At 68.3% G+C, this 55,885-nt stretch carries 50 protein-coding genes (1 of these 50 only partly in view); 18 read left to right on the top strand and 32 right to left on the bottom strand.

Features of this window, described 5'->3' with window-relative positions; genetic code table 11:
* Positions 1-407, bottom strand: a 407-nt coding sequence (locus tag IFT89_RS03485) for an iron chelate uptake ABC transporter family permease subunit (RefSeq protein WP_202938241.1), incomplete at its 3' end; no start/stop codon positions are given.
* 160 nt (positions 408-567) lie between these two features.
* Positions 568-1,347, bottom strand: coding sequence for an ABC transporter substrate-binding protein (locus IFT89_RS03480; protein ID WP_202938240.1), 780 nt, complete (start codon positions 1,345-1,347; stop codon positions 568-570).
* Positions 1,348-1,792: 445 nt separating this feature from the next.
* Here IFT89_RS03480 and IFT89_RS03475 point away from each other — a divergent pair, with 445 nt between their 5' ends.
* The gene (locus IFT89_RS03475; protein ID WP_202938247.1) at positions 1,793-2,029 is read left to right on the top strand and encodes a hypothetical protein; all 237 of its coding nucleotides are present in this window, start codon (positions 1,793-1,795) and stop codon (positions 2,027-2,029) included.
* On the top strand, positions 2,026-2,250 hold the full coding sequence (locus IFT89_RS03470; protein WP_307783412.1) for a helix-turn-helix transcriptional regulator: 225 nt from the start codon (positions 2,026-2,028) through the stop codon (positions 2,248-2,250). Before IFT89_RS03475 ends, IFT89_RS03470 begins: the two co-directional genes overlap by 4 nt.
* Positions 2,251-3,044: 794 nt before the next feature.
* Here IFT89_RS03470 and IFT89_RS03465 read toward each other — a convergent pair.
* A complete protein-coding gene (locus IFT89_RS03465) occupies positions 3,045-3,680 on the bottom strand; it encodes a hypothetical protein (RefSeq protein ID WP_202938238.1) in 636 nt (211 codons plus the stop codon).
* 122 nt (positions 3,681-3,802) lie between these two features.
* Positions 3,803-3,976: a hypothetical protein gene (locus tag IFT89_RS03460; RefSeq protein ID WP_202938237.1), complete on the bottom strand. Its 174-nt coding sequence runs from the start codon at positions 3,974-3,976 to the stop codon at positions 3,803-3,805.
* Between the two features lie 888 nt (positions 3,977-4,864).
* On the opposite strand from IFT89_RS03460, the gene IFT89_RS03455 reads away from it, so the two are divergent.
* Positions 4,865-6,496: a sigma-70 family RNA polymerase sigma factor gene (locus IFT89_RS03455; protein WP_202938236.1), complete on the top strand. Its 1,632-nt coding sequence runs from the start codon at positions 4,865-4,867 to the stop codon at positions 6,494-6,496.
* A 253-nt stretch (positions 6,497-6,749) separates the two neighbouring features.
* On the opposite strand, the gene IFT89_RS03450 is transcribed toward IFT89_RS03455, so the two are convergent.
* The 3 genes from IFT89_RS03450 to IFT89_RS03440 all read right to left on the bottom strand — a co-directional run bounded on the left by IFT89_RS03450 (position 6,750) and on the right by IFT89_RS03440 (position 13,942).
* Positions 6,750-7,382, bottom strand: a complete 633-nt coding sequence (locus IFT89_RS03450; RefSeq protein WP_202938235.1) for a class F sortase — start codon at positions 7,380-7,382, stop codon at positions 6,750-6,752.
* Between the two features lie 3 nt (positions 7,383-7,385).
* Complete coding sequence (locus IFT89_RS03445; RefSeq protein ID WP_213014150.1) at positions 7,386-12,440, bottom strand: beta strand repeat-containing protein; 5,055 nt, start codon at positions 12,438-12,440, stop codon at positions 7,386-7,388.
* 830 nt (positions 12,441-13,270) lie between these two features.
* Positions 13,271-13,942, bottom strand: coding sequence for a sigma-70 family RNA polymerase sigma factor (locus IFT89_RS03440; RefSeq protein WP_213014149.1), 672 nt, complete (start codon positions 13,940-13,942; stop codon positions 13,271-13,273).
* 1,193 nt (positions 13,943-15,135) lie between these two features.
* Between IFT89_RS03440 and IFT89_RS03435 the strand changes: the two genes are divergently transcribed.
* Positions 15,136-15,642 (top strand): DUF6301 family protein, encoded by a 507-nt coding sequence (locus IFT89_RS03435; RefSeq protein WP_202938232.1) that lies wholly within the window; start codon positions 15,136-15,138, stop codon positions 15,640-15,642.
* 22 nt (positions 15,643-15,664) lie between these two features.
* Here the strand turns inward: IFT89_RS03435 and IFT89_RS03430 are convergent, their stop codons facing one another.
* Positions 15,665-17,089 carry an MFS transporter gene (locus tag IFT89_RS03430; protein ID WP_202938231.1) on the bottom strand — a complete coding sequence of 475 codons (1,425 nt, stop codon included), beginning with the start codon at positions 17,087-17,089 and terminating at the stop codon, positions 15,665-15,667.
* Positions 17,090-17,262: 173 nt separating this feature from the next.
* Between IFT89_RS03430 and IFT89_RS03425 the strand changes: the two genes are divergently transcribed.
* Positions 17,263-18,132, top strand: a complete 870-nt coding sequence (locus IFT89_RS03425) for a helix-turn-helix transcriptional regulator (protein WP_202938230.1) — start codon at positions 17,263-17,265, stop codon at positions 18,130-18,132.
* Positions 18,133-18,149: 17 nt separating this feature from the next.
* Positions 18,150-19,118: an aldo/keto reductase gene (locus tag IFT89_RS03420; RefSeq protein WP_202938229.1), complete on the top strand. Its 969-nt coding sequence runs from the start codon at positions 18,150-18,152 to the stop codon at positions 19,116-19,118.
* A 73-nt stretch (positions 19,119-19,191) separates the two neighbouring features.
* Here IFT89_RS03420 and IFT89_RS03415 read toward each other — a convergent pair whose 3' ends face one another.
* Complete coding sequence (locus tag IFT89_RS03415) at positions 19,192-20,199, bottom strand: hypothetical protein (RefSeq protein WP_202938228.1); 1,008 nt, start codon at positions 20,197-20,199, stop codon at positions 19,192-19,194.
* 167 nt (positions 20,200-20,366) lie between these two features.
* Between IFT89_RS03415 and IFT89_RS03410 the strand changes: the two genes are divergently transcribed.
* Complete coding sequence (locus IFT89_RS03410; RefSeq protein WP_194645408.1) at positions 20,367-21,041, top strand: suppressor of fused domain protein; 675 nt, start codon at positions 20,367-20,369, stop codon at positions 21,039-21,041.
* 18 nt (positions 21,042-21,059) lie between these two features.
* On the opposite strand, the gene IFT89_RS03405 is transcribed toward IFT89_RS03410, so the two are convergent.
* Positions 21,060-21,614 carry a GNAT family N-acetyltransferase gene (locus IFT89_RS03405; RefSeq protein WP_307783410.1) on the bottom strand — a complete coding sequence of 185 codons (555 nt, stop codon included), beginning with the start codon at positions 21,612-21,614 and terminating at the stop codon, positions 21,060-21,062.
* Positions 21,615-21,729: 115 nt separating this feature from the next.
* On the opposite strand from IFT89_RS03405, the gene IFT89_RS03400 reads away from it, so the two are divergent.
* Complete coding sequence (locus IFT89_RS03400) at positions 21,730-22,242, top strand: hypothetical protein (RefSeq protein ID WP_202938226.1); 513 nt, start codon at positions 21,730-21,732, stop codon at positions 22,240-22,242.
* Positions 22,243-22,257: 15 nt separating this feature from the next.
* Here IFT89_RS03400 and IFT89_RS03395 read toward each other — a convergent pair whose 3' ends face one another.
* A complete protein-coding gene (locus IFT89_RS03395; RefSeq protein WP_202938225.1) occupies positions 22,258-23,373 on the bottom strand; it encodes a hypothetical protein in 1,116 nt (371 codons plus the stop codon).
* A gap of 94 nt (positions 23,374-23,467) precedes the next feature.
* On the opposite strand from IFT89_RS03395, the gene IFT89_RS03390 reads away from it, so the two are divergent.
* Positions 23,468-24,097, top strand: a complete 630-nt coding sequence (locus IFT89_RS03390) for an isochorismatase family protein (protein ID WP_202938224.1) — start codon at positions 23,468-23,470, stop codon at positions 24,095-24,097.
* 14 nt (positions 24,098-24,111) lie between these two features.
* Here the strand turns inward: IFT89_RS03390 and IFT89_RS03385 are convergent, their stop codons facing one another.
* The 7 genes from IFT89_RS03385 to IFT89_RS03355 all read right to left on the bottom strand — a co-directional run bounded on the left by IFT89_RS03385 (position 24,112) and on the right by IFT89_RS03355 (position 30,855).
* Entirely contained in the window at positions 24,112-25,620 is a 1,509-nt protein-coding gene (locus IFT89_RS03385; RefSeq protein ID WP_202938223.1) for an ABC transporter substrate-binding protein, read from the bottom strand.
* A gap of 66 nt (positions 25,621-25,686) precedes the next feature.
* Positions 25,687-26,559: a MurR/RpiR family transcriptional regulator gene (locus IFT89_RS03380; protein WP_202938222.1), complete on the bottom strand. Its 873-nt coding sequence runs from the start codon at positions 26,557-26,559 to the stop codon at positions 25,687-25,689.
* A complete protein-coding gene (gene phnE, locus IFT89_RS03375) occupies positions 26,540-27,415 on the bottom strand; it encodes a phosphonate ABC transporter, permease protein PhnE (RefSeq protein WP_202938221.1) in 876 nt (291 codons plus the stop codon). The genes IFT89_RS03380 and phnE (IFT89_RS03375) overlap by 20 nt, the downstream gene beginning before the upstream one ends.
* The gene (phnE, locus tag IFT89_RS03370) at positions 27,412-28,245 is read right to left on the bottom strand and encodes a phosphonate ABC transporter, permease protein PhnE (protein WP_202938220.1); all 834 of its coding nucleotides are present in this window, start codon (positions 28,243-28,245) and stop codon (positions 27,412-27,414) included. Before phnE (IFT89_RS03370) ends, phnE (IFT89_RS03375) begins: the two co-directional genes overlap by 4 nt.
* Positions 28,242-29,066 carry a phosphonate ABC transporter ATP-binding protein gene (gene phnC / locus IFT89_RS03365; RefSeq protein WP_086474192.1) on the bottom strand — a complete coding sequence of 275 codons (825 nt, stop codon included), beginning with the start codon at positions 29,064-29,066 and terminating at the stop codon, positions 28,242-28,244. Before phnC ends, phnE (IFT89_RS03370) begins: the two co-directional genes overlap by 4 nt.
* A 39-nt stretch (positions 29,067-29,105) precedes the next feature.
* On the bottom strand, positions 29,106-30,116 hold the full coding sequence (phnD, locus tag IFT89_RS03360; protein ID WP_202938219.1) for a phosphate/phosphite/phosphonate ABC transporter substrate-binding protein: 1,011 nt from the start codon (positions 30,114-30,116) through the stop codon (positions 29,106-29,108).
* Positions 30,117-30,147: 31 nt separating this feature from the next.
* The gene (locus IFT89_RS03355) at positions 30,148-30,855 is read right to left on the bottom strand and encodes an HAD family hydrolase (RefSeq protein WP_202938218.1); all 708 of its coding nucleotides are present in this window, start codon (positions 30,853-30,855) and stop codon (positions 30,148-30,150) included.
* Between the two features lie 150 nt (positions 30,856-31,005).
* On the opposite strand from IFT89_RS03355, the gene IFT89_RS03350 reads away from it, so the two are divergent.
* Positions 31,006-31,623 (top strand): amino acid deaminase, encoded by a 618-nt coding sequence (locus IFT89_RS03350; RefSeq protein WP_202938217.1) that lies wholly within the window; start codon positions 31,006-31,008, stop codon positions 31,621-31,623.
* 6 nt (positions 31,624-31,629) lie between these two features.
* On the opposite strand, the gene IFT89_RS03345 is transcribed toward IFT89_RS03350, so the two are convergent.
* Positions 31,630-32,190 (bottom strand): hypothetical protein, encoded by a 561-nt coding sequence (locus tag IFT89_RS03345; protein WP_202938216.1) that lies wholly within the window; start codon positions 32,188-32,190, stop codon positions 31,630-31,632.
* An 83-nt stretch (positions 32,191-32,273) separates the two neighbouring features.
* A complete protein-coding gene (locus tag IFT89_RS03340; RefSeq protein ID WP_202938215.1) occupies positions 32,274-35,393 on the bottom strand; it encodes a DUF7507 domain-containing protein in 3,120 nt (1,039 codons plus the stop codon).
* A 175-nt stretch (positions 35,394-35,568) separates the two neighbouring features.
* Here IFT89_RS03340 and IFT89_RS20695 point away from each other — a divergent pair, with 175 nt between their 5' ends.
* Both IFT89_RS20695 and IFT89_RS03330 read left to right on the top strand, forming a co-directional pair.
* A complete protein-coding gene (locus tag IFT89_RS20695) occupies positions 35,569-37,200 on the top strand; it encodes a helix-turn-helix transcriptional regulator (protein ID WP_191941569.1) in 1,632 nt (543 codons plus the stop codon).
* Positions 37,201-37,338: 138 nt separating this feature from the next.
* Positions 37,339-38,175, top strand: a complete 837-nt coding sequence (locus tag IFT89_RS03330) for an alpha/beta fold hydrolase (RefSeq protein ID WP_191941568.1) — start codon at positions 37,339-37,341, stop codon at positions 38,173-38,175.
* Positions 38,176-38,238: 63 nt separating this feature from the next.
* On the opposite strand, the gene IFT89_RS03325 is transcribed toward IFT89_RS03330, so the two are convergent.
* From IFT89_RS03325 to IFT89_RS03310, 4 genes are read right to left on the bottom strand one after another with little or no spacing between them, the layout of a single operon-like run.
* Positions 38,239-39,576, bottom strand: coding sequence for a glycoside hydrolase family 32 protein (locus tag IFT89_RS03325; protein ID WP_192018422.1), 1,338 nt, complete (start codon positions 39,574-39,576; stop codon positions 38,239-38,241).
* 53 nt (positions 39,577-39,629) lie between these two features.
* On the bottom strand, positions 39,630-40,463 hold the full coding sequence (locus tag IFT89_RS03320) for a carbohydrate ABC transporter permease (RefSeq protein WP_244650563.1): 834 nt from the start codon (positions 40,461-40,463) through the stop codon (positions 39,630-39,632).
* A gap of 8 nt (positions 40,464-40,471) precedes the next feature.
* Positions 40,472-41,422 (bottom strand): carbohydrate ABC transporter permease, encoded by a 951-nt coding sequence (locus IFT89_RS03315; RefSeq protein ID WP_191941566.1) that lies wholly within the window; start codon positions 41,420-41,422, stop codon positions 40,472-40,474.
* Positions 41,422-42,804, bottom strand: a complete 1,383-nt coding sequence (locus IFT89_RS03310; protein WP_202938213.1) for an extracellular solute-binding protein — start codon at positions 42,802-42,804, stop codon at positions 41,422-41,424. The genes IFT89_RS03315 and IFT89_RS03310 overlap by 1 nt, the downstream gene beginning before the upstream one ends.
* Positions 42,805-42,954: 150 nt before the next feature.
* On the opposite strand from IFT89_RS03310, the gene IFT89_RS03305 reads away from it, so the two are divergent.
* Together IFT89_RS03305 and IFT89_RS03300 are read left to right on the top strand one after the other, a co-directional pair.
* A complete protein-coding gene (locus IFT89_RS03305) occupies positions 42,955-43,995 on the top strand; it encodes a LacI family DNA-binding transcriptional regulator (protein WP_202938212.1) in 1,041 nt (346 codons plus the stop codon).
* Between the two features lie 37 nt (positions 43,996-44,032).
* Positions 44,033-44,950 (top strand): carbohydrate kinase family protein, encoded by a 918-nt coding sequence (locus IFT89_RS03300; RefSeq protein ID WP_202938211.1) that lies wholly within the window; start codon positions 44,033-44,035, stop codon positions 44,948-44,950.
* A 19-nt stretch (positions 44,951-44,969) separates the two neighbouring features.
* On the opposite strand, the gene IFT89_RS03295 is transcribed toward IFT89_RS03300, so the two are convergent.
* Entirely contained in the window at positions 44,970-45,602 is a 633-nt protein-coding gene (locus IFT89_RS03295; RefSeq protein ID WP_137243504.1) for a MerR family transcriptional regulator, read from the bottom strand.
* Between the two features lie 69 nt (positions 45,603-45,671).
* Between IFT89_RS03295 and IFT89_RS03290 the strand changes: the two genes are divergently transcribed.
* Entirely contained in the window at positions 45,672-46,163 is a 492-nt protein-coding gene (locus IFT89_RS03290) for a DUF4188 domain-containing protein (protein WP_202938210.1), read from the top strand.
* 3 nt (positions 46,164-46,166) lie between these two features.
* On the opposite strand, the gene IFT89_RS03285 is transcribed toward IFT89_RS03290, so the two are convergent.
* Positions 46,167-46,790 (bottom strand): hypothetical protein, encoded by a 624-nt coding sequence (locus IFT89_RS03285; protein WP_202938209.1) that lies wholly within the window; start codon positions 46,788-46,790, stop codon positions 46,167-46,169.
* 46 nt (positions 46,791-46,836) lie between these two features.
* Positions 46,837-48,105, bottom strand: a complete 1,269-nt coding sequence (locus IFT89_RS03280) for an ammonium transporter (protein WP_137243501.1) — start codon at positions 48,103-48,105, stop codon at positions 46,837-46,839.
* 178 nt (positions 48,106-48,283) lie between these two features.
* Here IFT89_RS03280 and IFT89_RS03275 point away from each other — a divergent pair, with 178 nt between their 5' ends.
* Positions 48,284-48,595 carry a GNAT family N-acetyltransferase gene (locus tag IFT89_RS03275; protein WP_137243500.1) on the top strand — a complete coding sequence of 104 codons (312 nt, stop codon included), beginning with the start codon at positions 48,284-48,286 and terminating at the stop codon, positions 48,593-48,595.
* Positions 48,596-48,602: 7 nt separating this feature from the next.
* On the opposite strand, the gene IFT89_RS03270 is transcribed toward IFT89_RS03275, so the two are convergent.
* Together IFT89_RS03270 and IFT89_RS03265 are read right to left on the bottom strand one after the other, a co-directional pair.
* Positions 48,603-50,003 carry a BNR-4 repeat-containing protein gene (locus IFT89_RS03270; RefSeq protein WP_244650562.1) on the bottom strand — a complete coding sequence of 467 codons (1,401 nt, stop codon included), beginning with the start codon at positions 50,001-50,003 and terminating at the stop codon, positions 48,603-48,605.
* 658 nt (positions 50,004-50,661) lie between these two features.
* Complete coding sequence (locus tag IFT89_RS03265) at positions 50,662-51,933, bottom strand: HNH endonuclease signature motif containing protein (RefSeq protein ID WP_202938208.1); 1,272 nt, start codon at positions 51,931-51,933, stop codon at positions 50,662-50,664.
* 486 nt (positions 51,934-52,419) lie between these two features.
* Here IFT89_RS03265 and IFT89_RS03260 point away from each other — a divergent pair, with 486 nt between their 5' ends.
* On the top strand, positions 52,420-53,010 hold the full coding sequence (locus IFT89_RS03260; protein ID WP_202938207.1) for a DUF805 domain-containing protein: 591 nt from the start codon (positions 52,420-52,422) through the stop codon (positions 53,008-53,010).
* An 88-nt stretch (positions 53,011-53,098) separates the two neighbouring features.
* Here the strand turns inward: IFT89_RS03260 and IFT89_RS03255 are convergent, their stop codons facing one another.
* The gene (locus IFT89_RS03255) at positions 53,099-53,557 is read right to left on the bottom strand and encodes a VOC family protein (protein WP_202938206.1); all 459 of its coding nucleotides are present in this window, start codon (positions 53,555-53,557) and stop codon (positions 53,099-53,101) included.
* Positions 53,558-53,655: 98 nt separating this feature from the next.
* On the opposite strand from IFT89_RS03255, the gene IFT89_RS03250 reads away from it, so the two are divergent.
* The gene (locus IFT89_RS03250; RefSeq protein WP_202938205.1) at positions 53,656-54,663 is read left to right on the top strand and encodes a helix-turn-helix transcriptional regulator; all 1,008 of its coding nucleotides are present in this window, start codon (positions 53,656-53,658) and stop codon (positions 54,661-54,663) included.
* Here IFT89_RS03250 and IFT89_RS03245 read toward each other — a convergent pair.
* On the bottom strand, positions 54,617-55,204 hold the full coding sequence (locus IFT89_RS03245; protein WP_202938204.1) for a DUF1349 domain-containing protein: 588 nt from the start codon (positions 55,202-55,204) through the stop codon (positions 54,617-54,619). The genes IFT89_RS03250 and IFT89_RS03245 overlap by 47 nt on opposite strands.
* A 35-nt stretch (positions 55,205-55,239) precedes the next feature.
* A protein-coding gene (locus IFT89_RS03240) for a glycoside hydrolase family 32 protein (RefSeq protein ID WP_202938203.1) crosses the window boundary here: on the bottom strand, positions 55,240-55,885 show its final stretch. Its footprint extends 932 nt past the window's final position; only the last 646 of its 1,578 coding nucleotides appear in the window; its start codon lies off the right edge, out of view — the gene reads right to left on this strand; its stop codon occupies positions 55,240-55,242.

Genomic DNA, 55,885 nt, shown 5'->3' with positions numbered 1-55,885 from the left:
AGCACGGCCCCAAGGGCAACACCCGACAGCGTCATGCGCACCGGGTTGCCGCGGGCCGAGCCGGTGTTGCCGATCATGAAGACCAGCACTGAGGTGATCATCGCGCCCGCGAACGACCACCACATGTATTGGGAGATGTCCGTCATCCCGAAGAATGCCAGTCCCACAACGACCGCTAGCGATGCGCCCGCGTTCACCCCGAGGATGCCGGGGTCGGTCATCGGGTTGCGGGTGACAGCCTGCATCAGGGCCCCGGCGACGCCGAGGGCTGCGCCCGCGATGAGCACGAGGACCGTGCGCGGCACGCGGGAGAGCCAGACCGTCTGCGAGATGGCGTCGGCGGGGTCGGGGTGGAAGAGCACGTGCACCACATCGGCTGGCGGAAGGCTGCGCGAACCGACGAGCATGCTGGCTGCGAGCGCCGCGAGACATAGGAGCGCCAGCGGGATCAGTCCGATCCACCGCCGTCGGCTCGAATTGCTCGCTGCCGACGCACGCGGGTCCGCCCCGGACAGGGAAGTGTTCGGAGCGGACACGGATGCCGTGGGCTGCGAGGGCATCGGAAGGTCAGGAGACCTTGGTCGACAAGGAGACGAGCGCGGCGACGTCGTTCAGCCACGCCGCGTAGGTCGAGGCGGTCATTGCACCTTTCGAGCTCCAGGCACCCAACTGGTCGGCCTGCACGGCGGGAAGCGCGTCCCACAGTTCGGAGCTGAACGAGAAGTCTTCGCTGTAGCCCTCGACGAGCAGGATGTCGGCGGGGTAGGTCGAGGCATCCTCCCACGCGACCTGGCCCCACGGGTTGCCGGTCTTGGGAGCGTCGGCGCCGACGATGGTGGCGCCGAGCTCCTCGAGCAGTTCAGCTTGCGCGAAGCCGACGCCGGTGTAGAGCATCTCCTTGGCGGGGCTCGTGAGCATCAGGTTCAGTTTCTTATCGGTGATGGCATCGCTGAATGCTTCCTTCGCCTGCTCAAGGTCTTCGTCGGACTGGACAATCGCATCGGAGGCCACGTCGCCGCCGAAGAAGTCGGCGATCTCGCGGGTGTCGGCGATGCGCCCTTCGATCGTCTCGCTACTCGGCAGCGGCACGAACGGCGCGACGCGGGTGATCTGCGCATTGACGTCTTCGTCGAACCAATTCCAGCCGTCGGCCGTGCCCTGGCCGATGATGGCGTCGGGTCGCAGTTTGGCGAGCTTCTCGACATCGATCTCTCCGTCGGTGCCGACGACCTCGATGTTGGAGATGTCGGCATCGCCCATCACGAAAGGGTTGTCGCATTCGTATCCGAAGAGAGCGACGGGCTCGACGCCATACTCGTGCAGCGAGCTGTATGCGTAGCAGTCCATGACGATGTTCTTCGGTTGCGCGTCGAAGTCGATCGCGAGGCCGTCGATCGAGGGGTGCTCGAGGGTGAAGCCGCCGCCGCTGCCGGCGGACTGTTCGGGGGCGGCTCCCGTCGAGGCACAGGAGGCGAGCAGCAGGGCGGACGTGGCGACGAGGACAGCGAGGGAGGACCGGCGGAGCACAGCGAAGACCAATCTTTCGGCGGGAGGGGAGCGCTTCGACTGTAGCAAAGATGAAGTTAGGATAGGTATACCTAACCAAATCTTGGTCGGCCCTGGAGCTTTGGACCTGCTTCTAGACGGTGACCCCTGCCTCATGCGTCTGGCGTTTTGTGATCACCCGACCCGAGCGGATTCGGCGGTGGTGAATGAGGTACGCCGGGCAAGTGTGGAGTACCTCGCCACGTTCTTGGCGTAACGAGGACTGCTCCGGTAAGACGTCGGCTCAATGGCGGCAACGACGGTGCGTGCCTCGCTCCGTGTCGACACGGAGGGAGTGGAGCGCCAGGATGCGGCGCGAGCATCGATGGTGGCGGTTCTGGTCGTCGTGGTCGCGGGGTTCGGGTATTCGCTGCTGGAGGCATTTGCTGATCTGCTATGGCTGACGGCTGCAGTGCCCGCTGCTGCCACGGCGCTGGTGTGGGTCGTCGCGTTCAGCTGGGGCGCCTGGGCGGTGGGGAAGTGACTGAGAACCGGTTGCCGGTTCTCGGTGCTGAGCGCCGTTGGAGCCAGGCAGAGTTGGCGGGCCGGATCAACGTGTCCCGCCAGACGGTGGTGTCGCTCGAGAACGGGCGGTATGAACCGACCTTGAAGATCGCGATGCGCTTGTCGGCGGTGTTCGGACGAACCATCGAGGACATTTTCAAGCCCGACCCCGACGACATTGCGCTCGTGCGACCCGAATAGTCTGCGTTGGTCAGCCGTTCTGCGCTGCGCTGCGCGCCCTAGGTCGGCCGCGTCCCCGATTTTCAGGGCCAGTCGTCCAAGCACGAGCGAGACCGACCGTCCCGACGACGACGCTGAGTATGACCGGGACCGCCCACGCGCCGAATCGTCCGCCCGCGGAATAGTAGAGACCTGGAAGCGCGGTGAACGCACCGCCGCCCACCAGGGTCAGTGCGCCGATCGGCGCGGGTGAGGCCCAGAGGACGAGTCGTGTCGAGGCTGGACTCAGGTAGTGCCGCGCCGGACTCCAGACGGCGGCCAGGGCGCACGCCATTCCGACGGGAAACAGTAGGAAGAGCCACCGTGGCGCCGGCAACGGCAGCAACCTGCGACCTGCTCGATCCGGTCTGCGTTCTCGGGAAGAGACGCGCGACTGGGTGTCCCCGATGCGAGAGCGAGCACGAGATTGAGAGTCGAACGTCTGGGGGCCGGTGTCGTCGACGGGCTCATTCCTCATCATTCGCAGGACGACGGCGAGGATGATCGCGAGGAATCCCGCGGAGAGCGGACCACCGGCAGCAGCGATCACAATCGCTGTGGTCTCGCCGACGGACAGCGCGACGAGGATGGCCACGATGACACAAGCTGTCGCCACGGTCGCGAACGTCCACCACGTGATGCGCTCTGGCCGCACCTGTTCGGGGCGCTTGGTCTCCCACCGCTGCCGACAGGCCTTGACGTCCGTGTCGGGATCCGGGGCCCACTCCTCCCGTAGCTCCGCGTTGAGCCGTCGATGTCGTCGGCGTCGACGGCAACTATAGGAGCTGGTCGACCGTGTGAGCGGCGGAGGCGAGCCTTGTGATGACTACGTCGACCGAGAGTGGCTGTTCAGATTCGAGCTCGAGAAATATCGCTTGGTTGACCGTCGCGGACAGGACCACCGCCTCGTCTGGCTCTATGGTCAACCGTGACTCGAGCAGTTTGTCTCGTAGCTCAAGAGATACCCCGTCAGCGAGCGAGGCTTTGGCGGCTGGGTCGGCGAGTGCCGTCTGATAGACCGCGCGATACCGCTCGATGTGGGCGACGACGGATGTTACAAGTGTTCTCAATGAGGGTGGTGCGCTGTTGGTCTCGTCAGCGAGTACACGTTCTCGCAGGCGGAGCGCCATGAGCGCCTGGAGGAAGCCGATGACTGAGACCGCGTGGGCATAGAAGGTGGCACGGTTGATTTCCGCCCGTGCGGCTACGACTGCGACTGAGAGCGTTGATGCGGGTTGGACCGCTGCAAGTTCCAGGACCGCATTGGCGATAGCGGCCTGGCTGAGTCGCCGGCGCGCATCTCTCCATCGGGGAAGCGGTGCGCCGTAGGGTCTACCTTCGCTCCCGGCGTCAGTCCGAAGTGCGCTGTCCTCTCTGCTTGGGAGGCTCGGGTCTGCTCTGCGACTGATCATGCATTGCCTTTCAGGAAGCTCTGCCCGGAGTCCCGTGTCTACGCACAAGCAGCCGGGGGATAGTTAAGACGGACGATGCGCCGGTTCATGACAACGGTCCGTCTGAGGTCACGGCGTGGCGGTCAGCCGGAGTTGCTGAGCAGGATGGCGGCCGCAAGACAGGCGAGCGTGGCAGAGGCACCCGTGAAGACTCCGCCGAGCACGACAACGGCGAGAATGTTGCCCGCGATCAACGCAACGAACGCACGAGGACGCTCTCCCCGGGCGTGGCTCTTGGTCGCGAGGTCGCTGAGCATTGCGGCCTCGAGCCTCCGAGATGCGCGCCAAGCTACGGCGCGCTTTGCGGTTACGGCGGGGTTGCGGTCAGGCATCGTCTGCCCCGTTCCCGAACACGTTCGGTCGACCGGCAGCTTCCCATTCTGTGTAGCTGTGTTCGCATGCGACCGCGCACCAGCACGGCACACGGACTGTCTCTTGCATTCGGGTGGTGACGAACACTTCGAAGTGCAGCGCTCCCGACAGGATCGGATCCGGTTGCGGAGTCAGCGGTAGGGGTGGCATGTGAGTCCTCAGTTCGTGCAGCGGTGTCGGTGCCTCAGACGCACGGGGGCGTCTTCCATGACGCCGAACCGAACACGCTGCGGCCCCTCTCGTCTGCCGGCGGAGTACCTGCCTCCTCAGCAATGGGGGCCTACCACCTACCAGCGGTGTTGCAAATTACGAGCAGATGACCCCAATGTGGGACCAGGCGCTGGAAATGAGTGTGGACAATTTCACTTTGGCTCTGGCGAAGTTTGAGGGCTCAACGCGCGAAGCTTGTCGTATCTGTGCAGCGAGTAAGTGGCGGCCTCAACCCTGGAAATCTCGTGTCAGGAGCGATTCTCTGGTTCGCGGAACGACTCGCGAATGGCATGCCACTGCCCGACGAGCTCAAGGTGTGTACCGTGCGCTCCGCGAAAGAACTTCGCCACCATCCGGACTGCGGCGGGTGCCGAGCCGATCTCGAGTATTTCCGCTCCGTGACAGTCAGGATGGGCCGATGACGGCGGACAGCTGTTGGGCGCTCCCGAGACGAAAACCGAAGCGTTTTCGAACAGTCGTCACGAAACGTGTCCGAACACGTCTGTGTCATGGGCGCGGTGGCGGTTGCCGCTCCCGTTTCAAGTACCCGTCCGGAGTGTCTGATGTTGAACCACGAAGCTGACCTGAGCGCAGTATCTGACGCTGACCTGGTGCAGGCGGCACGCGATGGGCAGAGTATGGCGTACGCGGAGCTCTGGCGGCGCTATGCCAGTTCGGGCCGCGCCGCGGCGCGATCGTTCACCACCAGCTACGACCCGGACGATCTTGTCTCTGAAGCGTTTGTGCGAATTCTCCGTTCAATCCGAAACGGCGGCGGCCCAACGACAGCGTTCCGGGCATACCTCGTCACCACGATCCGGAACGTCGCGATCTCCTGGCATCGCGCTAAGACTGCCGACTCCCTCGAGGATGCCGATCTCCTGCCTGATCCGACCACCGAAGATGCTGCTCTGATGACCACCATCGACAAGGGACTGGTGGCGGAAGCCTTCAGCGCTCTTCCGGAACGATGGCAGCAGGTCCTCTGGTACTCCGAGATGGAGGGGCTGAAGCCACGTCAGATCGCCCCGCTGCTCGAGATGACGGCGAACTCGGTTTCCGCCCTCGCGGTCCGCGCCAGGGAGGGTCTCCGCAATGCCTGGATTCAAGCGCACGTTGGTAAGGCGGATGTTTCCCCGGAACATGCTCAGACGATCGGCAATCTCGGCGCCTACACCCGAGGGAAGCTGGGGAAGCGCGAAACCGCTGCAGTTGAGAAACACCTCGCATCGTGTGCGTCGTGTACGGTCGTCGCTTCCGAAGCGAACCGTGTCGCGTCGGTCCTCCCGTGGGCGCTGCTGCCGCTGATCGGTGGGTCGACCATCGCCTCCTGGTTCGCCGCACCCGCCCCGGCAAGCGCACACACCATTCCCGAACGACACAATCGAACGGTCATCCTGCTCGCAGCGCTAGCGCTCGTGGTCATCGGGGCCGGGACATACGCCGTCGATGCGATCACTGGAGCCCCGTCAACACCAGCCGGATCTCGGACGGTGGGCGACGATGGGGAAACTGGAACCGCACGGCCCACCGAGCCCGTTCGAACATCTGCCCCGACACCGGCGCCGACTCCGTCTCCCAGCCCATCCAACGCCCCATCCACTCCCGGGACGACACCGTCAGCCGACCCCGGTCCAGACAGCGGCGAGGCGCTGGCCCCGGTCATCAGCAGTATCGACACTGGCGCGGGTGCGCAGGCGGGCTTGTGGTATCCGATCGTGTCGGGGACCGCTACGCCTGGTGCAACGGTGACGGTCGGCAATGGTGATGGTGCGCCCGTGAGCGTTATCGCCGGTTCGGACGGAGTGTGGTTGACCGGGCAGCTCACTGGGTTCCGTGATGGTGCGGGCGAGGTCACCGCGTCCCAGATAACCCCCGAGGGAATCCAATCTGCAGTGACAAGCGGCACCTTCTCGCTCTCCGCGCCGGCTGTCCAGACGACCATCACCGGAGCACCCCCCGGCGCCGACGGCACCGCCAGGTTCACCGTCACCGCGTCCGGCCCAGCTCGCTCGACGGTGCAGGTGTCCACAACCGGTGCCGGCTCCTGGGACGTCGTTACGACTGCGGATGGACGATTCCGGTGGGAGCAGCAGTACTCCTGGGGAGAGCCCGGATCACACACCGTGCTGTTTCGGAACACCTCCGGCGAACGCTTCGGCCCGCCTCGAGCAGCCACCATCACTGTTCCATAACCACCGGCTCACCTCGCCGCATCCTTCCGACTCGTCGATGTCCGAGTTCGACTGGACGGATGCGCGGCGCATGCCGAGAAACTCAGCAGTGAGCGGGTCGGGGATCGAGACTGGTCACCACACGAAGAATGGCGGGCGGTACGAACCCGATGTCGTACCGCCCGCCTGGACTGAGAATCAGCCCGCCGCGACCGCAGAACCCGATGACTGCGGTCGCGGGGTGAAGCCCTCATCAGCATCTTGTCGGATGCTCCTACTGCTCCCGTTCAGCGGTGATGATGAGGTTGTCTGTGGATGGTGCCCCGTCGGGGCGTTGGAGACAGGTGATGACGACCAGTGTGTTCGGGGTGCCAGCCCAGATCTCACTCGAGGGAAGCTGATCTTTCGAGAGGTGCTGGCTGCCAGTCACCCGGTAGGCCACATCGTCGACGTCGATCGTGTCGCCAGCGACCAGACGCGCTTTCTCTTGCTCGACGTCGATGAGCGCGTTCCCGGGACCGTTGCCGCCGTTGCGCAGTGAGTGCATAACGACGTACACGGTTCCCAGGCCCGCTTCCTTCGGGGTGACACCGTAGTTCCTGATGAGGTAGGCGGAGGTGAACCCTGGCGGTGTCACCACGCCGTCGACAGCGTCGAGGGACCCGACGGGGACATCGAGGCCGACAGTGGACGCCACGAACCGGCCGCTGCCATCGGGCACCGCTGACGCGGCCGGATTCGGGACGGCGTCCGCTTCGTAGATGACAGGGTTGCCGTTCAAGTCCTTGGGACCCGGGGTGAACGCTCCGGTGGCGGCGAGGATCCCGGTCGTGAGCGCGAGTGCGGCGAGTGCGCCGCCGGCGATGAACCACCGTCGGCGCACTCGAGTGTCGATCTGTCGTTCCAACGCCTAGCTCCGCGCCTGTCGGCGGGAGAACGACCAGGCCGCACCCAACGCGATCATGAGCGCGAGCACCGCAGCACCGAATCCGCCCAGCCCGGTGACGCCGGCTGAGCTGCTGCCGCCGGTGTGGACGAGGAGTCCGGGCGGCACATCAGTGGTGGTTGTGCACGCACCCACCGAACAGGACCCACCGGGCCCGGTTGGCACGACCGCGTTCACGACCTTCCGGTCACCGGTGTCCGGGCTGTTGACCGTCACCGAGTACGTCACCGTGACGGCCTGACCGACCGCCAGCGGACCCGACCACGACAGGTTCGGCGCTGTGAAGGCTGCCGCACCTGCCGTGGCCGTGACGTCGCCGTTGTAGCTGGCGTCATCCAGCACCTGGGTCAGCGTGTCTCGGAACGATGCCGGTGCCGCGTCGGTGTAGGAGACGCTCCCGGTGTTGGTGACGGTCACCGTGTAGGTGATCGTCGAGCCCTGCACTGCGGACGTCGTCGACGCCTGCTTCGCCACTGAGTATGATCCGGCGGGTACCGTGCTCGTGCAGTTCGGGTCCCCGACGCCTTCAACACAGTTCGAGCCGGGCACGTTGGAGACGACGGTGTTCGCGAGGATCTTGTCGCCGGTGTCCGGGTCGTTCACCGTCACTGTGTAGCTGATGGTCACGGTCGTGCCGACTGCAACTGGACCAGCCCAGGTGAGGGTCGGTGCGGTGTAGATGATCGCGCCGCCGGTTGCGTTGGCGTCGCCGTTGTAGTCGGCGTCGTCGAGGACCGCCGACAGATCGTCGGTGAACGTTGCCGGCGCGTCGGTGGTGTAATCCACCTGCCCGGTGTTCGTCGCGGTGATCGTGTACGTCACCGTCGCACCCGGCACGACCTCGGTCGTGTCAGCGGTCTTCGTGAATGCGATCGACTGGACCGGTGTGTTCGTCACACACCCGCCCTCGGTCGCACACGCCCCACCAGGACCGGTCGGAGTGACCGCGTTCGTGAGCACGTTGTCGCCGGTGTTCGGCTGCTTCACCGTCACCGAATACGTCACCGTGACCGTTTCGCCGACCGGCAGAGCGCCAGACCACGACAGGGTCGGCGTGGTGAAGGACACCACGCCGGTGTCGTCGGACGCTGCGGCGTCGCCGTTGTAAGTGGCGTCGTCGAGCACCGCGGTGAGGTCGTCCGAGAACGATGCCGGCTTGTCGGTGGTGTACGCGACCTGACCGGTGTTGGTGACGGTCACGGTGTAGCTGAGTGACGAACCAGGCGTCACCGACTCGGACGACGCGGTCTTCTCTACAAAGAACGACCCGGAGGGGAGCTCCACGACACAAGCCGGATCGGTGCTACCGGCCGGGCAGTTGCCGCCAGGTGCTTCCGACACGACGGTGTTCTCGAGTCGGGAGTCACCCGTGTCGGGGCTGTTCACCGTCACCGTGTAGGTGATAGTGATCGTGGTTCCAACGGCGACCGGACCCGACCAGGAGAGCGTCGGTGCGGTGTAGATGATTGCGCCGCCGGTTGCGCTGGCGTCGCCGTTGTAGTCGGCGTCGTCGAGGACCGCCGACAGGTCGTCGGTGAACGTTGCCGGTGCGTCGGTGGTGTAATCCACCTGCCCGGTGTTCGTCGCGGTGATCGTGTACGTCACCGTCGCACCCGGCACGACCTCGGTCGTGTCAGCGGTCTTCGTGAATGCGATCGACTGGACCGGTGTGTTCGTCACACACCCGCCCTCGGTCGCACACGCCCCACCAGGACCGGTCGGAGTGACCGCGTTCGTGAGCACGTTGTCGCCGGTGTTCGGCTGCTTCACCGTCACCGAATACGTCACCGTGACCGTTTCGCCGATCGGCAGAGCGCCCGACCACGACAGGGTGTTGCCGGAGAGAGTTGCCCCGGCCGTCGCGTCGTCGTTGTACGTGGCGTCGTCGAGGACCGCCGACAGGTCGTCCGAGAACGATGCCGGGGCCTCGGCCGTATATGCGATCTGACCGGTGTTGGTGACGGTCACGGTGTAGGTGAGCACAGAACCGGGCGTCACGGTCGATGCCGATGCCGTCTTATCGACCGTGAAGGACTGGACCTGCGTGGTCGTCGTGCAACCGCCTTCGGTCGTGCAGGTACCGCTTGGAGCCGTCGGCGTCACCGTGTTCGTCAGGGTCTTATCTCCCGTCCCTGCAGCGTTGACGGTGACCGTGTACGTGACGCTGACCGGTGAACCGACGTCCAGCGGTCCTGACCATGACAGGGTTGGCGACGTGAAGCTCACATTGCCGCTAGTCGCCGTCGTGTCGTCGTTGTACGTGGCGTCGTCGAGGACTGCGGACAGGTCGTCCGAGAACGACGCGGGCGCGTCAGTCGTGTATGCCGCAGTGCCGGTGTTCGTCACGGTGACCGTGTAGGTCACGACCGTACCTGGGGTAGCGGTTTGGGTCGACGCGGTCTTCTCCACCGTGTAGGAACGCACGTTCGTTGTGGTCGTGCAGTCCCCTGCGGTCGGGCAACGGCCGCCTGGGCTGGTGGGGACGACGGTGTTCGTGAGGGTCTTGTCGCCCGTATCGGGGTTGTTGACGGTCACCGAGTAGGTGACGACCACGCTCTGACCGACCGGAAGGGCCCCGGACCACGCCAGCGTGTTTCCGGACACAGTGGCACCAGCGGATGCGTCGTCGTTGTACGTGGCATCGTCGAGGACAGCGGTGAGGTCGTCGGAGAAGGACGCGGGGTCCGTCTCCGTGTAGGCCTGTTCACCGGTGTTCGTGACGGTCACGGTGTACGTGACGATGTCGCCAGGATTCACCACGCCCGTCGAGGCAGCCTTTTGGACCGTGTAGGAGCCGGAGGGGATCTGGACGATGCACGCAGGGTCGGTGTTTCCGGTCGGGCAGTTGTTGCCCGGCGTCGTCGAGGTCACTGCGTTATCGATCTGGGAATCGCCCGACGGCGGGTCGTTGACAGTGACCGAGTAGGTGACCGTGACCGTCTCGCCTGCGGCGATCGGTCCGGACCAGGACAGGGTCGGGCTGGTAAAGGACAACGCTCCTGCGGTTGCGGTCGCGTTGTCGTCCCAGCTTGCGTCGTCGAGCACGGCGGTGAGGTCGTCAGAGAACGACGCGGGATCGGCGGCGGTGTAGTCCACGGCGCCCGTGTTCTGCACCGTCACCGTGTAGGCGATCGTCTGGCCCGGAACGACATCGCTTTGGTCGGCGACCTTTGAAATGCGAAGTGCCTGCACCGGGGTGGTTGTCGTGCATCCGCCAGGCGTGGCACACGTGCCTCCGGTGCCAGTCGGGGTCACCGCATTGATGAGGTTCGCGTTGCCTTGACCGGGGGTCTTGGGAATGACGGAGTAGGTGATGGTCCGTGTTTGTCCGACCGCGAGTGTGCCGGCCCACGACAAGGTGTTCCCAGTGATGGTTGCGCCCTCAGTGGCGTCGTTGGCATAGGTTGCGTCGTCGAGGACGTCGGTCAGATCGTCGGTGAATGACGCGGGGTTGTTGCTCGTGTACGCGCGAGCTCCCGTGTTCTGCACTGTCACGGTGTAGGTGAGCGTGGCGCCCGCAACTGTTGTGGGTGTGGACGCCGACTTGGTGACGGTGTACGCCTGTGTTAGGGCCGCATTCGAGAAAGTGCATGTCACTGCTTGTCCTCGGCCACCTACGGACGGGGGCGGCGAGTAGGTGAAGGATGCGCCGTCGCCCGAACTGATGACAGCTCCAGCCGTGTTGAGGCACTGCCAGGTGGTGGAGTAGTCGGTGAGCGAAGCGCCGGACGATGCGGTCTCGGAGACGGGGTAAGACTCGCCGGGCGCCACCACTACGGTTCCCGCTCGTTGGTCCTGGACGCCCGTCGATGTTCCGGTTGTGGTCGCTGTGACTGGAGTCTGCAAGCCGCCGATACTCATGGCGAACTGGTCAGCTGCTTGTGCCCGGCTGACGATGTTCTTCTGCACCGTCAGGGTGTTCGGTGAGGAGCAGGATGCGAAGTCGACTGGTCGGCCAGGGATCGGCGCTCCGGAACGATCGATGACGTCACCCGTAGTGGAGTTGAGCTGGGTGATTTGCGGGGAGGCGATCTGGCCCAGATAGAGGTTTCCGTTTGACCCGAACGCCAAGGATCCGATGGCATTGTCGTTTGCAAGCAGGTTGGGCGTGATGAGGACTGGAACGAGGGAGGCGTTGCCTGCAGCGCTTGGCACCGGGCCGGTCCAACGGTACAAGGAGTGCCCGTTCGATGTCGTATTGGCGGTGAAGAACCCGATTCCATTTGAGTCGAAAGCGAAATCGGAGATGTTGGTTCCGTTCATGCCGGCCGCTGTCCCCGAGAACGATGCGACAAGGCCAATCCATGAGTTGGTGGTCGGATTGAACGCGTAGAGCGACGGCGTGGTTCCGTAAGTGAGGATGTAGTAGTAACCGTTCTGCGGGTTCACTGCGCCGCCGATGATTGACCCGGAGATATTTGCCAAAACAGGGAACGCTTGCACCGCCCCGGTCGTGACGTCCATGCGGTAGACGAAGTTACCGGTGGTCTGGTCCGCCGCGAACAGCGTTGTTCCATCCGATGAGAGCGCCAGTGCGTTGTAGCGAGCGGTGCCGTTCGCGCCGAGATCACCGACCGTTGTGCTGACTGCTGCGTTAGCGGCCTGGCCGCTCGATCCCAACGCGATTTGTAGGACGTTACCCGAGTCCCAGTCGACTGAGTAGATCGTATTCGTGCATGAGACTGTTGCTGCTCGCGCGGTCGGGGCGGCAATCATCTGAAACGCTGAGAGCAAAGAGACCAGCAGCATCATGACGAGCATCATGCCGATTGTCCGGATCGAGGGAGCGTGTAGACGGACTTCACGCGCCGCCGGATAGTGCACGAGTCGAGCGAAACCGCGCGAGGCGCCTAGTCTCTCATCGGCTACTCGCCGTCGGATCGCAGTCGGAGTATCGCTCCGAAAGAGGTGGAAGCTGTTCATCGGGTCCTCTCGAGGCCAGGTGGCTATCAGGTTCAGAGCTCTTCGGATAACCGCAACGCATAACAAGCGCTGATGACGGCAACTCGTGAAGCCCACCAGTTCAGACGACGATGACCCCGTTTTGTGACGCCTGTGCGCGACGCACTTTCGTAAAGCGGATAGTCGCCGCCAACGATGCACCAGATGCGGCGGCGGTGGTCGCCGCTCGAACGCCGTCACGATTCGCCCCCGTCACCGTCTACAGAGCTACCTACACGAAGGATCGCGGCACCACGCAGCGACGGAGACCGAACCATGAGCATCCCTGATACCGAGAACCCAACCGTAAGAGACCCAGCGCTGGTGCAGGCCGGAGATCGAGTCATCGTGGCTTCGAGGCTGATCAGTCGCACTCGACTGCTCGTGGGTGAAGTCGTGCGCTCAGGAAGCCAGCTCCATATCGGGGGCCTCTTGCTCCGCGATGATCTCTCTGGACCCAACCGGTACGTCCGAATCATCGCCCACGAGCCAGGCGCAGTGCTTCCCCTCCTTGGACCCGTCGATTCTGATTGACAACTGTGCGGGACAGCGAGCACAACTCATCGCCGAGCTAATGGGGCCGAGCGCGCGAGTGCAACTTGGGGCACCGACCGTGACCAGACTGCGGAGAGACCAGCGGGTGGTGACAACGAGTTTGAGAGATGGAACCTGCCGGTGGGCACGGGTGCGGGCATCAGCAGTGGGCCGCCGATGACCGCTAGATACTTCGTGGGAATCGGCTGACATCGAGTCGTCGATGTTTCTACTGGCATACGAGACGCACTCAACTGGGAGGTGTTCCGGACCTCGTCCCCGAAACGAGCGATTATGCGACAGTCAGTCGTCCGATCACTTGGCCTTTGCGTCGAGCCGGAGAGGTGAGCGGCCGTCGTCTGGGTCTCTACTTCTCACTCCGCGACGGTCCTGAGTGCGTTGAATTCGTCAACGTGTTCCTGACAGGTCTTGCAACTGTACAGATGGTTGGCTGCGTGTCTGGGGAGAGTCGCGGCTCTGGTGGAGATCCGCCTGGCATGGCGCTGACATTCAGTGTCTCCTCGCATGAGGAGGAGCCGAAGTGTTTCATTGCCGAGCGCTCGGCGGGCGCGGTGCGCTGCTGTGGCTATGAGGGCTGCGCGGGTGCCGAATTCCGAGGCGAGATCTCTGGGTGGGCGGCCGTGGACGGCTGTCTCGACAAGAATGCGCTGTTGCTCGCTGGAGAGGCCGAGGAATGCTTGACGGACAAGGGCGGCGTCGCCGCCGATCTCGATTCGGTGGCGGAGTGTGTCGTCGTGGTGGGTAAGCAGCGGTTCTTGCGCCGTGTCGTGGGGGTCTAGGTAAATTTCGCGTGCGCGAGCTGAGCGGTAGTGGTCGATGGCGAGGTTCTTCGCCGAACGCAGTACATAGGCGGTCGGGTGTTCTGGTGTTTGCTCGCCGGCCGCGAGACGTTCAGCCAAGCGCAGGGTCGCTTCAGCAATGAGGTCTTCGGGGTCGAGATGGCCGCAGTGCGGCCGTAGCAGCGCGATCAATCTGTTTCGCTGAGCTGCGAGCTGAGTGAGCACCGTAGAAATGCAATTCGTCATGATCCCCCCCCGGGTATCAATCGGGTCTCGTCAGTGAGGCCCAGATGGGGGGTATTCGGAGTGCGTGGAGAGGTGGATTGGGTCGGCCATCGTCGTCTGGGAGCGGGGGCATTCGGGCCGCGCCACCCGCGAGCCCATGGCGGCTCGATTCGTCAGTGCCTAGGTGTGTTTCACGATTCCCGTTGCGGAGCCCGAACCCCGCACTTCATGTGACGCGCCGAGTGCTCTTTCCCGACGGGCAGGATCTCCACGCTGTCACGGTCGCGGTTCGAGCAAGGCGACGTCACGAACGACTGTCGACGTGGTCTACATCTGCGACCTTCCATCTCTACCCAAAGGAGTTATGTTGCCTGCTATCTCGTCCTTTGACGACTCTCCCGAACCCATCGCCATGCCATGGGTTGATCCGATGCTGTTCGGCGCCCTGCACTTCGAGCTCTTCGCGACGACGAAGTCGAGGGAGACAGTGAGGCTGCCGTGCTGGTGTGCGGTCGACGGGGACCACACTTATCTGGAGTGGGAGGCTGCGGGGCGCCCGGATGTGTTCGGGGGAGTGGCTGAGCGCGCTTCCGCGGGCACCCTCGACGGTTGGCGACGTCGACGGGCCTGAGACGTCCCGTAATGGGCACCCTGGCATCCCACACTGAGGACGATCCGTTCGCCTAACCGGCGATAGGGATCGCAAAACGCACAGACCCTCGACCGAGGGGAAGGCTCCGCCCGTTTTTAGGAAGTCTCGGACCCAGAGGCGTGTCCGCGCGCGGGACAGTGCAGCAAGGCCTCTCCGGGATGCTGCGGTACGAGCCCAGCCGGAAGGATTTGCCATTGATCACGGGCGGCTTGCGCCAGGGTGACCGACCGTTGGAGAACACCCGCGCGTTCGGATCCAGCGGGAAGTCTTCGCCCAAGGGCGACTACTTCGACGGCATGCTCGATGGACCAGTGGATGTTGTCCAACATCCTCTGAGCCAGGTGATGCCACCGCCTCGGTCAGAGCGACAGGCAGCACGTCATCTAGCCAAGGCTAAATTTCGAAGTTGAGTGGGATTTCAAGGGTTCGATTCCCTTCGGCGGCTCCATCAGCTTCACTCGGCCGTTGCCCTGGATTCTCCAGGTCAGCAGCTGTTCTGGTTTTCGGGGCGTCTCGTCCGCCGCCGCCGAATCCGGTGCGGAGTCAGCCGTAGGATGACCGGATGGATGCACTCGCCAGAGCTACGGACGCACAGATCGGTGCAGTCTGCGAAGCCTTCACGTCGGTGTCGTGGCCGCTCGGTCGCGACGACTTCACGGCACTCGCGGAGCGTCTCGGGTGGCAGCTCAAACTGGAGACGTCGAGCGGTGTCCAACACCGTTCCGGGTATCCGGTGAACCTGCCGACCGTTCGTTCGCTCGTCGCAGCTGAAGCGATCGCCCAGGTCGTGATCGCTGTCTCCGACAAGAGCGACGACCCCGGCGCGCTGCGGAGTGCCGCTCAGGCGCTGCAGTCGGCGCTGAGCGGGCACCTTGGTCAGCCCGCCGGATCCCAGGGCGGAGACCCTCACTGGGAACTGGCGAACGGCGGCAGGATCTGGCTCAAGACGGTGCCCAAGAAGGTGCTGCTCGTCGTCGAAGGGCAGCGGTTCGCCGACGTGGAGCGGGCCGAGGAGCGGCTGGGCATCGACCCCGGCCGCACGCCGGGCATCGATGACGACACTGACTGAACCCGTCAGGTCGACTGCGGCGTCATGACGACCCGTCCGCCGGCCTGATGAACACGCTCGCGATCGCGGTGAGGAGGATGAGCCCCGCGGCGATGACGAGGCTGAGTTGCAGCCCGGCGATGAAGCCCCTCGAGCCGGTGAGGAGCGCCCCGAAGACCGCGATGGCGACCGCACCGCCGAGTTGGCGGAAGGTGTTGAACACCGCGCTCGCGGTGCCGGCGCGCGATGCCGGGACGCTGGCGAGCACGACGGAAGTCACCGGCGGCATCGCCACGGAGCCTCCCGCGGCGGTGAAGCACGCGAAGACACCCACCCAGATCGGCGACCCCAGGTGCGCGGTGGCGACGGTGCCGACGAGCCCGACCACCATGAGGAGCAACCCCGCCACGATCGGGACGCGCACCCCGAACCGGTTGGCGATGGTGCCACTGACGATGTTGCCGACGACGGCGAAGAGGGCCGACGGGAGGAACACCAGGCCCGCGAGCAGCGGCGGCAGCTGGAGCTGCTGCTGCAGGAACAGACTCAGGACGAACACCGTCCCGAAGTTGCTCACCATGAACGCGAATCCGACGGCGAGGGCGATGCGCATGCCGATCGATCGGAACAGATCCAACGGCATCATCGGGTGCGCGCTCCTGGCCTGGATGACGAGGAAGCCGACGATGCCGACCAGCGCGACGCCGAGGCTTGCGACCACGACGGGACTGCCGAACCCGTCCGCCCCGCCCTCGATGAGTCCGAACACCAACGCCGTCGACGCGATGAGCCAGACGAACTGTCCGGCCCAGTCGAACGGCTCGGGCCGTGACGGGGACGACGCGACCGTCCTGAGCAGCAGGAGCATCATGATGCAGACGGGCAGGTTGATCGCGAACACCAGTCGCCAGTCGAGCGTCGTCAACGCGCCACCGAGGACCGGCCCGAGTGCGGTGGCGACCGCGCCGCCGACCGCCCAGACACCCAGCGCGCGAGCGCGCTCGCGAGCTCCTGGGAACGCCTCACGGATGAGCGCCATGGACGCCGGCAGCATCAACGCCGCTCCGGCACCCTGCAGGGCTCGAGCGGCGATGAGGACACCGATCGACGGGGCCTCCGCACACGCGATCGACGTGACGAGGAAGACGGTGATGCCGACGCCGAACGCCCGCTTCGCACCGAACCGCTCCGAGAGGTTGCCGGCGAGGAGCAGGAGGGCCGCGAACAGCACCGTGTAGGCGTCGATCACCCACTGCAGGGATGCCGTCGTTCCGCCGAGGTCTCGCGCGATGCTGGTGAGCGCGATGGTGACGATGAGGATGTCGAGGGTGATCAGGAAGAACCCGAGCGCAGCCAGCAGCAGCGTCAGGCGTTGTCGCGGCTTCCGGCCTGCACGGTCGGCGAGGCCATCGTCCGAGGTCGGTGATGACACGCGGTGTGCTGCCGCGTTCCCGTGGTCGATCTGCATCCCTCGATCACACACCACCGGCGACGAAGCAGGGATACTCCGCCAGGGCACGTCTCGGGGCGGCGCGAGCACGGGAGACGCTGCGTGCCTGCCCGGACGGCCTCCACGAGGTCGAGGATGGGTGTCCTGCGGGAACACCCCAGCGCCGGAGGCCGCGTCATATCGTTGTCGGCATGGACAATCGAGACGAGGTGCGCGAGTTCCTGACGACTCGCAGGGACCGACTCGCGCCCGAGCAGGTGGAGCTGCCTGGCGGGACAAACCGACGCGTCCCGGGGCTGCGCCGCACCGAGGTCGCGATGCTCGCCGGAGTGAGCGTCGAGTACTACTCGCGTCTCGAGCGCGGGAACCTCTCGGGGGTGTCGGAGGCGGTCCTCGACGCGATCGGCTCCGCGCTGCGGTTGGACGACGCGGAGCGCTCCCACCTCGTGGACCTCGCTCGGGCGGCGAACGAATCGCCGATCCGGGCACGCCGACGGTCTGCGCCGGCCGGCGTGCGGCCCGGTATGCAACTCGCCCTCGACTCCATCACCGCAGGCCCGGCGTTCGTCCGGAACGGCCGCATGGACGTCCTTGCGGAGAACGCGCTCTTCCGCGCGCTGTACGCCGACCTCTACGCGCTCCCGGAGCGCCCGGTGAACCTGGCTCGGTTCGTGTTCCTGCACCGCGACCTCGCGGAGGCGTTCTACCCGAGCTGGTCGACCTCGGCCGACATCAACGTCGCGATCCTCCGCACCGAGGCAGGGCGCAACCCGCACGATCGGGCACTGCAGGACCTGGTGGGTGAGTTGTCCACGCGCAGCGAGGAGTTCCGCGTCCGTTGGGGCGCGCACAACGTCCGCCATCACACGTCCGGCGAGAAGGTGTTCCATCACCCGGTCGTCGGCGAGCTCCGCATGATCTACGAGGCGATGGAGCCGATGGACCAGCCCGGCCTGAACTTCTTGATCTACAGCGCCGAACCCGGCTCACCGAGCGAGGAGTCACTCAAACTCCTCGCCAGCTGGGCGGCCACCTCCGAACACCCCTCGCCCCACCACTGAAGCAAGGAGCACCGACCATGGAGTACACCCGCCTCGGAGCGACCGGCCTCCGCGTCAGCCGCCTCGCACTCGGTTGCATGACCTACGGCGATCCGAACCGCGGACTCCACCGTTGGACCCTGGACGAAGCGGCGTCCGCGCCGTTCTTCCGGCAGGCGGTCGAGCTGGGGATCACGTTCTGGGACACCGCGAACGTCTACCAACAGGGCAGCGGTGAGGAGTACGTCGGACGCGCTATCACGCGGTTCAGCCGCCGTGAGGACATCGTCCTCGCGACGAAGGTCTCGGGGAGGATGCATGACGGGCCCGGGGGATCGGGACTCTCCCGAACGGCCATCCTCGAACAGGTCGACGCGTCGTTGCGACGACTCGGGACCGACCACATCGATGTGTACTACGTCCACCGTTTCGACGAGGAGACCCCGGTCGAGGAGACGATGCGAGCGCTCGACGACATCGTCCGCGCGGGGAAGGTGCGCTACCTCGGCGCCTCCTCCATGTACGCCTGGCAGTTCGCGAAGCTGCAGACGGCCGCAGCGGTGGGCGGGCTGACGCCCTTCGTCGCGATGGAGAACCAGTACAACCTGCTGAAACGCGAAGAGGAACGGGAGATGATCCCGATGTGCGCGGACACCGGAGTCGGCCTCACGCCCTACTCGCCGAACGGCAAAGGACGACTCGCTCGGCCGCGCGGCGCAGCCACGGACCGCTCGAACATCGACGAGGTGGCGAAGGCGTTCGACACGGACGCCGACGGCCCGATCATCGACGCCGTCGAGGAGATCGCGGTCGAGCGAGGCATCCCGATGGCGCAGGTCGCACTGGCCTGGGTCCTGCGGAACCCGACGGTCGCAGCTCCCATCATCGGTGCCACCAAACCGGCACACCTCACGGATGCCGCCGCCGCGCTCGACGTGCAGCTGACGGACGACGAGGTCGCCAGGCTCGAATCCCCCTACGTGACGCAAGCGCCCTTCTGGTGGTGAGCGCCGTTCGGCCCGGGTGCCGGTGAGGGGGGGGCATCAGCTGATCCCGTCTGGTCGACTGCGGCGGTGCCGCTCAGAGCGTCGTGATCCGCAGGGTGCTCGCGTACCCGTCGACAAGCGCAACCGACTGCTTCCAGTAGGCGTCCTCGATCGCGGCGTCGACCTTCGCCTCCACGCTGCCGTGTCCGTCAGGCAGCAGGAGCAGGACGGTGCCTCGGCGGGTGCTGGCAACGGCTTGGGCACCCGGACTCGACTGGACGACACTGTCGATCAGCCGACTCACGAGATCGTTCGCGTGCGCCACGCCGTAGGCGTCTTTGACCACGGTCAGATCGACGATCTCGATGGAGTGGACCACGGAACCCGGGTGGTCACGATGGAGTGCCCAGAGCCGACGGACCGTCGTGAAGCAACCGGGTCCTCCGCTTGCCCGCCGGCTGGAGAGCTCTTCGATTCGCAGGAACACCAGGACCAACGTGGTGACGACGACGAACACCAGGTTGATCACCGTCGTGATCTCGGTGTTGAAATACCGCTCGAACACACCGCCACGGGGACCCTGGAGACCGAAAACGACGGCCCGCGCACCGCTGTAGGACGCGTGAAGTGCGTGCACGATGGTCATCGCCCAGCTCACTCGGAACGACCCGAAGAGACCCCTCCGCGATTCGACAGCGGTCAGCACGGCGAAGAGGCTCAGGCTCAGCAGTTTCGGGACGACCCCCGCCCAGTTCGGACCTCGGGACTCGGGCAGGAACGTCAGGATCATGACGATCAGCACCACCGTGACGACCAGCCAGAACCGGATCCGTCGGCCGTTGAACGCCTGGCAGCCCAGCCAGACGAATCCGACAGCGCCGACCATGGCGCCGTTCCCCAACGCCACGACCAGGGGCGGATGCCCCAGCCCCGTCGCGGCGAGGTAGGAAGCGGTGCACAGGACGGCGAGCATCGAGGCGGTGAGCCAGAGGTTGATGTACCGCCCGGAGAGCGACCGACGGCTGTCGACGACGAACAACAGTGCGCACGACCCGGCGACCAGCACGGATACGGCGAGCAGCACGAGGGTCTCGGAATTCATCGGTCCTCCGCATCGTCGCGCCTACCGTTTCGCCAGCACTCTAGTCCTCCCGCAGCCTTCGCCGTCGAGGCCGGAGGGGCATCGCTCGCACGCTCACGGCAAGACAGCCGCGGGAACGGTCGATGGCCGCCGGCCGTCCGTCGACGACCGATGTCTACACTCGTCGCATGGGCTTCTTCCGACGCAAATCCCAGCAGCCACCGATGTCACCCGCCGCGAGCGAGCCGGAGCCCGCCAAGGCTGACGACCTCGACGACCTCGATGAGCGTGGATGGGACGCCGTCACGCAGGCGGTGTCGCAGCACTACCCGGGTGCCCGCGAGTTCCATGTCGCCTACTCGCCCGGACTGCACTTCGGGTCCGCCCTGCAGGGGTGTTCGGCGTTGCCGGGCCCCGACCATTGGTTCTACGTCACCTACGGGCTCACCGAACTGTGGGGCAAGGATTCCGACGATCCGACGACGAGCGGCTTCGGGTACGAGCTCACGATGCGCGTGCGCCGGTCGCCATCGGACGAGACGCCGCCCCAGTGGCCGTACCGCGCGCTGATCGTCCTCGCGCAGTACGTGCGGAGTGGGCCGCAGGAGCTGTGGCTGGGGGACCGGATCCGGCTCGCCAACGGCGTGACCGATGATCCCGACGGCGCCCTCACGACCCTTGCGGTCACCGCCGACCCGGTGGTGGCTCCCGTCGAGACGCCGAACGGCCGGGTCGCCTTCTGGCAGGCGGTCGCGCTGACCGACACCGATGTCGAGGAGGCGAAGCGGTCGACGACGGACGAGGTGCTGCAGCGTCTGGCGCTCGGCGACCCGCTCTTGATCATCGATCAGGAGCGCCGCTGAGTCGTCGGGCCATCTGCCTCAGCTGCGGTCGCTCGCCAACAGGCCGAAGACGACCGTGTCGGTCCACTCGCCCTTGCTCCACCAGTTCTGCCGGAGGTGGGCCTCGTGCCGCATGCCGACCCGCTCCGCGAGTCGCGCCGACGCCGTGTTCCGCCCGTCCAGCTGTGCAGCGACCCGGTGCATCCCCGGGGTGCTGAACGCAACGTCGAGTACAGCACCGACGGCCTCGCTCGCGAACCCCTTTCCGCCGTGCGCCGGGTCGAGGACCCAGCCGATCTCGGCGACGCCCCGCTCGTGGTCGGTGTACCAGAGCAGGACCTCGCCCACCGGCGCACCCTCGTGCTCGACGATGAGGGCGAGCGCACGCGCCGGGCTGTCCAGGCCGGTGCGCTGCAGCCGCTCGGCGCTCTTCGTCCGTGCGACCTCCTCCGTCCACGGCTCGTCGAGGAGGTAGGTGGCGACGTCCGGGCGCGAGTAGACCGTGAGCAACCAGGAGACGTCCGACGGTTCGTGCAGGCGGAGGACGAGTCGGTCGGTGGACAGCGGGAACGTCGTGGGAAGGGAGGTACTCACGTCGATCAACGATACGAGATCACGCTCCGGACCGCGCCGCGGACCTTCCGGACCGCGCGCGGGTGCGGCAACATGGATGGCGCCGACTCGCAGACCGATGAAGGGGACCTCGTTCATGACCGCACCGCACCGCAGCCGACTCGCCTTCGTCTGGGGCTCCGCCCTCCTCGTCGCCGGCCTCCTCGCGGGATGCTCTGCACCGTCCAGCGAGGATCGCGACTCCGCGACGCCGTCGTCGACCCCCACCGTTACTGCGACCGCCGACGTTGCGGATGGGCCCGCCGACTACACGGCGTTCTGCGCGGCCAACCGGGCGGCGGCGACCGCGAAGTCGGGCACCGTCGGCGAGGACCTCGAGGCCGTGCAGGCGCAGGTCACGACCATCCGCGACCTCCTGCCCCTGGACGGTGTGAGCGCCGAGGTCGCAGCCGGTGCCGAAGTCTTCGCGACGTCCGCTGAGGAGACCGCCGCGATCCTCGCCGAGTTCCCGGCCGACAGCCTCGTCTCCGACGTCGGGCTCGACCCGAGGTTCACCGAGTCGCAGGCCGTGCAGAGCGCCGCGACCGACCCGAACTGTCAGGCGTTCATCGCCTGGACCATCCAGACCTGCGGATTCGACACCGAGTGACCGCTCTGCCGGCCGTCACCGCGTCTGGGCGATGATCGCCTCGGCGACCGTCTGCGCGCCGTCGCCGGAGCTGACGGCGTAGAACGTCTCACCGACGGTGAGGTAGAGCGGCGACCGCGGACCGTCCATGCGGCGCGCGACGAGTGCCGACTCGCCGTCGACCGCGCCCTCGAGGGTGACCGGCTCGAGCGCCGCCGCCATGTCGGGCTGGGCTGCCAGCTCGTCGATGATCGTCGCGCCGTCGCGCACGACCAGGATGTCGGTGTACCCGAAGCCCTCTGCGAAGAGTTCGCAGCTGAACGCACCGACGCGGGCGCTCGCCGCATCCTCCAGGTCGCCGATCGGCTGGGCCCGTGGGTCGATGACGGTGTAGGTGGTGGTGGCCTCGCCGTACTGCAGTGCGGAGACGATCCCGGCCTCGTCCAGCCCGCCGTCGCAGGTCGCGTCGCCTTCGCGTGGCGCGAGCGCGGGCCAGGCGAGCTGAGCCTCGGAGGCGGGCTCCATCGTCGTGAAGGTGGTCTCCGCCGCCGTGGCGAGGTTGTCGAGGACCTCGCCCGACGGCGTGCCCTCGAACCGGCTGCCTGTGGAGGTCAGTCCGGAGGCGGTGATCGACAGCTCGACCCAGGCCGAGCCGACGGGCGCCGACACGCGCCATCCGGTTTCGCCCGACGAGGTGGTCGCCTCGACACCGGCGATCGTCCTCGTGTCCTCGGACGGTGTGTCGCCGGCGTAGGGCGGTGCCCAGTCGTCGGCAGCGCCCGGCAGGATCTCGATCGAGAGGTAGGCCCAGTCGCCCGCTCCGTCGCCGATCATCTGCTGTCCGGCACCCACCCGCCAGGAGCAGGCGAGGCCACCGGCCGCCGTCAGGACGGCCAGATCCACGGCGTCTGACGGTTGCACGGCCTCGACGACGTCCGCCGGTTCAGCGGCGAGGACGCCGGCGACCGTGTCGAGCGACGCGAGGTCGCTGCACGCGAGAAGATCGGCCGACGCCGGGGCGCTCGGTGCGTTGGAGGTCGGCGACGCGTTCGGTGTCGCGGACGACGCGCACGCCGACACTGACAGCACCACCATCACGGCGAGTCCCGCACTGATCCCGACCGACCGCATCCCCGCACCCCTGATCCCCATGCGCCGAGACTATCGGTGGCGCGCGTCGATCGCTTCCGAGGGAGGATGGAACCGGCGTCGTGCCGATGCCATCACCGAACCGAGGAGTTCCCCTGTGACCACGACCCGTCGCGCCCTGATCCTGATCGACGTCCAGCAGGAGTATTTCGCCGGTCCGCTCGCGATCCAGTACCCGCCGCGCGAGGAGTCGATCCTGCGGATCGCGACCGCCATCGACGCGGCGACGACGGCCGGGGTGCCCGTCGTGGTCGTCCAGCACTCATCCGGCAGCGGTGCACCGGTCTTCGACCCGGAAACGAGCGCCTTCGAGCTGCACCCCGAGGTCGTCCGCCGCGCGCAGCCGTCCTGGAAGGGCGTCGTGAAGCAGTACGGTTCGGTCTTCGCCGGGACGGACCTCGAAGCGTGGCTGCGCGAGCAGGGCGTGAACACCGTCACGCTCGTCGGGTACATGACGAACAACTGCGTCATCGCGTCCGCGGCGGGCGCCGAGGAACTCGGTATCGAGGTGGAAGTGCTCTCCGACGCGACCGGGGCCATCAACCTCGAGAACGGGGCCGGGTCCGTCGACGCGAAGACGGTGCACACGACCCTCATGGCGCTGCTCGACTCGAACTTCGCCGCGGTCGCGACGACGGAGGCGTGGATGCGGGCCCTCGCCGACCGGACACCGCTGCCGAAGGACGACCTGGTGTCCTCCGCCACGCGCACCGCCGAGCGCGACTAGCCTCCCGCCACCGATCAGTCGGTGACGGCGACGTCCCGGAGGTCGAGGTGCTCGCTGACGAAGTCGGTGGGGAAACCGGTGACGCCGTCGCGCACGACGGTGAGGGTGATCCCGGTGTAGAGCCAGTCTGCGGCGTGGTCCTTCGAGACCAGCGCTGCGGCTTCGCGGAGTCGTTCGTCGGCGACCTCGGGGTCGGTCGCAGCCCTGGCCTCGGCGACCAACGACTGCACCGTCGGGTTGTCGTAGCCGAAGTAATAGTCCGGGTCCGCCCAGTGCCGGATGTCGCGTGCCTCGACGTGGTTCACGAGACTGAGGTCGTAGTCGTGGTTCGTGTAGACGTCGTTCAACCACGTGGGGAACTCGACGCTGTCGACCGTGAGGGTGACGCCGATGGCCTTGAACTGCGACACCAGGACGTTGGTGGCGGCGGTGCCGTAGTGGTTCGGGACGGTGAGCGTGAGCGCGAGGTCCTCCTGGCCGGCCTGGGCGAGGAGCGCCTTCGCCGCCTCCGGGTCGTAGGTCACGACGTCGCTGAGGTCCTCGTAGCCGGGGTCGAGCTCCGGGATCGGTCCGTACTGCAGGGCCGCGGCGCCGCCGACCGCCTCGACGATCGCAGCGTGGTCGATGGCCGTGCGGAGCGCCTGCCGGACGAGGGGGTCGTCGAGCGGTGCGCGCTGGTTGTTGAAGGCGAGGGTGTACTTGTCGGTCGTCTTCCCCTCGACGATCGTCAGGCCGTCGGTACGAGCGACCTGGTCCCGCAGGTTCGCATCGATACCGATCTGCACGTCGACCTCGCCGGCGAGCGTCGCGTTGACGGCCGAGGACGAATCGGGGATGTAGCTGAAGACGACCTCCTTCACCTTCGGAGCGTCACCCCAGTAGTCGTCGTTCCGCTCGACGGTGATGCTGTCGCCCTGCTTCCAGGACGCGAGCGTGAACGGGCCGGTGCCGTTCGCCGTCGTCGACAGGTCGTTGTCGGCCCCGGCCTGGAGGACGAGCCCCGCGCGACCCGTCAGCGCCCACAGCAGGTCGGAGTCGGGGGAGCTGAGCTGCAGGCGGACGGTGCGGTCGTCGACCGCCGTGACGCTCTGGAGCTGTTCCAGGTCGAGGTGGTCGACGAACGCCGCGTTCTGTTGCACCTGCGTGAGCGAGTCGACCACGTCGGCGGCGGTCAGTGGAGCGCCGTCGTGGAAGGTCACGCCGTCGCGGAGGACGAAGGTGTAGGTGAGCCCGTCGGTGCTGACCTCGTGGCGTTCGGCGAGGGTGTCGACGATCTCGTTGTCCGGTGTGCGCGAGACCAGCCCCTGGTAGACGTTGTCGATGAGGACCTGCTCGAGTGCGACGCCGGAGGTCGTCCGGATGTTCAGGTCCGACGGCTCGAGGACGAGACCCACGCGGAGCGTCGCGTCGGTGTCCGCGGTGGGTGTCGTGGCTGGGCCCGCGCAGCCGGTGAGGGCGAGCAGGGAACCGGTGGCCGCGATCACGGCGGTGAGCAGGTGACGACGCAGTCGGTGACGGGGCATGGAGAACATTCTCGCGGATCCCGGCACCGGCCCGGTCCGGTGCCGATCGGAACAGCCCGAGCCTGGTCAGTCCGAGGCGTCGTCCGACAGCGAGCCGCTGATGACCGCGAGCGTCGCCGACTGGGCGCGCTGCGCACGATCGCCCCGTCGGCCCACGAGCAGACCGACCACGGATTCCGTCACGAGCATGATGGCGGCCCGGGAGGTGTGCACGAGTTCGTCCCGGAAGGTGGCGTCGATGGGGGCGACCACGAGCGCGACATCGGCGAGTTCGGCGACGGCCGATCGCGGGAACGAGGTGATCGCGAGGACGGTCGCGCCACTCGCTCGAGCTGCCGCGGCCACGTCGACGGACGCCCGGTTCGCGCCCGAGCCTGACAGGACCAGACACGCCGCGCCCGGGCCGAGGTGGGTGGCGGCGATCTGCTGCCCGAGCGTGTCGGGCAGGTACTCCGCCGGTCGGCCGGCCGAGATGAGCCGCATCGCCAGATCGGAACCGAGCGGTGAAGAGAGGCCGTTCGCCGCGATGAGCAGTCTCGGCGCCTCATCGAGCACGCGGACGAACCGTTCGAGCGTCTCCTCCGTCATCGCCGACGTCGTCTGGCCGAGGCGACCGGCGAAGTGGTCGACGGCCGCGCGGAGGGTGCCGAGCATCGTGTCGTCGCCGTCGTCGCGGGCGGTCGGTGTCCCGAGCGCGACCTCGCGGGTGAGGGCGACCCGCAGCTGCGGGTAGCCCTCGTACCCGAGCGACTGCGCGGTGCGGATGACGGTGGCGCGGCCGACGCCGGCGAGGTCGGCGACCTCCTGGGCGGTGCGTTCGATGCTCGCCTCGATGTCCTCGGCCACCGTCTCGGCCACCCGGCGTTCGCTCGGCTGGAGCGACGGCGCGAGCATCGCGATCCTGGCCGTCGGCGGGGCGTCAGCGGACCCTGTCCACATTGCGGCTCCTCGTCGTGCGGGCGGGAAGGGCGGTACGGGTGGTGCGGGCGATGCCGGGGCCCCGGGTGATCCGGCGTCGGATGGCACCCGAGATCGCGTCCATCGTCATGGTCACGACGACCACCACGATCAGCAGCATCCCGACTGTATCCCACTGGCGATAGTTGGTGTAGTTCGCCAGCATGCTGCCGATCCCGCCCGCGCCGACGAGCCCGAGGACCGCCGAGGTGCGGATGTTGATCTCGAACCGGTAGAGCGCGAGCGACAGCAGTGCCGGGGCGGCGGCAGGCCAGAGCGCCCAGCGCGTCACTTCGGCGGTACCGCCACCGGCCGCGCGGACGGCCTCCGAGGCGCCCTCCTGCACGGACTCGATCGTCTCGTAGACCCACTTCCCCTGGGTGCCGATGCCGGCGATCCCGAGGGCCAGCGCACCCGTGAACGGGGTGAGCCCGGTGATCGTGAGCAGGATGAGGGCGATGATCACCTCCGGGACCGCGCGGATGACGGCGAAGACCCCGCGCAACGGCAGCCGCAGCCAGACCGGACCGACCGACCCTGCGGCGAGCATGCCGAGCGGGATCGAGACGAGGACGCAGAGGATGGCCCCGATCCAGGCCATCGAGATCGACCGCCACATCTCGGTGAGGGCCCGCGGCAGCTTCTCCCAGTTCGGGCTCTCGAACATGAGCCCGCCGAAGTGCACGAGCTGCGCCGGGACGGTGCCGAGGTCGCGCCAGTCGATCGGCAGGCCGGCGGTCGCGGCGATGACGACGATCCCGACGGCGACGGCCGCGATGGTCGGGACGAGTCGCGAGGGACGGCGGGGGAGCACGGGGTTCGGATCGTTCGCGGTCATACGAGTCGCCTCCGCAGCAGGTTGGACGCGACCTCGATGAGCACGACGACGACGAGGATCTCGAGGACGATCACCGAGACGTCGTCGTAGGCGTAGAACGCCCGCCGTTCGTCGAGCAGCCGACCGATGCCGCCGGCACCCACGATGCCGAGGATGGCGGAGATGCGGACGTTGAGCTCCAGGGTGTACAGCCACTGGTTCGCGAACAGCGGCCAGACCTGCGGGAGGACGGTGACGCGGTTGATCTGCGTCTGCGTCCCACCGGCGGCCTTGCCGGCCTCGATGTACGGGTGGTCGGCCGAGTCGATCGCCTCCGAGACGAGTTTGACGATGATGCCGAGGTCGAAGAGGAAGAGCGTCAGGAGGCCGGGCAGCGCACCGACGCCGACCATGGCGACGAGGATGGTCGCGTAGACGAGGTCGGGCACCGCTCGGATGACGTTGACGATCGCGCGCAGGATGCGACGCGACAGACCGTTCGGGTTCGTCGGGGCTGCCGCCCACAGCGTCAGCGGGACGGACAGCAGCGCAGCGGCCACCGCACCCACGAGCGCCATCTGCAGCGTCTCCAGCATCGGTTGCACCGTGCGGGGTAGGAAGGCGACGTCGGGTTGGAAGAGCTGGAGGAGCAGCCCGGATCCGTTGTCCCAGTGGGAGATGAGCGCGCCGAAGTCGAGCTGCACGCCGCCGATCGCCGGGAGGCAGGTGGCGATCGTGAAGGCGGCCACGGCCCCGATGATGAGGGCGGTCCGCAGCCGGGTGCTCGGCCTGGGCGGCAGCTGCCAGTCGGTCCCGGACGGCAGCTTCACGTCGGTCCCGGTCGCCGTCATCGGTCGAGCCGATCGTCGGGCTGGATGGGGCGACCGTAGATCCGCTCGAAGTCCGCCTCGGTCGCGTCGGCTGCGGAGCCGTCGTAGACGAGTTCGCCGTCGCGGAGCCCGATCATGCGCGTCGTGTAGGTGCGCGCGAGGTCCATGAGATGGATGTTCACGAGCACCGTGAGGCCCGTCTCGGTGTTCACTCGGCGCAGGTCGTTCATCACTGTGTGCGCGGTCGGCGGGTCGAGGCTCGCGACGGGCTCGTCGGCGAGCATGACGCTCGGCTGCTGCGTGAGGGCGCGGGCGATCGCGACACGCTGCTTCTGCCCGCCGGAGAGCTGCGCCGCGCGGGTCCAGACCTTGTCGAGCATGCCGACCGACTGGAGCGAGCGCAGCGCGAGCTCCCGGTCGGTAGCCGTCGTCAGGCCGAGGACGTTCCGGTACGTCGGGGTGCTGGCGAACCGGCCGACGAGCACGTTGCGGTACACGCTCGTCCGGTCGGCCAGGTTGAAGCCCTGGAAGATCATGCCGACGTGCCCGCGCAGCCGACGGAGCTGCCGGCCGCGCAGACCGGTGACGGTGTGCGGCCCGACGGCGACGGTCCCGCTCGTCGCCGGCACGAGGCCGTTGATCGTGCGGATGAGCGTCGACTTGCCGGAGCCGGAGAGCCCCACGACGGAGACCATCTCCCCGGCGGCGATGTCGAGTGAGACGTTGCGGAGCGCCTTCGTGCCGTTCGGGTAGGTGACCGAGACGTCGTCGAGACGGATGGACCACGACGCGGAGGCCGCGAGCTGGGCTCGGGCCTCCGCGCGATGCTGATCAGTGTTCATGCACCGGACTCCTGGAGAGGGTCGATCGGTTGGAGCAGGTCAGTTCGAGAACTGGTCGAGGATCTCGCCGTAGCGGGTGATCTCGTCCGGTGCGGTCTTGTCGGTCCAGCCGGAGAGGCCGACGAGGTCGAACATGACCTTCTTCGCCGCGTCGGAGGAGTCCGCGTAGCCCGCCATGAGCTTCGTGAGCTGCTTGGTGAGGTCGGCCGGGAGCGACTTCGAGACGGCGACGCCACCGTTGGGGATCATGTCGGTGTAGGCGAAGGCGACGACCTTGTCGGCGACGTCGGGCGCCTCCTTGAGGACGGTCGTGCGCGCGTCCCAGTAGCCGAACGAGACCTCGGCGTCGCCGTTGTAGACGGAGAGGACCGCGTTGTTGTTGCCCTCGACCGGCACCTGGGTGATGTCGGCGTCCGTGTCGATGCCGGCGTCACGCATGGCGACCACGGGGTACTGGTATCCGGCGGGTGAGGTCGCGGCCTGCAAGGCGACCTTGGTGCCCTTCGAGATCTTGTCGAGGGCCTTCAGCGCCGCCGGTCCCGAGCCGGTCGCAGCGTCTGCGCCGGGCTCGATGCCGTTGCAGTACGAGAGCGGGGTGTCGCTCGCCGCGTAGGTGACCATGACCGGGGCCTCGGCGCAGTACTTGTCGGGGTTGTTCGTGTAGGCGACCGACGCGTACGAGGTCGCGCCGAAGCGGACGTCGCGCAGGACGAGGTTCGCGTCGTAGCGCTCGGTCGCGTTGTAGAGCGAGCCGGCGTCGGTGATGATGACCTGCGCCTGGTCGCTGCCGAGGGCCTCGACGGTCGCGGCGTAGTCGGTCGCGACGACCCCGTTGACCTCGATGCCGAGGTTCTCCGACAGGTAGCTGGTGAGCGGGTCGAGTGCTTCGGCGAGGTCCTCGCCCTCCACCGACGGCACGAGCGAGATAGTGATGGAGTCGGGCCAGGACGCCGTGCCCGTGGCCGACGGGGACGAGGCGGCGGGGCTGCAGCCGGCGAGGGCGAGGGCGGCGACGGCCGCGACGCCGGTGAGGAGCAGGGTCTTGCGCATGTTCGGGATGCCTTTCGAGGGTGGAGGGTGATCAGGAGGCGGACGGAGCGGGAGTGGAGGTCTGGGAGGCGTCGGGGAAGCGCGATGCTGCTGCGGCCCAGGCGATGATCTGCTCGTACAGATCGGCGAGCGACCGCCCACGCATCGTGGCGGTGGCCGTCGAGCGCTCGAAGGTCGCGCCGACGAGGGCGGTGTCGGCGCCCAGCTCGGCGGCGGGAGCGAGGTCGTTCTCGACGATGTCGCCGACGGCGAGGACGGGGCCGGCGGCGAGCGCGTCGCGGATGAGCGGGACGAGTCCGGCCGGCTTCCCGACGGTGAAGTGCACGGCGTCGAACGCCTCGGCGACGCCCCAGGACTGGAGGAGCGCCGTGATGCCGTCGCCGGGGGCGTTCGTGGCCAGGACGAGTCGGGCGTGGGCGCCCAACGTCTCGAGGAACGCGGGCAGGCCCTCAGGGGAGTCGACCGCCGCTTCGCTCGAGCCGAGCAGCGCGCGGGAGTCGTCGTAGGACGCGCCGATGACGTCGGCGCCGACGCCGGCTTCGCGGGCGATCCGGGTCACGGCGTCGTACCCGTCGCGGGCGTCTGTCTCGCCGTTCGTGAATGCGGCGAGGGCGGCCTCGGCGCGCATCGCGAATCCGGTGTCGCCGGTGCGCTCGGCGATTGCGCGGGCGAAGGCCGTGATCGGCCCGTCGCCGAGGGCGAGGGTGCCGTCGAAATCGAAGAGGATGGTGGGGGCCACAGGCGCTCCTTCTGAGCGTTTCGTTCACACGGCCGCTCCTGCGGACGCTGCGTCCATCATGGACGGCGAGTGTGGACGCAATCACCATGGCGGGTGAACGGCGGGTGAATTCACCGACGCACGAGCCGCCTATGCTGTGGTGCTGTGATGATGACGGAGCTCGCGCGACGAGCAGAGACCGAACCCTCGACCGTGCTCGAGGAGCACTCCTGGTTGGGTGCGGCGATCGACGAGGACACGGCGGCAGGCCGGTTCGCCTCGTGGGGTGCGTCGACCGTCATCGACGAGCACACGGGCGGGCCCGTGATCCCTCGTGTGCTGTTCGAGGCACTCCATGCGCGCGCCGGCCTCGCCGCGGCCTGGCCCGTCGGGAACGCCGGGCTCCTCCACGTCTACGGCTATCTGCTCTCGTCGGTCCCGACGCCGTACGGGTTGAAGCGTGACCGCTGGCTGGACGGGAGGCTCGCGCGCGCGTTCGGGCTCCCCGACGACGAGTTCGTCCCGTGGGCTCGTGCGTCGTCCCTGCTGTCGCGGGTGACGGCGGCCGCGCAGGACCTGCTCGCACGACCGGTACGGACGGCCGAGGGCCCGTCCGGTCGGATGCGTCTGGCGCTCGGCGACTCGACGGACACCGACGCCGTCGCGCTCGTGTACGGCATCGACGAGCGCCTGATCACGACCTTCCCGGTCGCCTCCGGAGCAGCGGTGCTGGAGGAGTGGGACGCCGACCCCGACCGTCCCCGGTGGAACGCGGCTGTCGAACGCTGACGCGGATCAGGCGTCGGAGGATCCTCGGTGGGCGTCCCGGCGACGCCCTGATCGCACACCGGATCGGCGGAGGCGCCCGGCGACGAGACCGGCCAGCTCCATGGCGAGGACGTAGCTCACGACGCGGACCGCGAGCAGCACGATGACGAGCACCGGCGAGACGAGGTCGGGCGAGATCACCGCGAAGGACAGCGCCCAGATCGCGACGCCGCCGGCCCCAGCCGCAAGCCAGGTCGTCACGCGGGTGGGGAGACGGCGGCGGGCGAGCACCAGGTCGATCGCCGCTGCTGGAACGATGAGCGCGACGATGATCGCCGGGCCGAGGGCCGTGACGGGCAGTGCGAGGAGTCCGGTGACGGCTGCGGTGAGCACCGTCGCACCGGGGACGCCCGTCCAGTGCCTGGCGAGCATCGGCATCACCATCGTGACGGCGGCGATCGCGGCGTAGAGCACCGGGTTGAGCACCGCGGCGGTCGACGTCAGCGGGCTGACGAGGAAGAGGATGACGGCACCGACGGCGCCGAAGGCCGCACAGCGCAGCAGGGTCGTGGTGGTCGCGGATCTCATGGCCTCAACAGGGTAGTGGTGGTGGAAGTACGACGGGCGGGCCGAGCCCGAAGGCTCGACCCGCCCGATCGGTCAGGTCCGGGTCAGCGCCCGGTGACGAGGCGGCGTCGGATGACGAGCCCGGTACCGAGCAACAGCAGGATCGCCGCTCCGACCACCAGTGGTGCGACGGTCGTTCCGGTCGAGGCGAGCACCGGACCAGGCGTGCTCACGGTGGCCGTGGACGGGTCGGAGGTGAACGATTCGCCGCCCGGCGTCGTGCCGGTCCCGAATGCGGTGTTGCGGATCGAGCCCGCGTTCAGGTCAGCCTGGGTGACCGTGTACGTCGCGGTGCAGACGACCTGGAGCCCGGGGGCGAGGAGCGCCGTGCCGGTCGGGCAGGTGATCGCGGAGAGCGTGCCCGTGCCGGTGAAGTCACCTTCCTGGACCGCGACGTCACGCAGCGTGACGTTGCCGGTGTTCGTCACCTGGAACGAGTAGGTGATGACCTGTCCTGCGGTCGTGGCCCGCTCGACGTCTGCCGTCTTGACCACCGAGAGACCGGGGACGGGCGGCGACGGGATCGTGACCTCGGACGGCGGCGAGACCGGCGGCACACCGTTCACGCTGTTCGGCGGTGTCGCCGTCGCGGTCGCCGAGTTCGTGATCAGGCCTGCGTCGACGTCGGCCTGCACGACCGTGTAGGTGGCCTCGCAGGTGATCGTCGTGCCCGGTGCCAACGAAGCGGCTTCGGCCGGGCAGACGACGTCGGACAGCTCGCCGGCGCCGGAGAACTCCCCTTCCACCACCGTCGGGTTCGTCAGCGTGACGTTCCCGGTGTTGGTGAGGAGGAAGGAGTAGGTGACGACCTGGCCGACCGCGAGGCCGTCCTGGGCGACCGCATCGGCCGACTTCACGACCGTGATGGCGGGTGTCGCCGGGAACGCGACGGTGGTCTCCGACGGCGGCGAGACCGGGGGAGTGCCACCGTTCGGCGGGGTGCCGGTCGCGGTCGCGCTGTTCGTGACCGATCCCGCGTCGACGTCGGCCTGGGTCACCGTGTAGGTGGCCTCGCAGGTGACGGTCGCGGATGGAGCGAGCGCGCCTGCCGCGGGCGGGCAGACGACCTGGGACAGCTCACCGGTTCCGGTGAAATCGCCCTCGACGATCGAGACGTCGGCGAGGGTGACGTTGCCGGTGTTGGTGACCAGGAACGAGTAGGTGACGTCCTCGCCGGCGTTCGCGACCGTGGTCGGGGTCGCGGACTTCGCCACCGTGATGGCGGGCGCTGCCGGGAACTCGACGGTGGTCTCCGACGGCGGTGAGACCGGGGGAGTGCCGCCCGCCGGCGGGGTGCCGGTCGCGGTCGCCGAGTTGGTCACCGAGCCGGCGTCGACGTCAGCCTGCGTGACCGTGTAGCTCGCTTCGCAGGTGACGGTCGCCGCCGGGGCGAGCGAGCCGGCTGCGGCCGGGCACACCACGTCGGAGAGCTCGCCGGTGCCGGAGAACTCGCCCTCGATGATCGAGACGTCGGTCAGGGTGACGTTGCCGGTGTTGGTGACGAGGAACGAGTAGGTGACGTCCTCGCCGGCGCCCGCGACCGTCGTCGGCGTCGCCGACTTCACGACGGTGAGCGCCGGGGCCTGGGCCACGCCCGGAATGGTGACCTCGGACGGCGGTGAGACCGGCGGCTGGCCCTGGGGCGGTGTCCCGGTCGCGGTGGCCGAGTTGGAGACGCTACCGGCATCGATGTCGGCCTGCGTCATCGTGTAGGTGGCCTCACAGGTGACGGTCGCCGTAGGCGCGAGCGAGGCGGCTCCCGCCGGGCAGACGACATCGGAGAGGTCACCGGTCCCGGTGAACGCGCCCTCGTCGACCTGGACGTCGGTGAGCGGGACGTTGCCGGTGTTGGTGACGAGGAAGGAGTAGGTGATCTCGTCGCCGACGGCGTACTCCGCAGCAGCGGGGGACGCGGACTTCACGACGGTGATCGCGGGGGCCTGCGGCACGAACTCGACCGTGGCGTCGGCCGGCGGGTTGAGGCCCACGCTCGTGATGTTGTCGGGACCGTTCGTGAAGGTCCCGGCGACGGGCGAGGTGACCTCGACGGTGACGGCGCAGGAGGTCATCCCCTGGCTGAGGTTGCCGGTGACGTCGATCGACGAGCCGCCCTCGGGCGCGGTGACGACACCCGACGGGCAGGTGGTCGAGGCGTCGCCGTCGGCGATCGTCAGGCCGGCGGGCAGCGCGTCCGTGAAGGACCAGCCGTTCTTCGCCGCGAGCTCATCGGTGTTCGTGATCGTGAGGGTCAGCGTGGACGTCTCACCGGCGACGACGCTCGCCGGGCTGAACGACTTGTCCAATTGCGGGGAGACGTCGAGCACCTGGATGTTGTCGAAGGCGTGGTCGTTGCCGGCCGTGCCGCCGCCGGTCAGGTTGCGGGCGACGATGCCGACGGTCGCCCCGGGGAGCAGGACCGCTCCCGGCGAGACGTAGGTGCCGACGCGGACGTTCTCGGCCCCTGCCGCACCGGTGGCCGGTGCCGTGACGGACCGGGAGCCGGCTGCGGTACAACCGTTGACGGCCCCGACGGAGTGCGCACCGCCCTGGTCGTCGGTGAGGAAGAACTCGAGGACGGGCTGCTGCGACGCGTTGCAGGACACCGCCGCGAGATCCACCGAGGTCGTGAGGTACCGGCCGGCGCTCGTGAGCGCGATCGGATCGACGGTCGCGAACTCGACCGCGTTCGGCGGGTTCATCGTGAGGTTCTGCTGCGAGGTCCAGGCGCTCACGGAGTGGTTGGCCGTGTCGCCGGCGCCGAGGGCCCAGGCGAGCTGCCGCGTGCGCCCTTCACCGGACGCCGACGCCGCGAGGCACTGCGGCTCCGCGGACGAGGCGAAGCTCGTGATGTTGCCGTTGCACTGGGTGTGGTCGCGCCAGGAGGCGTCCGCGGTGTACCGCGTGCCGTCGGCTCCGACGTAGTCCTCGATGTACGTCGGCGACGTCACGCCGTTCTCGAAGTCCTCGGTGTAGACGACCGAGCCCGACTGCGGTGTTCCCGGCGTCCCCGGCAGCGCCTGCGCGCTCGAGCCGACCCCGACGAGCGAGAGCGCCGACAGGACGGTCACCCCGATGATCCCCATGGTCGCGCGACCGGCGGACGGTGCGCCCCACCGGTTCCGCCACCGTGCGCGGTGACCCCTTCGACCCGTGTGCTGCTGCATGTGTGTTGCCTTCCCCGTGAAGCGGCGGTGCGCCCGCCGAAAACCTGGCCCCAGCTGTGGGGCCGAGGATCAGTAGAGCGGCAACCCCGACGCGGCCCGGGCGGATCGGCCAAAGACCACCCCGCATCCTGCCCCGGGTGTTCCCCGACAGGTGACGGTCACTTAGGGTTGACCCGTGCGCATCGGTCGGAATAGGTACTTTCCCTCCCTCGGGGCGGGGTTCCTCCACCCCACGGACGTCGCCCCGGTCACCCGTCTCCTCACCACGGCCATCCAGGAGGAGGACTGGGACACGGTCGTCTCGGTGATCGAGTACGAGTGGGGGATCCTCATGGCGCTCGACCTCGCGACACTCGACCACGCACTGCAGGCGCTCCCGGCGCGGGTGCTCTCGAACCACCCCATCGTCTTCGCCGTCCGCGAGATCCGGCTCAACATCCGCGGGGAGACCGACGCACTCGACCAGTCGGTGGGGCAGTTCCAGCTCCCGACCCATCCCGACGACATCCGTGACCGCGCCCGCTCCGAGCTTGCGCGCATCAGCCTGAGCGCATCGACGGCGTTCATGATCGCCTACCGCGTGCACGGCCGGCACCAGCGCGCGTTGCACTACGCGCGGATCACCGAGGAGCTCGCTCGCCGGGCCCGCGTGCACCGCCCGACCGAGTTCGCGCCCCGCGTCCCCACAGCCCTGCTGCAGGTGGGGATCACGAAACTGCTCGTGGGAGACCTCCATGAGGCGAGCCTCGTCCTCCGCGAGGCGTACGAGCTCCGGCACGAGTCCTGGGACGGCCGGAACGGCGGGGACGCCTCCGGCAAGCTCGCCCTGCTCTACGCCGTGCGCGGCGAGATCGTTGAGGCGGACCGCTGGCTCGAGCGCCACGACGACGGGGGCGGCGCGCACGGGTGGATGGTGCCGCTGGTCCAACTGTCGGGTGCCATCGCCCGGGCCTTGATCGCCATCGCCCGCGTCGACCGGGCAGCGGCTGAGGCGGCGCTCGCGACGCTGGAGCTCCAGGTCAACCGCGAGCGGTCCTGGGCCCCGTTCATCACCTACGCGCAAGCGCAGCACGCACTCCTCTGGGGCGATCGACGGGCGGCGCTGCAGCTCATCGAACGCACCCGCGTGTTCGCCGGTCGCAGCCTGCGTCATGCCGGGTCGGAGCGACTGCTCGACGCCGTGGAAGCGTCACTCCTCCTCGCCCTCGACCGGCCGACGGAGGCCAGCGTCCTCCTCGACGGCCGTGACCGCAATGCCCACACCGCGGCGGTCGCCTCGCGGCTCGCGCTCCTGAGCGACCGCAAACCCCTCGCCCGGGAGCTCGCCACCGCCGGGCTCGCCGAGGAGCACATCGACGCCGGTGCGCAGACGGAGCTGCTCATCACCTCGGCGCTCGCCGACGACTCGGACGAGGACGGTCGGCGGCATCTCCTGCAGGCGATCGCGACGACGGCGCGGACCGGGATGCTGACGCCCTTCGTGGTGGCGCCGCGCAGGCCGCTCCGACACCTCCTCGGCACGATGTCGCCCAGCGAGACCCATGCGCGGATCGAGCGGACGCTCGCCTCGAGTCCCGAGCCGACGCCGGAGACCGTGCAGCTCGTGGAGCTCACCGCCACCGAGCGTCGGATCCTCCAGCTCTCCGCGGAGGGCCGGACCCGGCAGGACATCGCGCAGGCGCTGTACGTGTCCGCGAACACGGTGAAGTTCCACTTCCGGAACGTCTACCGGAAGCTCGGTGTCGACTCCCGCGAGGACGCGCTGGCCACCGCACGGCGGTTGGGGCTGCTCCCGACCGAGCGGTGAACGTGCCGGGTCGCCACGTCGCCGGAGTCTTCATCGGATAGGACATCGCCTCGCGGTTCGCAAGCCCCCATCCGCTCGCGGCACTCCCTCCGAAGCTGGTCTGAGTGGCCGCGACCTGCGGCCCGGGAGAGGAACGCCATGTCGGAGATCACCGCACACCACGGCCTGCTGAAGGAGACGAAGCTGCACGTCGACGACACCGGCGGCACCGGACGCCCGGTCGTCCTCATCCACGGGTGGCCGCTGTCGGGCGAGTCGTGGAAGGAACAGGTCCCGGCCTTCGAGGCCGCCGGCTACCGTGTCATCACCTACGATCGCCGCGGCTTCGGTCGCAGCGACAAGCCGCTGACCGGTTACGGCTACGACCGGCTCACCGACGACCTGCAGGCCGTCATCGAAGCCCTCGACCTGCGCGACGTGACGCTCGTCGGGTTCTCGATGGGTGGCGGCGAGGTCGCCCGGTACTTCACCCGCCACGGTTCGGAGCGCATCCACAGTGCGGTGTTCGCCTCCGCAGTGCCGCCCTACCTGCTGCAGACCCCCGGCAACCCGGACGGTCCGCTCCCCGTCTCCGAGGCCGCGAAGATGACCGCAGGTCTCACGGCGGACCAGGACGCGTTCTACGACCAGTTCACGACCGACTTCTTCTCGGTCGACGGCGAGCTGAAGGTCACGGAGGAGCAGCGTCAGGAAGCCCTCGCGCTCGCGCACCAGGCGTTCAAGCCCGCCGCGCTCGAGGCGATGGCGTCGTTCGCGAACACCGACTTCCGCGACGACTTGCCGAACGTCACGGTCCCGACGCTCGTCATCCACGGCGACAGCGATGCGACCGTCCCCTTCGAGGGCTCCGGTGCACGGACGCACGCGGCGATCCCGACGTCGACGCTGTATGTCGTCAAGGGTGCGCCGCACGGCGTCAACGTCAGCCACGCGGAGGAATGGAACGAGGCCGTCCTGGAGTTCCTCGCGAAGTAGGTCCGGCGACTGCACGCGGTGACGCGCGGCGCATTCCGTGCCGCGCGTCACCGCGTTTCCGGGTCAGCGGGACGCCGACACGCCGCCTGCCGTGGGGAGGGCCAGCGACCAGGCCTCGGCTCGCACGGCCGCGTCGTGCCGCACGGCGTACCGCTCGCCGTCGGCCGGATACGCCCGGAACGTCCGGGCGGGGTGCCCGGTGTGGTGGATCTCGACGATGGACGCGTCGATGAGGATCCGGACCTCGTCACCCTCGGCCAGCTCGCCCCGCCAGATCAGCTGCGTGTCCGAACCCTCCAGCTCGAGGGAGGCCGTGCCTGCGCCGGTGAGCCGCACCTCCGCCTGATCGGGAAGCGCTGCCGAATCGACGACCTCGGCCCGGAGCCCCGTCAGCTCCCGCGCGGGGATCAGCTCGACCTCGTCGCCGCGGACCACGAGCTCGCGCGGGAACGTCAGCATGCCCGACCAACCCTGCTCGTCGGTGTCCGTCTGCGTCCGGCCGCGCACGCCATCGGGTGCGATCTCCTGGGCCCAGCCCCAGAGCAGTACCCGCTCCGACTGTCCGTCCGAGCCGTCGGACTGCACGGCCTGCGGCGCGTAGAAGCTCGACCCCTCGTCGATGATGCCGGTCCGCCGGGCGCTGAACACGGGCCGCCCGGTGGCCTCGTCGAGCTCCATCGAGCCGAGGACCCAGGCCACCCCGCGGTGCGGCTGGCCGTCGAGCCACAGTGACACCAGCAGCACCCAGTCGTCGCCGACGCGCACGAGCTGCGGGCACTCCCACCCTTCGCACGGAGCGAGCTCCGAGACGACCGGCGCCTCGGCCGTCAGCAGGTACCCCTCCTCGGTCCAGGCGTCGAGGTCGTCGACACCGTAGAGGAGCAGTGCGCCACCGACGTCGGAGCGGCCGGCACCCTGGATCGCCCAGCGGCGCCCACCCAGCTCGAAGACGAACGGGTCGCGCACCATCGTCACGCGCTCGTCCGCGGGGAGCCCGGCAGCGACGATGCGTTCGCCGCTCCAGTCCTGCGCATCCGCCGAACCGTGGACCACGACGACCTCCGAGAACCCGTGTCGATCACGCGCGCCCGAGTAGACGACGGCCGGCCGGCCCTGGTCGACGACCCCGACGCCGCTCCAACAGCCGAAGCCGTCGGTGGTGCCAGGGCGTGGTGCCAGGGCCACCGGGTGCTCCTCCCAGGCGAGCAGGTCCGGCGAGCTCACGTGACCCCAGTGGATGTCCTCGTGCCGGGCCGACCCCGGGTTGTACTGGAAGAACACGTGCCAGCGACCGTCGACGAACATGATGCCGTTGGGGTCGTTCAACCACCCGGCCTCGGGTCGTGGATGCAGCAGCGGGAAGCCGCGGTCGAGGACGTGCGTTGCGTGGAGGCCGGTCATGGCTTCCTTTCGGTTCGAGATCAGTCGGATCGAGGGGAGGGCGGTGGTGCTGGTCACTTGCTGACGCCGGCGGTGAGTCCTTCGCGCAACGGCTTCTGGCCGAAGACGAAGACCAGCGCAGCCGGGATCATGGACAGGACGACACCGGCGAGGACGGTCGCGACCGACCCGGTGCCGAGGTTGCCCTGCAGGGTCACGAGCCCGAGCGGGAGGGTGAAGTTCTGCTCGCTGATCGTGAGGATCAACGGTCGGAAGAACTCGTTCCAGTGGTAGTTGAAGGCGAGGATGCCGACGATGGCGAGGCCCGGGGCGGCGAGCGGCAGGTAGATGCGGAAGAAGATCTTCCACGGTCCCGCCCCGTCGATCTGCGCCGCCTCGGCGAGCTCCGGCGGCAACCCCATGAAGTACTGCCGCATGAGGAACGTGCCGAACGCCGTCGGGATCATCGGGATGATGAGCGCGAGGAGCGTGTCCGAGAGTCCCATGCCGCGGACGAGCATGAACACGGGGACGATCGTCACCTGCATCGGCACCATCATCGTGGCGAGGATGAGTCCGAACAGGATGCGCTTGCCGCCGAAGTCGAAGCGCGCGAACACGTAGCCGGCCATGGCCGCACTGAGCATCTGCCCGGCCGCGATGAGGAGCGTCACGAGCGCGCTGTTCCACGTGTACAGCAGGATCGGGATCTTCTGGAAGACGTCGATGAACGCTCCTGGGCCGAACTCGGTCTGCCCGGTGGCGACGTTCGCCGGGGTGAGGGCCGTGATGAGCGTCCACACCACCGGAGCGAGGGTGAGGAAGGCGGCGATGACGAGGACGAGGAACTTCCCGGCCGAGGCGAGTCGGCGGCGTGTTGAGTCGGGGGTGACTGCTGCGATGGACATCTGGGACCTCATCCGTAGAAGACGAAACGCTTGCTCAGCCGGAACTGTGCGGCGGTGACGAGCATGATCAGGAGCGTCAGCACGATGCCGATCGCTGCGGCGAGACCGAAGTCGAGCTGCTGGAACGCGGACTCGTAGATCACCATCACCGCGGTTCGGGTGTCGTCTCCCGGCCCACCTCGCGTGAGGACGTACGGCTGATCGAAGATCTGCAGGGCGCTGATGATGGCCATGACGGACGCGACGAGCATGGTGGGACTCACGAGGGGCAGGGTGACGTTCCGGAACTGGCTCCAGCCGTACGCGCCGTCGAGCGACGACGCCTCGTAGACCTCGCGCGGGATCGCGGCGAGTCCGCCGATGAACAGCAGGAAGGTGAAGCCGAAGTTCTGCCACACGTACACGAGGAGGACGACGATCTTCGCTCCGAACCCGGTCGTCAGCCAGCCGATGTTCCCGACGCCGAAGAGCCCGAGGAACTCGTTGACGAGGCCGAACTCCTGGTTGAACAGGTACGACATCACGAGCGACACGGACGCGGCCGACAGCACCAACGGGAAGAACAGCGCGGAGCGGAAGAAGGTACGCAGCCATTCCGGCATGCGCGACTGCACGAGGATCGCGAGGAGGAGCGCGACGGCGAGCTGCAGCGTCACCGCAACCACGACGAAGCCGACCGTGTTCAGGAAGGACACGCGCACCGTCGGGTTGGCCGCGAGGTCGACGAAGTTGCCGACGCCGACGAACTCGGGTGCCGAGATGATGTCCCACCGGAAGAAGGCGAGGACGAACGACCCGATGATCGGGACGAAGCTGAAGAGTCCGAGGCCGATGAGCGTCGGGGCGAGGAACACCCAGACGAGCAGCCGGCTGCCGCGAGGGGCCTGCTTGCGCCGTCCGGTCTTGGCCTCGGGCGGGACGACCAGTGCCCGGGTCGCCGTCGGTGACTGCAGTGCCATCATCGTCCCTTCAGCGCGAGTTCGAGGTCTCGCTGCATCGTCTCGAGGCCGCGGCGGACGCCGTTCGGGCCATTCGTGATCGTGCCGACCACGTTCTTGATGAGGGCCGACTCCACGGCCGCCTGCTGAGGCGGTGCGGGCATCGGGCCGGTCGTCGGGAACCGGTCGAGGGTGTCGTAGAAGACCTCCCAGTGCTTCGGGCCGATGTCACCGCCGTACAGCTCGGCGTTGAGCGAGCGCCGGGGCAGCGACGAGTCGGGCTGGCTGTGCGCGATCGACATGCCCTCGACGGAGATGCAGTACTTCATCCACTCCCACGCCTCGTCCTTGCGTTCGGAGGTCTGCATCATCGCGTAGCCGCCGGCTCCGAACTGGTGGCGCTGTCCGCGCATCTTCGCGAAGTAGGTGACGTCGTACTCGTCGTCGCCGAGGCCGGCGTCGTTGAGTCCCTTGACCCAGAACCCGCCGGCCGGCGTCATGCCGACCGAGCCGCGGGAGAAGAGCGAGACGAGCTCGTTGCCGCCGCCCTGGGCGGGGTTCGCGGCGATGCCCTCGGAGACCATGCGCTGCAGGACCTCGAAGCTCTCGACGGTGCGGTCGCTGAGCGCGTCGGCGTTCTCCCACAGGTACCCACCACCACGAGGGGTCTCGTTCGGGTAGAACTTCGACCACATCCAGTCGCCGCCGGGTGCTTTCTCCTCGGTGAGGAAGCTCGTGTCGTTGATGTACAACCAGGGCACGACGCCGCCCCAGAGTCGGTTGTTCCAGAAGTACGGCAGGAACGATCCGGGGGCGCTGGCCTGCATGGTGCGGCCGACGGTGAAGAAGTCGTCGACCGACCAGTCGTCGCGCGGACGCTCGAGGCCGGCCCGCTCGAACGCGGAGGTGTTGTAGTACATGTTCGCCGCGTTGAAGTTGTCGGGCAGTTGGAACAGGTTGCCCTTGTACATGAACGACTCGATGAGCGAGGGGTTCACGTCGTCGAAGTACTCCTGCAGCTCGGCGGCGTCGCGCTGCACGTACTCGTCAATCGGGTGGGCGAGGCGCTCGGCGAACAGCTGGGTGCCCTCCGTGGCGACCGACACGATGTCCGGCGGGGTGCCGGCCGCGACCATCGTGAGGATCTTGGCGAAGAAGTTGCCCCAGTCCTGGCCCTGGATCGCGATGATCCGGACGGGGATGTCGGGGTGCAGCTTCTGGAAGCCGTCCACGAGCGACTGCCGGGCGGCGGCGTCCTGGGCGGTGCCGAAGAGGGCGACGGTGAGGGCGTCGTCACCTCGGCCGGGGATGTCTCCGCCGGTGAGGCGCGGCCAGGAGATGGCCGTGCCCGCCAGACCGAGACCGAGCAAGGCGAGTGCCGCCCTGCGACTCAGATCAACCACGTTGTTGCTCCTGCGAAATCGGGGCCGACCGTTCGCAGGGCGCGGACGATGAGCCGTGAATAGAGGTGCTGAACGGATTCAGCAAACGAAACATAACACAGCTCCGCGCGATATGCTGAACTGATTCAGCAAACCGCACGAGGGAGTGTCATGTCCACGCAACGCCGCCGCACGACCCTCGCGGACGTCGCGGAGCGCGCGGGCATGTCCAAGGCCGCGGTGAGCATGATCATGAACGACCGCCCCGGTTCCCGGCTGTCCGCGGACGCCGTCGAGCGGGTACGCGCCGCCGCGGCGGAGCTCGACTACCGCCCGAACCCCGCGGCCCAGGTGCTGCGCCGCGGGAAGACCAGGACGATCGGGTTCATCTCCGACGAGGTCACGCTCACCCGGCACGCCTCGGGGCTCATCGGCGGCGCGCTCGAGGTGTCGAAGGCCCACGACCACACGATGCTCATCGCGGAGACCGAGGGGATCGAGGGCGGCCTCGCCCGCGCCTTCGAGACGATGATCGACCACCGGGTCGACGGCATCCTCATCGGCCTCCTCGGCGCCCGCCTCATCGACCTCCCCGCCACCTCGACCGGTGTCCCCGTCGTCGTGCTCAACGGAGCGTCCTCCTCGGGGCACGCGAACGTCCTGCCCGACGAACGTGCGGCCGGGTACGCGGTCGCGAAACGGCTCGTCGACGCGGGTCACCGACGGATCGGCGTGGTCGGCGACCTGCCGCAGGACGTCATCAGCGACCCACGACAGAGTGCGACGGTGGCGCTGCGCTTCGCGGGCATCGCCGCGGCGTTCGCGGAGGCCGGGATCGAACCGGCGCGCGTCGACATCGTCGAGTGGCAACCGGAACCCGGTTACGAGGCGACGGCCACGCTCCTCGAGCGCCACCCGGACGTCACGGCGATCCTCGCCGCGAACGACGGCGTCGCCTTCGGTGCCTACCAGGTGCTGCTCGAACAGGGGCGCCGGATCCCGCAGGACGTCTCCATCGTCTCCTTCGACGACGAGATCCTCGCCGGCTACCTGCGCCCGGGCCTCACCACCGCACGGCTGCCCTATCAGGAGATCGGCGCGCTCGGAGCGTCGATGCTCCTCGGCCAGCACGCCCTCGGGCATGAACTGGTCACGATGCCGATCATCGAGCGCGACTCGCTCATCGCCGCGGTGTCGACCGACGCCGGTTGACGCCACCCGACCCTCGGATCCAGCAGAGAGAGATGCCATGCACGCAGCCCCCACGACCGACGTCCTCATCGCCGGCGAGACCCTCATCGACATCGTCCGGCGGCTCGACGGGACGCAGGCGGAGAGCCCCGGCGGCAGCCCGGCGAACGTCGGGATCACCCTCGGCCGGCTGGGCCGCGCCCCTGCCCTGGTGACCCATGTGGGCGACGACGAGCGAGGCGCGGCGATCAGCTCCTGGCTCGACGCGTCCGCGGTGGCCCTCGTGTCGGCTCCGACCGGTCGGACGTCCACGGCGCAGGCGACCCTCGACGCCGAGGGTGCGGCCACCTACGAGTTCGACCTCTCGCTCGATCTGGAGGCCTCGGGTGCGCCGGACGCCGCCGTCGTCCACACCGGCTCGATCGCCTCGGTCCTCGAGCCGAGTGCCGACCGCCTGCGCGAGCTGGTCGAGGCGCGTCGTCCCTCGGCACTCATCACCTACGACCCGAACATCCGGCCATCGCTCATCGACGACGCAGCTCGCGTGCGTCAGTCGGCCCTCGACTGCATCGCACGCGCCCACGTCGTGAAGGCGAGTGACGAGGACGTCGCGTTCCTCCTGCCCGGTGTGGCGCCGGTGGACGCCGCTCGGGAGTGGGTCGCGGCCGGGCCGGGACTCGTGGTCGTGACGATGGGTGGTGACGGGGCGGTCGCGGTCAGAGACGGTTCCGTGCTCGAGATCGAGACGCCGCGGGTGCAGGTGGCCGACACCGTCGGTGCCGGCGACACGTTCATGGGTGCGCTGATCGACGGACTGCTGACCGCCGGTATCGCTGGGCCCGGAGCCGAGGAGCGACTTCGTGAGGTGTCCGACGAGGTGCTGCAGCAGCTGCTCGACCGCGCCGCACGGGCCGCGAGCATCACGGTGTCGCGGCCCGGGGCGAACCCGCCCACCTCGGCGGAACTCGACGCCTGAGGCCCTCGGAGCCTGAGCGTCAGGATAGCTGGGGCGCCGGGTCTTCCGTCCCGGCGAACCGCTCCGATGACACCACCTGCTGAGCCGCCCGACGGAGGGCGAGGATCAGCGGTTCGGTGAGCACGGTGCCGAGCACGATGTACTGCACCGCGAGCTCGGGGGAGTCCGCCGGGATGCCGTCGATCTCGGCTTCGGCGATGCTGCGCGCTGCGTCGACATAGCGGTCGAGCACCGCGGGTGGCACGGTGAAGCCGGCTCGTTCCAGGGTGTCCAAGGCCCCGGCCAGGCCGGCGAGGAGTCCGGGATCGCACTGCGCCTCGATGCCGCCGAGTCGTTCGTAGAGCTCCAGGGCGCGGGTCGTGTCGACCGGACCGCTCGGGCGCGGGGTGACGGCGGTGTGGGCGACGCCGAGGAGGTCGTAGGGGCCCGCCGGCGGTGAGTCGAGCGCGGCGACGACGTTGCGGGTCTCCGCGATGCTCACGCCGGCGGTGAGCAGCGCGCGGATCACGCGGAGCCGGGACACGTGTGCATCGCCGTAGCTCGCCTGGGTCGCCGAGGTGCGCTCGCCCTCGGGGAGGAGTTGCTCGCGCAGGTAGTACTTGATGGTCGCCACCGGCACCTCGGACACCGCCGCGAGTTCCGAGATCCTCATCCTGTCCCCCTCGTCTGGATAGTGCTACTATCCAACTTGGATAGCGTCACTATCGAACAGGAGCAGTCTATGTCACGCGTCGTCGTCGGCCGAATCACCCATCGTCACGAGGGTGAGCTCGTCGTGTTCCACATCGGGATGACCATCAACCAGTGGTGGCGGGTGGACAAGTGGCTCCCGATCTTCGGCGACATGCCGCGCATGCTGCAGGAGCTCATGTCCGACCCGGAGTCCGGGCTCCTCGGTTCGCACATCCTGCTCGGTTCCAGCGGCCCGTACCTCGTCCAGTACTGGTCGTCGATCGACAAGCTCTACGCCTACGCGTCAGCGCCGGCCTCCGCCCATCGGCCTGCCTGGTCTCGGTTCAACAAGCGCGCCCGGTCCGCGCCGAAGGCCGTCGGCGTCTGGCACGAGACGTTCCTCGTCGATCGCGCCGAGAGCATCTACGTGTCGACCCCGTCCATGGGGCTGCCCGCGGCGACCGAGGCGGTGCCCGTCGGGTCGCGGCAGCAGCACGCGCGACAGCGGTTCGCCGACGGCCGGACCGCCGGTCAGCACTAGCGGTCAGCGGTAGCGCGGCGGAACGGCGAACGGCGCGGAGACGAGGGCGGCACCCTGCGGGACCTCGCCGTCGCCGCGCCGGATCGGACCGCGCAGGGCGAGGGTGATCCGCAGGCCGTCTGCGGGATCGTGCGCGGTCTCCGGCTGCTCGAAGTTCAGCGTCGGCGGGTCCTCCGAGGTGCTGTAGCTCAGCAGGATCATCGAGCTCGACCCCGAGGCCCGCAGCCGCGGCCTCGAGAGGCGCACCGAGGATTCGCGCACGGTCAGGACCTCATCGCGGTGCAGGATGCGTCCGGGGCCGTTCAGCTCGTTCCCGCCCGCGCGGACCGCGACCTGTGGGCCGGCGAAGCCGACGATCGCGTGGTTCATGTCGTCGGGAGCGGCGATGAGTCCGGCGGCGTCACGGAGCTCGACGACCTGCAGGCGCCAGCGGATGCGGCGGTCGACGTCGGTGCTCGTCCAGACGTCTCGCACGCTACCTCGGCCGCGGTCGAGTGGTTGCCGCACGAGGTCGGCGAACCGGACGAGCCGGGGCGGGCCCGGGTCGGCCGGTGGTCGTGACGCGACGTCGACGAGGACGAGATGAGCGGGGGTGGCAGCCGGTTCGGGTCCAGCTGCTCCGCGCATCTCGTCCTCGTCGGGTCGGGTCGGGCAGGTCGTTCAGATCGGTGGATCAGGCCTTGTCGTCGACGAGGATGTAGCCCTCTTCGCCGTGGACCACGGTGTCGATGCCGGCGATCTCGTCCTCGTTCTTCACGCGGAACCCGATCGTCTTCTCGATCGCGAAGCCGATGATGAAGGCGAGCACGAAGGAGTAGATGAGGACGGCGAACGCGGCGATCGCCTGGACGAGCAGCTGCGAAGCGTCACCACCCATGAAGAGGCCGGTGCCGTTGGCGAAGAAGCCGAGGTACAGGGTGCCGATGAGACCACCGACGAGGTGGATGCCCACGACGTCGAGCGAGTCGTCGAAGCCGAGCTTGAACTTCAGGTCGATCGCGAGCGCACAGACCGCGCCGGCGACGACACCGAGGACGATGGCCCAGATCGGGTGCAGCGAACCGCACGCCGGGGTGATGGCGACGAGACCGGCGACGGCACCCGACGCGGCACCGACGGAGGTCGGCTTGCCGTCCTTGATCTTCTCGACGACGAGCCAGGCGAGCAGGGCTGCTGCCGGGGCCGCGATGGTGTTGACGAACACGAGTGCCGCGGTGCCGTCGGCCGCCAGTTCCGAACCGGCGTTGAACCCGAACCAGCCGAACCAGAGGAGACCGGCGCCGAGGAGGACGAACGGCGGGTTGTGGGGGACGTAGGCGCCCTTCTTGAATCCGACACGACGACCGAGGACGAGCGCGAGGGCGAGCGCTGCCGCACCGGCGTTGATGTGGACCGCGGTACCACCGGCGAAGTCGATGACGCCGACGCCGAAGACGTCCTGCAGGCCGTGCGTGATCCAACCGCCGTAGGCGAAGCTGCCGTCGTCGGCGAGGCCGAAGTTGAACACCCAGCTCGCGACCGGGAAGTAGACGACGGTCGCCCAGATGCCGGCGAAGATCATCCAGGAGCCGAACTTCGCGCGGTCGGCGATGGCGCCGGAGACGAGGGCGACGGTGATGATCGCGAAGGTGGCCTGGAAGGCGACGAAGGCGAGTGGCGGGTAGGCCGCTCCCTCAGGCGTCTCGAGGGCGGCGGTCAGACCGATGTTCCCGGTGTCGATCGCCCAGGGGGCGACGGTGCCTTCGGAGCCGGGGAACGCGATCGCGTACCCGTAGAGCACCCAGAGGACGCCGATGAGGCCGAGTGCGCCGAAGCTCATCATCATCATGCTGATGACGCTCTTCGCCTTGACCAGGCCGCCGTAGAAGAACGCGAGCCCTGGTGTCATGAGCAGCACGAGTGCCGCTGATATCAGGATGAACGCTGTGTTTCCTTGATCCATTCGAGGTGCCTCTCCGCAGGGACGCGGCTGGAGCGCGTCGGGTGCGCCCAGCGTGACACCGGCGTGTTTCCGATGGCCTGTGCGCGTGTTTCCGGCACGTTGCGGAATCGGCCGCTGCGTAAACAGCACATGACGGATCGCTCGACGTACAGTGGGGGACGAACGGAAGGGAGCCCCGATGTCGACATCGAGCACACCCGAGGACGGCCCGCAGGTCGTCCGCAACGACGAGCGTCACGAGTACGAGATCAGAGTGGGGGAGCGCGTCGCCGGGATCGCCGGGTACCGGGAGGAACCTGGTCGCATCCTGTTCACCCACACCGAGATCGATCCCGACTTCGGCGGGCAGGGGCTCGGCAGCGTCCTCGCCGCCGCGGCGCTCGACGATGCGGTCGAGCGAGGACTGACGATCGTGCCGTACTGCCCCTTCATCCAGGCCTACCTCCGTAAGCACCCGGACTTCAGTGGCGAGGTGTCCTGGCCCGAGTGACCGGTCGTCACCCGGTGCGTGGCAGCCGGAGCAGGACGGCCTCGCACCGGTAGCCCTGCGAGCTCGCCATGTCCCCGCGGAACCAGAGGAGCGAGACGGCCGAGGGGTCGCCGGGTGCGACGATCGGCCGCAGGTTGTCGACGTCGGAGTCCTCTGTGACGGGCGTCCAGGCCCAGGTCGCCCCGTCGTCGTCGGTGTGACCGTGGAAGATCTCGTGGTGGGCGAGCGGTTGGTCGTCTCGGGGATCGATCGGCGTCGAGACGTAGAGTGAGTCGAGGTCGTCCGGGTCGATCGCCACGAGTCCGGTGTAGTCCTGCTCGTGCGGGAGGAGGCCGGGGCCGGCGAGGGCGAGTGGGTGTACCTGCCAGGAGCCGCCGGGCGTGAGGCGGGCGAAGAGGAACCGGTGGTCCAGGACGGGCCGGAGTCGTTCGGTCGCCTCGTCCGGATGCGCTGGTCCGTCGTCGGCGCGGGCGGAGACGACGGCGGCCACGGTGCCGTCGGGGGCTCGTCGCACGTCGACGGTCCAGCAGTGGGAGAGTCGGTCGCCGGCCCAGCTGGCGCCGTCGGGCATTCGTGAGCCGGCGGCGACGAGGGTGGTGAGCTCGACCTGCGAGGGTGCGTCGCCACGCAACGGATGCGGGTCGACGACGGCGCCGTCGGTTCGGTGGAGCCCGTCGGCGTCGAGGAAGCCGTGGTAGACGCTGTTGTCGTAGTCGCGCGGGTGGTGGTCGGTGGTGATGAGGTCGATGCGCCCGGGGGAGGAGACGTAGCGCGTGTAGCCGTTGACGTAGCCGACCTTCGGCCGGGTGAACAGCTTGCCGGCGTAGTTCCAGGTGTCGCCGTCGTCGTCCGACACGAGCGCGCACTGGTCGTCGTTGACGGCGCGGGCGAAGCAGTACAGGCGGCCGTCGAGTTCGTGGACGTTCGAGTAGGTCACGCCGAGTCCGCCGGTGTGCGCGCTCCAGTCGAACGTGTGCTCGGGCCCCCAGCGGCGTGGGTCGTGTGGTTCGCTGATGCGCCAGCGGGTGAGGTCGTCGGTCTTGTGGCGGGTGTACATCGCGAGCCAGCGCCCGTCGCGCCGCCGCCACAGTGCCGGGACATCGTGGTCGTCGGACTCGTGGCGTTCGTGCAGGACGACGATGTCGGCGGTGCCGGTGCTGAGGTCGACGACGGTGACCTCGACGTTGCCGCCGCGCTGCTCGCCGTCGACGCCGCCCGTCGACGCGATCGAGCCGACGACGAGCAGGTTCGAGGTCGGATCGACGAGTGCGCGCTCGTCCTGGAACCAGCACCAGGCGGCGTTGTCGTTGACGACGATCGGCATGGTGGAGGTGTCGTTTCGGCGCAGCATCGCGACCTTCCGGGTGGGGTTCCGGACGAGGTTACCGGTGCGGGCGGCGCTCGGCAAGCGCTTTCCTAGACGTGGTGCGGCTCGGAGCGCGCTCTGGCCGGCAGAGGGGCCGGGCGCACCCCTGGTGGGCCTCCTCCGGTCACCGAGGTGTCACGACCCAGCTGCCCTTCGACAGGCTCAGGGACCGAATCGTTCCCGGTGAGTGTCTCCGGCTCACCGAGGTGTCACGACCCAGCTGCCCTTCGACAGGCTCAGGGACCCAGGCGTTCCCGGTGGACCTTCTCCGGTCACTGAGCCTGTCGAAGTGCCCACGAGGACGCCTCATCGTTCCGGGCGCACCTCTTCCGCTCACTGAGCTTGTCGAAGTGCCCACGAGGACGCCTCATCGTTCCGGGCACACCTCTTCCGCTCACTGAGCTTGTCGAAGTGCCCACGAGGACGCCTCATCGTTCCGGGCACACCTTCCCCGGTCACTGAGCTTGTCGAAGTGCGCACGAGGAACCCTTCGACAGGCTCAGGGACCGAAACGGTTCGGGCACACCTTTCCTGGTCACTGAGCTTGTCGAAGTGCGCACGAGGAACCCTTCGACAGGCTCAGGGACCGAAACGGTTCGGGCACACCTTTCCCGGTCACTGAGCTTGTCGAAGTGCCCACGAGGAACCCTTCGACACTTCGACAAGCTCAGTGCGGCGCAGCCCAGGGATGGGCGGGTGGTCAGAACGGTGCGGGATCCGGTTCCGTCCGATACTGCTTCCCATCGGGTGTTGTCCAGTCGAGGACCCCGCCGGGCCGATGGTCGAGGTTCCACCCGGGGAGGTGCTTCATCCGGTGGTGATGTCGGCAGAGACAGGCGAGGTTCCCGACATCCGTTGTCCCGCCGTCGTCCCACGCGACCGAATGGTCGAGGTCACACGCTCGGGCGCGCCTGCCGCAGCCTGGTGCACGACAGGTGCCGTCCCGAAGTCGCACCGCCCGTTGGAGGTCAGCGGGAACCCGGTACTGATTCCGCCCGACCGACAAGACCGCGCCGGTTTCCGGCTGGACGAGGATCCTGGTGAAGCTCGGTGCATTGACCGCGAGCCGGGCGGCGGTCTCGGGATCGATCGGACCGTAGCCGTCGAGCATGCCGGGTGCGTCGGAGACGCCGGCCATGCTGAGCGCCGGGACCGTGATCTGCACCGTGGACTTGATATGCTCCTGGACCTCGATCGGGTGTGGGAGCACCGGGCTCGACATCACATCTTCCGGAGTCACGCCAGTGAGTGCGAGCGCCGCCAGGGCATCTGCCTGCAGCTGGGCGCACGTGCGGGTGTCACCGGCGTTACGTGACTCCGCCGCGGCCGCCTCGATCCGCTCGGCGATGCCCTGCGCGATGGGCGCGGTGGTGAACAGGTGCACCCAGGCCATGCCATCGGCGGCCGGTTCGAACTCGACCCGGCGGTCGGCCTCGGAGCGGACCGCTCGGGCGGTGATCGATTCGGGGTGGAGGCGCTCGCGCAGGACACGGGCGCGTTGCCGGAGGTACGAGACGGTCGCACCTTCGGCGACCGGCAGCACCTGCTCGAGGAACACCGCCCGCCCAGCAGCAGGGACGTCGCAGAGCTGGTCGGTGATCACCTGCGCATGCCGCGCCGAGATGCGGCCGGCCTCCAGTGACGCGAGTACGGTTGGTGCGTCGTTCACGAGGCGCTCGGCGTCGTTGGTCGCCCGTTGGATCGTCCGCTCCGGTATTCGGGTCGCCATCGCGAGAGCCGCGCAGGTCGACCGGCGGGAGAGCGCCTGACGCTCGGCCGGCGGGAAGATCACGGGGACCGTGGCGTCCGCGAAGGCATCGGCGTAGGCGGCGGAGCGGGCGAGGAGGCGCGCTTTCCGTGCGTCGAGGACGGCCTGTTGCCGGTGGATCTCAGTCCACTCGTCCGAGAACTCCGCCAGCTGCGCGGCGTATTCTTCGCCGACGCGGGTCGCGGTGAGGGTGGTCTCGGTCATGGAACCAGTCCACCATGGACCACTGACATTCCAAATGGTGAGTCGGAGCGGCTGTGGGAGATTCTCGTGTGCCCTTCGACAGGCTTAGGGACCGGTGGAGGATCACCGGATTCGGGCGGTCGCTCGTGTGCCCTTCGACAGGCTCAGGGACCGGAGGAAGAGTGCCGTATTCGGGAGGTTCCTCGTGTGCCCTTCGACAGGCTCAGGGAGCGGAGGAAGAGTGCCGGATTCGGGAGGTTCCCGTGCGCCCTTCGACAGGCTCAGGGATCGGACGAGGTTACTCCCGGACGGGAGCGGTCCGGCATGCCGCTCCTGGTCACTGAGCTTGTCGAAGTGCAGAGGTTCCTCGTGTGCCCTTCGACAGGCTCAGGGACCGGGAACAATGCCGCGGAGCATGCCCGAAATCGGTCGGTCGCGCAAGTTGTTCTTGAGTGGTCATGTGTTATGCCAGGATCTCAGTACCGTGTACCTCGATCGAAAGACACCATGAGTTCCAACACCACCCCTGAATACCCCGCGACGCCGACGTACGGGCAGCCGTACGCGCCTGCTCCGATCCGCGGTGCCGCCTCCCCGGAGGACCTGACGCTCCCGCTCTACGGGGCGACCTTCCCGCAGGCCATCAAGCGCTACCTCCGCAAGTACGCGACCTTCACCGGCCGGGCCTCGCGGAGCGAGTACTGGTGGGCCACGCTGTTCGTCTTCCTCGTCGCGCTCATCCCGAACATCCTCTTCTTCACGGGTGTCGTGATCGGGTCCGTGTCGGCCGCCGCGCAGCGTGAGCCGGTCGTGTTCGACGGCATCACCAGTTCCAAGACGTACTACACCCAGCCCGGCATCCTCGAGATCCCCGGAGCCGCTCCCTTGATCCTGACCGGGCTGGTGCTCCTCGGCCTCATCTGGCTGGCGACCATCGTCCCGAACCTGGCCATCGCCTGGCGCCGCCTGCACGACGCCAACTTCCCCGGCCCGTTCTACTTCCTCTCGCTCATCCCGTCGGTCGGCGGCCTCATCCTGTTCGTCCTCTTCCTCCTGCCCTCGAAGCCTGAGGGCCAGCGGTTCGACACAGTGCGCTGAGCCGCGACCTGACGACCGGAACGGGCCGGTGTGGACACGATCGTCCGCACCGGCCCGTTCTCTGTCCCGCAGGACGTGCGTGGACGCCTCAGCCGGCCGCCGCGACGTCGAGCACCCAGGTGACGCCGAATCGGTCGGTCACCATGCCGAAGCCGGGGCTCCAGGCGGACGCGGCGAGCTCCTCGACGACCGAACCTCCGACGACGAGTCGGTTCCAGAACATCTCGACTTCCGGGAGCGTCTCGCCGCGCACCGCGACGAAGCAGGACTGCTCGGTGACCGTCGTCCCGTGCTCGCGGCGGGTCGTTCCGGTGCCGATCAGTGACGCCGCCGGAGCTCCGGGGCTGTCGTACGCCATCACCCGGAAGCCGTCCTCGGATTCGACCTGACCGAAGACGATCAGGTCGGCACCCGGGGCGTCCTTCGGCATCCCGAGGTCGCTGTAGCTCGCGATCGTCGTCCGCCCGCCGAAGACGGACTCGTAGAACTCCAGCGCAGCGCGGGCGTCGCCCTGGAAATTGAGGTGGGTCGTGGTCGTGATGCTCATGCGTGCTCCTCGAGTCGTGCCGGGCTCCTCCCGGTCGAGCACCACTGTCCCAGGCGTCTAGGACAGATAATGTCCTACACTCGGACTACGCTCGCACCATGGCCTCACCGACCTCCCGACTCCTGCAGTTGCTCTCGCTCCTGCAGGCGCGGCGCGACTGGCCGGGTGCCCTGCTCGCCGACCGGCTGGACGTCAGCCACCGCACGATCCGCCGCGACGTCGACCGGCTCCGGGAGATGGGGTATCGCATCGAGGCCACGATGGGGCCGGACGGCGGGTACCACCTCGACGCCGGGAGCGAGCTCCCGCCGCTGCTCTTCGATGACGAGCAGATCGTTGCGCTCGCCATCGCCCTCCAGACCGCCGCCGTCGCGGGATCCGGGTTCGAGGAGCCCGCGCTCCGAGCACTGGCGACCGTGAGCCAGGTCCTGCCGTCGCGGCTGCGGCATCGACTGGACGCCGTCGACGTCACCTCGGTGCCCCGAGCCGGCGACGGACCGACGCCCCAGGTGGCCGTCTCGGTCCTCCTCGCGCTGTCCGCGGCCATCCGCGCGCGGGAGGTGCTCCGGTTCGGGCGATCCGACGACGACCCGGAACCGCCCCGGCGCGTCGAGCCGCACCACCTGGTCACCTCCCAGGGACGCTGGTACCTCGTGGCCTGGGACCTCGATCGCGACGACTGGCGGATCTTCCGCGCCGACCGCATCGCGCCGAGGACGCCGACCGGACCGCGGTTCCGTCCGCGTGAGGTGCCGGGTGGAGACGTGCAGGCGTTCGTGGCGGCGAGGTTCAAGGGTTCAGAGCAGACCGACGCCTGGCCCTGTGTCGGCACCGTCGTGCTCCACCTGCCGTTCGAGGCGGTCCGACCGTTCGTCGGCGACGGCACCGCCGGGCCCCTCGGCCCGGACCGCACGCGCTACACCGCCGGCGCTTGGTCGTGGGTCGCGCTCGCCGCCTCCCTCAACCGCTTCGACACCGACATCGACGTCGTCGAGCCGCCCGAGCTCGCCGCCGCGTTCGCGCAGCTCGCGGAGCGCAACGCCGCGACCGCGCAGACGGTCAGCCGTGGAGCGCGTCGTCCGGCGGTCCGAGACGCACCGCGGTGAACCGGACTGTGAGGCCGGCGCGCGTGGGGGCCGCGCAGAAGAGTCCCGCCTCGACGTCGGCCTCCGGGTCGAGGTGGGCGACGCGGACCAGTCGCCAGTCCTCGTCGTCCACCCGGGCGCGCACGGTGACGGCGTCGCCGTCGCGGCTCGCGCGCACGGTGACCGTTCGTCCGAGCCAGTCGGGGACCGGCGCCACCGACCAGTCCGAGGTGCCGTGCGTGACGACCGCGCCGAGCTGGGCGACCCCGTCGGACACCTCGACCCCGGCCTTGATCCACGTCGACTCGGAGGCGCGGAGGAACACACCGGCCTGATCGAACTGCTCGGAGCCGTCGAGGACGAACGACACCTCGATCGCCGCCCGTCGCTGCATCGGCGCGATCAGCGCGTGCTCCGTGTCGTGGACGAAACCGTAGGAGGTGTGCCGCCAGGCGTCACTGCCCTCGACGGCGGTGACGAGCAGGGAACCGTCCGGCTCCGTCGTCACCGCCGCAGGGGCCGTCGTCCAACGTCCGTGCTCGGCAAGGCTCTGGAGATCCATCCGTCCATCCTGACGTATGGATGCGTGCGCTCGCCTCAGATCGCCGTGCCGAACTCGCGGATCGTGATCCCCGAGGCGGTCAGCGGCCCGCCATCGGAGTAGAGCGAGATCCCCGTGTCGCCCTCGGCGAAGTGCACCTGCTGCGAGACGACGGTGTGACCGGCGTCGACGAAGACCTCGACGCTCTGCGTGTCGACGAAGACCCGCAGGTGGACCGAGCGTGCAGCCGCGTCGATCGGTGCTGCGGCACGCGTGTACGGCAGCAGCGAGAAGCCGGCCAGGTCGGACGGTGCGCGGTCGACGTAGAGCTCGGCCCCGGCCTTCCCGATGTTGGTGTGTCGGGAGCCGTCCGCCGAGCGCCCGACGGAGAGACCGACGTTGGTCGCGGTGTCCCAGGTGAGGTCGAGCTCGATCTCGTACGCCCGGCCGCTCCAAGGCAGGACGGCGCTCCCGGTGACCGTCTGGTCCGGGAGGGAGACAGTCGAGGTCGCATACCCGGCCAGGGCGTCCACGGGTGAGCTGAGCAGGCTGTACCGACCACCGGACTGGGCCTCGAGTCGCAGCTCCCGGACGACGGAGTTCTGGCCGTTGTAGCCGTCCGAGGCGTCGGTGGGGACGTCGCGGGCCGCGTACTTCCAGTTGTTCATCCAGGCGATCGCCAGCCGGCGGTCGTCGGGCGAC

Source organism: Plantibacter sp. CFBP 13570 (genome assembly GCF_014841395.1).
Taxonomy (GTDB): domain Bacteria; phylum Actinomycetota; class Actinomycetes; order Actinomycetales; family Microbacteriaceae; genus Plantibacter; species Plantibacter auratus.
This window is presented reverse-complemented; position numbering and strand designations above follow the sequence as displayed.

Coding starts and splice junctions, on each gene's coding strand:
- IFT89_RS03480 (WP_202938240.1), bottom strand. CDS start 1,347: ATGGACTGCTACGCATACAGCTCGCTGCACGAGTATGGCGTCGAGCCC.
- IFT89_RS03475 (WP_202938247.1), top strand. CDS start 1,793: ATGGCGGCAACGACGGTGCGTGCCTCGCTCCGTGTCGACACGGAGGGA.
- IFT89_RS03465 (WP_202938238.1), bottom strand. CDS start 3,680: ATGATCAGTCGCAGAGCAGACCCGAGCCTCCCAAGCAGAGAGGACAGC.
- IFT89_RS03460 (WP_202938237.1), bottom strand. CDS start 3,976: ATGCTCAGCGACCTCGCGACCAAGAGCCACGCCCGGGGAGAGCGTCCT.
- IFT89_RS03455 (WP_202938236.1), top strand. CDS start 4,865: ATGTTGAACCACGAAGCTGACCTGAGCGCAGTATCTGACGCTGACCTG.
- IFT89_RS03440 (WP_213014149.1), bottom strand. CDS start 13,942: ATGACGAATTGCATTTCTACGGTGCTCACTCAGCTCGCAGCTCAGCGA.
- IFT89_RS03435 (WP_202938232.1), top strand. CDS start 15,136: ATGGATGCACTCGCCAGAGCTACGGACGCACAGATCGGTGCAGTCTGC.
- IFT89_RS03430 (WP_202938231.1), bottom strand. CDS start 17,089: ATGCAGATCGACCACGGGAACGCGGCAGCACACCGCGTGTCATCACCG.
- IFT89_RS03425 (WP_202938230.1), top strand. CDS start 17,263: ATGGACAATCGAGACGAGGTGCGCGAGTTCCTGACGACTCGCAGGGAC.
- IFT89_RS03420 (WP_202938229.1), top strand. CDS start 18,150: ATGGAGTACACCCGCCTCGGAGCGACCGGCCTCCGCGTCAGCCGCCTC.
- IFT89_RS03415 (WP_202938228.1), bottom strand. CDS start 20,199: ATGAATTCCGAGACCCTCGTGCTGCTCGCCGTATCCGTGCTGGTCGCC.
- IFT89_RS03410 (WP_194645408.1), top strand. CDS start 20,367: ATGGGCTTCTTCCGACGCAAATCCCAGCAGCCACCGATGTCACCCGCC.
- IFT89_RS03400 (WP_202938226.1), top strand. CDS start 21,730: ATGACCGCACCGCACCGCAGCCGACTCGCCTTCGTCTGGGGCTCCGCC.
- IFT89_RS03395 (WP_202938225.1), bottom strand. CDS start 23,373: ATGGGGATCAGGGGTGCGGGGATGCGGTCGGTCGGGATCAGTGCGGGA.
- IFT89_RS03385 (WP_202938223.1), bottom strand. CDS start 25,620: ATGCCCCGTCACCGACTGCGTCGTCACCTGCTCACCGCCGTGATCGCG.
- IFT89_RS03380 (WP_202938222.1), bottom strand. CDS start 26,559: ATGTGGACAGGGTCCGCTGACGCCCCGCCGACGGCCAGGATCGCGATG.
- phnE (WP_202938221.1), bottom strand. CDS start 27,415: ATGACCGCGAACGATCCGAACCCCGTGCTCCCCCGCCGTCCCTCGCGA.
- phnE (WP_202938220.1), bottom strand. CDS start 28,245: ATGACGGCGACCGGGACCGACGTGAAGCTGCCGTCCGGGACCGACTGG.
- phnC (WP_086474192.1), bottom strand. CDS start 29,066: ATGAACACTGATCAGCATCGCGCGGAGGCCCGAGCCCAGCTCGCGGCC.
- phnD (WP_202938219.1), bottom strand. CDS start 30,116: ATGCGCAAGACCCTGCTCCTCACCGGCGTCGCGGCCGTCGCCGCCCTC.
- IFT89_RS03350 (WP_202938217.1), top strand. CDS start 31,006: ATGACGGAGCTCGCGCGACGAGCAGAGACCGAACCCTCGACCGTGCTC.
- IFT89_RS03345 (WP_202938216.1), bottom strand. CDS start 32,190: ATGAGATCCGCGACCACCACGACCCTGCTGCGCTGTGCGGCCTTCGGC.
- IFT89_RS03340 (WP_202938215.1), bottom strand. CDS start 35,393: ATGCAGCAGCACACGGGTCGAAGGGGTCACCGCGCACGGTGGCGGAAC.
- IFT89_RS03330 (WP_191941568.1), top strand. CDS start 37,339: ATGTCGGAGATCACCGCACACCACGGCCTGCTGAAGGAGACGAAGCTG.
- IFT89_RS03325 (WP_192018422.1), bottom strand. CDS start 39,576: ATGACCGGCCTCCACGCAACGCACGTCCTCGACCGCGGCTTCCCGCTG.
- IFT89_RS03320 (WP_244650563.1), bottom strand. CDS start 40,463: ATGTCCATCGCAGCAGTCACCCCCGACTCAACACGCCGCCGACTCGCC.
- IFT89_RS03315 (WP_191941566.1), bottom strand. CDS start 41,422: ATGGCACTGCAGTCACCGACGGCGACCCGGGCACTGGTCGTCCCGCCC.
- IFT89_RS03305 (WP_202938212.1), top strand. CDS start 42,955: ATGTCCACGCAACGCCGCCGCACGACCCTCGCGGACGTCGCGGAGCGC.
- IFT89_RS03300 (WP_202938211.1), top strand. CDS start 44,033: ATGCACGCAGCCCCCACGACCGACGTCCTCATCGCCGGCGAGACCCTC.
- IFT89_RS03295 (WP_137243504.1), bottom strand. CDS start 45,602: ATGAGGATCTCGGAACTCGCGGCGGTGTCCGAGGTGCCGGTGGCGACC.
- IFT89_RS03290 (WP_202938210.1), top strand. CDS start 45,672: ATGTCACGCGTCGTCGTCGGCCGAATCACCCATCGTCACGAGGGTGAG.
- IFT89_RS03285 (WP_202938209.1), bottom strand. CDS start 46,790: ATGCGCGGAGCAGCTGGACCCGAACCGGCTGCCACCCCCGCTCATCTC.
- IFT89_RS03280 (WP_137243501.1), bottom strand. CDS start 48,105: ATGGATCAAGGAAACACAGCGTTCATCCTGATATCAGCGGCACTCGTG.
- IFT89_RS03275 (WP_137243500.1), top strand. CDS start 48,284: ATGTCGACATCGAGCACACCCGAGGACGGCCCGCAGGTCGTCCGCAAC.
- IFT89_RS03265 (WP_202938208.1), bottom strand. CDS start 51,933: ATGACCGAGACCACCCTCACCGCGACCCGCGTCGGCGAAGAATACGCC.
- IFT89_RS03260 (WP_202938207.1), top strand. CDS start 52,420: ATGAGTTCCAACACCACCCCTGAATACCCCGCGACGCCGACGTACGGG.
- IFT89_RS03255 (WP_202938206.1), bottom strand. CDS start 53,557: ATGAGCATCACGACCACGACCCACCTCAATTTCCAGGGCGACGCCCGC.
- IFT89_RS03250 (WP_202938205.1), top strand. CDS start 53,656: ATGGCCTCACCGACCTCCCGACTCCTGCAGTTGCTCTCGCTCCTGCAG.
- IFT89_RS03245 (WP_202938204.1), bottom strand. CDS start 55,204: ATGGATCTCCAGAGCCTTGCCGAGCACGGACGTTGGACGACGGCCCCT.